This is a genomic window from Ruegeria sp. HKCCD7296, from assembly GCF_013110775.1.
In the GTDB taxonomy this organism is placed as follows: domain Bacteria; phylum Pseudomonadota; class Alphaproteobacteria; order Rhodobacterales; family Rhodobacteraceae; genus Ruegeria.
This window is the reverse complement of record NZ_WVRF01000020.1, coordinates 1-57671: the sequence shown is the minus strand read 5'-3', so window position 1 is coordinate 57671 and position 57671 is coordinate 1. Positions and strand designations below refer to the sequence as shown.

Annotated in this window: 49 protein-coding genes (1 of these 49 running past the window's edge); 25 read left to right on the top strand and 24 right to left on the bottom strand. The window is 56.1% G+C overall.

Annotated features, from left to right (window positions below; all coding sequences use genetic code 11):
• The 6 genes in view from iolD to GS632_RS19980 are tightly spaced (at most 48 nt apart) and all read left to right on the top strand, a layout consistent with a single transcriptional unit that may run on beyond the window.
• Window positions 1-1278, top strand: partial view of a 3D-(3,5/4)-trihydroxycyclohexane-1,2-dione acylhydrolase (decyclizing) gene (gene iolD / locus GS632_RS20005; protein ID WP_171722372.1) — the 3' portion only. The gene continues 555 nt to the left of window position 1, outside the view; 1278 of the gene's 1833 nt are visible here — the last part of the coding sequence; the start codon falls outside the window, past its left edge; its stop codon occupies window positions 1276-1278.
• The gene (gene iolE, locus GS632_RS20000) at window positions 1275-2174 is read left to right on the top strand and encodes a myo-inosose-2 dehydratase (RefSeq protein ID WP_171179331.1); all 900 of its coding nucleotides are present in this window, start codon (window positions 1275-1277) and stop codon (window positions 2172-2174) included. The genes iolD and iolE overlap by 4 nt, the downstream gene beginning before the upstream one ends.
• A 48-nt stretch (window positions 2175-2222) precedes the next feature.
• Complete coding sequence (locus GS632_RS19995) at window positions 2223-3404, top strand: phytanoyl-CoA dioxygenase family protein (RefSeq protein WP_171179332.1); 1182 nt, start codon at window positions 2223-2225, stop codon at window positions 3402-3404.
• Between the two features lie 48 nt (window positions 3405-3452).
• Window positions 3453-4259, top strand: a complete 807-nt coding sequence (gene iolB, locus GS632_RS19990) for a 5-deoxy-glucuronate isomerase (RefSeq protein WP_171179334.1) — start codon at window positions 3453-3455, stop codon at window positions 4257-4259.
• Window positions 4256-5014 (top strand): SDR family NAD(P)-dependent oxidoreductase, encoded by a 759-nt coding sequence (locus tag GS632_RS19985; RefSeq protein ID WP_171179336.1) that lies wholly within the window; start codon window positions 4256-4258, stop codon window positions 5012-5014. Before iolB ends, GS632_RS19985 begins: the two co-directional genes overlap by 4 nt.
• 26 nt (window positions 5015-5040) lie before the next feature.
• A complete protein-coding gene (locus GS632_RS19980; RefSeq protein WP_171179338.1) occupies window positions 5041-5820 on the top strand; it encodes a TIM barrel protein in 780 nt (259 codons plus the stop codon).
• Between the two features lie 15 nt (window positions 5821-5835).
• On the opposite strand, the gene GS632_RS19975 is transcribed toward GS632_RS19980, so the two are convergent.
• From GS632_RS19975 to iolC, 3 genes are read right to left on the bottom strand one after another with little or no spacing between them, the layout of a single operon-like run.
• Entirely contained in the window at window positions 5836-6675 is an 840-nt protein-coding gene (locus GS632_RS19975) for a class II fructose-bisphosphate aldolase (RefSeq protein ID WP_171179340.1), read from the bottom strand.
• Window positions 6672-7508 carry a 5-deoxy-glucuronate isomerase gene (locus tag GS632_RS19970; protein ID WP_171239049.1) on the bottom strand — a complete coding sequence of 279 codons (837 nt, stop codon included), beginning with the start codon at window positions 7506-7508 and terminating at the stop codon, window positions 6672-6674. Before GS632_RS19970 ends, GS632_RS19975 begins: the two co-directional genes overlap by 4 nt.
• 9 nt (window positions 7509-7517) lie before the next feature.
• Complete coding sequence (gene iolC, locus GS632_RS19965; protein WP_171179345.1) at window positions 7518-8498, bottom strand: 5-dehydro-2-deoxygluconokinase; 981 nt, start codon at window positions 8496-8498, stop codon at window positions 7518-7520.
• Window positions 8499-8609: 111 nt separating this feature from the next.
• Between iolC and GS632_RS19960 the strand changes: the two genes are divergently transcribed.
• Together GS632_RS19960 and GS632_RS19955 are read left to right on the top strand one after the other, a co-directional pair.
• The gene (locus GS632_RS19960) at window positions 8610-9713 is read left to right on the top strand and encodes a Gfo/Idh/MocA family protein (protein ID WP_171179347.1); all 1104 of its coding nucleotides are present in this window, start codon (window positions 8610-8612) and stop codon (window positions 9711-9713) included.
• A 38-nt stretch (window positions 9714-9751) separates the two neighbouring features.
• Window positions 9752-10885, top strand: coding sequence for a Gfo/Idh/MocA family protein (locus GS632_RS19955; RefSeq protein WP_171179349.1), 1134 nt, complete (start codon window positions 9752-9754; stop codon window positions 10883-10885).
• On the opposite strand, the gene GS632_RS19950 is transcribed toward GS632_RS19955, so the two are convergent.
• The 8 genes from GS632_RS19950 to xdhA all read right to left on the bottom strand — a co-directional run bounded on the left by GS632_RS19950 (window position 10886) and on the right by xdhA (window position 21957).
• Entirely contained in the window at window positions 10886-11884 is a 999-nt protein-coding gene (locus tag GS632_RS19950) for a LacI family DNA-binding transcriptional regulator (protein ID WP_171179351.1), read from the bottom strand.
• A 657-nt stretch (window positions 11885-12541) separates the two neighbouring features.
• The gene (locus tag GS632_RS19945) at window positions 12542-13615 is read right to left on the bottom strand and encodes a BMP family ABC transporter substrate-binding protein (RefSeq protein WP_171179353.1); all 1074 of its coding nucleotides are present in this window, start codon (window positions 13613-13615) and stop codon (window positions 12542-12544) included.
• A gap of 31 nt (window positions 13616-13646) precedes the next feature.
• Window positions 13647-14567, bottom strand: coding sequence for an ABC transporter permease (locus GS632_RS19940; RefSeq protein WP_171093445.1), 921 nt, complete (start codon window positions 14565-14567; stop codon window positions 13647-13649).
• Entirely contained in the window at window positions 14567-15649 is a 1083-nt protein-coding gene (locus GS632_RS19935) for an ABC transporter permease (RefSeq protein ID WP_171179355.1), read from the bottom strand. The genes GS632_RS19940 and GS632_RS19935 overlap by 1 nt, the downstream gene beginning before the upstream one ends.
• Before the next feature lie 62 nt (window positions 15650-15711).
• The gene (locus GS632_RS19930; protein WP_171179358.1) at window positions 15712-17229 is read right to left on the bottom strand and encodes an ABC transporter ATP-binding protein; all 1518 of its coding nucleotides are present in this window, start codon (window positions 17227-17229) and stop codon (window positions 15712-15714) included.
• Complete coding sequence (gene xdhC / locus GS632_RS19925) at window positions 17226-18161, bottom strand: xanthine dehydrogenase accessory protein XdhC (RefSeq protein WP_171179360.1); 936 nt, start codon at window positions 18159-18161, stop codon at window positions 17226-17228. The genes GS632_RS19930 and xdhC overlap by 4 nt, the downstream gene beginning before the upstream one ends.
• Entirely contained in the window at window positions 18161-20563 is a 2403-nt protein-coding gene (gene xdhB / locus GS632_RS19920; protein ID WP_171179362.1) for a xanthine dehydrogenase molybdopterin binding subunit, read from the bottom strand. Before xdhB ends, xdhC begins: the two co-directional genes overlap by 1 nt.
• Window positions 20560-21957 carry a xanthine dehydrogenase small subunit gene (xdhA, locus tag GS632_RS19915; protein WP_171722371.1) on the bottom strand — a complete coding sequence of 466 codons (1398 nt, stop codon included), beginning with the start codon at window positions 21955-21957 and terminating at the stop codon, window positions 20560-20562. Before xdhA ends, xdhB begins: the two co-directional genes overlap by 4 nt.
• A 343-nt stretch (window positions 21958-22300) precedes the next feature.
• Here xdhA and dnaE point away from each other — a divergent pair, with 343 nt between their 5' ends.
• The 3 genes from dnaE to GS632_RS19900 all read left to right on the top strand — a co-directional run bounded on the left by dnaE (window position 22301) and on the right by GS632_RS19900 (window position 26517).
• Window positions 22301-25828, top strand: a complete 3528-nt coding sequence (gene dnaE, locus GS632_RS19910) for a DNA polymerase III subunit alpha (protein ID WP_171179366.1) — start codon at window positions 22301-22303, stop codon at window positions 25826-25828.
• An 85-nt stretch (window positions 25829-25913) separates the two neighbouring features.
• Entirely contained in the window at window positions 25914-26132 is a 219-nt protein-coding gene (locus GS632_RS19905) for a hypothetical protein (protein WP_171179453.1), read from the top strand.
• A 16-nt stretch (window positions 26133-26148) separates the two neighbouring features.
• Entirely contained in the window at window positions 26149-26517 is a 369-nt protein-coding gene (locus tag GS632_RS19900) for a hypothetical protein (RefSeq protein WP_171179368.1), read from the top strand.
• A gap of 4 nt (window positions 26518-26521) precedes the next feature.
• Here the strand turns inward: GS632_RS19900 and GS632_RS19895 are convergent, their stop codons facing one another.
• Window positions 26522-26716, bottom strand: a complete 195-nt coding sequence (locus GS632_RS19895) for a SlyX family protein (RefSeq protein WP_170352274.1) — start codon at window positions 26714-26716, stop codon at window positions 26522-26524.
• A gap of 128 nt (window positions 26717-26844) precedes the next feature.
• On the opposite strand from GS632_RS19895, the gene hisS reads away from it, so the two are divergent.
• Genes hisS through hisG form a run of 3 tightly spaced genes read left to right on the top strand, consistent with a single transcriptional unit; the run spans window position 26845 to window position 30110 of the window.
• Window positions 26845-28332: a histidine--tRNA ligase gene (gene hisS, locus GS632_RS19890; protein ID WP_171179370.1), complete on the top strand. Its 1488-nt coding sequence runs from the start codon at window positions 26845-26847 to the stop codon at window positions 28330-28332.
• 3 nt (window positions 28333-28335) lie between these two features.
• The gene (locus GS632_RS19885; protein WP_171179373.1) at window positions 28336-29424 is read left to right on the top strand and encodes an ATP phosphoribosyltransferase regulatory subunit; all 1089 of its coding nucleotides are present in this window, start codon (window positions 28336-28338) and stop codon (window positions 29422-29424) included.
• A complete protein-coding gene (hisG, locus tag GS632_RS19880; protein WP_171179375.1) occupies window positions 29421-30110 on the top strand; it encodes an ATP phosphoribosyltransferase in 690 nt (229 codons plus the stop codon). The genes GS632_RS19885 and hisG overlap by 4 nt, the downstream gene beginning before the upstream one ends.
• Here hisG and GS632_RS19875 read toward each other — a convergent pair.
• Complete coding sequence (locus GS632_RS19875; RefSeq protein WP_171179377.1) at window positions 30107-30538, bottom strand: DUF1489 domain-containing protein; 432 nt, start codon at window positions 30536-30538, stop codon at window positions 30107-30109. The two genes, hisG and GS632_RS19875, sit on opposite strands and share 4 nt — an antisense overlap.
• 129 nt (window positions 30539-30667) lie before the next feature.
• On the opposite strand from GS632_RS19875, the gene GS632_RS19870 reads away from it, so the two are divergent.
• The 3 genes from GS632_RS19870 to GS632_RS19860 all read left to right on the top strand — a co-directional run bounded on the left by GS632_RS19870 (window position 30668) and on the right by GS632_RS19860 (window position 35141).
• Window positions 30668-32950, top strand: coding sequence for an adenosylcobalamin-dependent ribonucleoside-diphosphate reductase (locus tag GS632_RS19870; RefSeq protein ID WP_171239043.1), 2283 nt, complete (start codon window positions 30668-30670; stop codon window positions 32948-32950).
• Between the two features lie 323 nt (window positions 32951-33273).
• The gene (locus tag GS632_RS19865; RefSeq protein ID WP_170332125.1) at window positions 33274-33552 is read left to right on the top strand and encodes a hypothetical protein; all 279 of its coding nucleotides are present in this window, start codon (window positions 33274-33276) and stop codon (window positions 33550-33552) included.
• Window positions 33553-34019: 467 nt separating this feature from the next.
• A complete protein-coding gene (locus GS632_RS19860; RefSeq protein ID WP_170382460.1) occupies window positions 34020-35141 on the top strand; it encodes a linear amide C-N hydrolase in 1122 nt (373 codons plus the stop codon).
• Window positions 35142-35480: 339 nt separating this feature from the next.
• Here the strand turns inward: GS632_RS19860 and GS632_RS19855 are convergent, their stop codons facing one another.
• Window positions 35481-36488, bottom strand: a complete 1008-nt coding sequence (locus GS632_RS19855) for an AraC family transcriptional regulator (RefSeq protein WP_171722370.1) — start codon at window positions 36486-36488, stop codon at window positions 35481-35483.
• Window positions 36489-36620: 132 nt separating this feature from the next.
• Between GS632_RS19855 and GS632_RS19850 the strand changes: the two genes are divergently transcribed.
• From GS632_RS19850 to GS632_RS19830, 5 genes are all read left to right on the top strand, one after another.
• Window positions 36621-38018, top strand: a complete 1398-nt coding sequence (locus tag GS632_RS19850; protein ID WP_170337131.1) for an amidohydrolase family protein — start codon at window positions 36621-36623, stop codon at window positions 38016-38018.
• Window positions 38019-38044: 26 nt separating this feature from the next.
• On the top strand, window positions 38045-38809 hold the full coding sequence (locus GS632_RS19845) for a DUF3299 domain-containing protein (protein ID WP_170412886.1): 765 nt from the start codon (window positions 38045-38047) through the stop codon (window positions 38807-38809).
• Complete coding sequence (locus tag GS632_RS19840; protein WP_170337128.1) at window positions 38806-39984, top strand: carbohydrate porin; 1179 nt, start codon at window positions 38806-38808, stop codon at window positions 39982-39984. The genes GS632_RS19845 and GS632_RS19840 overlap by 4 nt, the downstream gene beginning before the upstream one ends.
• A 114-nt stretch (window positions 39985-40098) precedes the next feature.
• The gene (locus GS632_RS19835) at window positions 40099-40479 is read left to right on the top strand and encodes a hypothetical protein (RefSeq protein WP_170412890.1); all 381 of its coding nucleotides are present in this window, start codon (window positions 40099-40101) and stop codon (window positions 40477-40479) included.
• A 976-nt stretch (window positions 40480-41455) separates the two neighbouring features.
• Window positions 41456-42295 carry an SDR family oxidoreductase gene (locus GS632_RS19830; RefSeq protein ID WP_171239041.1) on the top strand — a complete coding sequence of 280 codons (840 nt, stop codon included), beginning with the start codon at window positions 41456-41458 and terminating at the stop codon, window positions 42293-42295.
• Window positions 42296-42566: 271 nt separating this feature from the next.
• Here GS632_RS19830 and GS632_RS19825 read toward each other — a convergent pair whose 3' ends face one another.
• A complete protein-coding gene (locus GS632_RS19825) occupies window positions 42567-43187 on the bottom strand; it encodes a TetR/AcrR family transcriptional regulator (RefSeq protein ID WP_171239040.1) in 621 nt (206 codons plus the stop codon).
• 171 nt (window positions 43188-43358) lie between these two features.
• Between GS632_RS19825 and GS632_RS19820 the strand changes: the two genes are divergently transcribed.
• On the top strand, window positions 43359-44753 hold the full coding sequence (locus GS632_RS19820; RefSeq protein ID WP_171722369.1) for an aminotransferase: 1395 nt from the start codon (window positions 43359-43361) through the stop codon (window positions 44751-44753).
• Between the two features lie 64 nt (window positions 44754-44817).
• Here the strand turns inward: GS632_RS19820 and GS632_RS19815 are convergent, their stop codons facing one another.
• From GS632_RS19815 to GS632_RS19785, 7 genes are all read right to left on the bottom strand, one after another.
• On the bottom strand, window positions 44818-46386 hold the full coding sequence (locus tag GS632_RS19815) for a trimethylamine methyltransferase family protein (RefSeq protein ID WP_171231071.1): 1569 nt from the start codon (window positions 46384-46386) through the stop codon (window positions 44818-44820).
• Window positions 46387-46411: 25 nt separating this feature from the next.
• Window positions 46412-47611: an aromatic ring-hydroxylating dioxygenase subunit alpha gene (locus GS632_RS19810; RefSeq protein ID WP_171239037.1), complete on the bottom strand. Its 1200-nt coding sequence runs from the start codon at window positions 47609-47611 to the stop codon at window positions 46412-46414.
• 8 nt (window positions 47612-47619) lie between these two features.
• Window positions 47620-49686 carry an FAD-dependent oxidoreductase gene (locus GS632_RS19805; RefSeq protein WP_171722368.1) on the bottom strand — a complete coding sequence of 689 codons (2067 nt, stop codon included), beginning with the start codon at window positions 49684-49686 and terminating at the stop codon, window positions 47620-47622.
• A 94-nt stretch (window positions 49687-49780) separates the two neighbouring features.
• Window positions 49781-50836 carry a PotD/PotF family extracellular solute-binding protein gene (locus GS632_RS19800; RefSeq protein WP_171131200.1) on the bottom strand — a complete coding sequence of 352 codons (1056 nt, stop codon included), beginning with the start codon at window positions 50834-50836 and terminating at the stop codon, window positions 49781-49783.
• Window positions 50833-51948, bottom strand: a complete 1116-nt coding sequence (locus GS632_RS19795; RefSeq protein WP_171239035.1) for an ABC transporter ATP-binding protein — start codon at window positions 51946-51948, stop codon at window positions 50833-50835. The genes GS632_RS19800 and GS632_RS19795 overlap by 4 nt, the downstream gene beginning before the upstream one ends.
• Before the next feature lie 20 nt (window positions 51949-51968).
• On the bottom strand, window positions 51969-52763 hold the full coding sequence (locus GS632_RS19790; protein ID WP_171722367.1) for an ABC transporter permease: 795 nt from the start codon (window positions 52761-52763) through the stop codon (window positions 51969-51971).
• Window positions 52760-53623 (bottom strand): ABC transporter permease, encoded by an 864-nt coding sequence (locus GS632_RS19785; protein WP_171239033.1) that lies wholly within the window; start codon window positions 53621-53623, stop codon window positions 52760-52762. The genes GS632_RS19790 and GS632_RS19785 overlap by 4 nt, the downstream gene beginning before the upstream one ends.
• 190 nt (window positions 53624-53813) lie before the next feature.
• Here GS632_RS19785 and GS632_RS19780 point away from each other — a divergent pair, with 190 nt between their 5' ends.
• Together GS632_RS19780 and GS632_RS19775 are read left to right on the top strand one after the other, a co-directional pair.
• On the top strand, window positions 53814-54455 hold the full coding sequence (locus GS632_RS19780; protein WP_171722366.1) for a TetR family transcriptional regulator C-terminal domain-containing protein: 642 nt from the start codon (window positions 53814-53816) through the stop codon (window positions 54453-54455).
• A gap of 246 nt (window positions 54456-54701) precedes the next feature.
• Window positions 54702-55310: a Spy/CpxP family protein refolding chaperone gene (locus tag GS632_RS19775; protein WP_174827344.1), complete on the top strand. Its 609-nt coding sequence runs from the start codon at window positions 54702-54704 to the stop codon at window positions 55308-55310.
• A 72-nt stretch (window positions 55311-55382) separates the two neighbouring features.
• On the opposite strand, the gene GS632_RS19770 is transcribed toward GS632_RS19775, so the two are convergent.
• Window positions 55383-55832, bottom strand: coding sequence for a DUF411 domain-containing protein (locus GS632_RS19770; RefSeq protein WP_171239031.1), 450 nt, complete (start codon window positions 55830-55832; stop codon window positions 55383-55385).
• A 437-nt stretch (window positions 55833-56269) separates the two neighbouring features.
• The gene (locus GS632_RS19765) at window positions 56270-57505 is read right to left on the bottom strand and encodes an adenylate/guanylate cyclase domain-containing protein (protein ID WP_171239030.1); all 1236 of its coding nucleotides are present in this window, start codon (window positions 57503-57505) and stop codon (window positions 56270-56272) included.
• Window positions 57506-57671: the final 166 nt, after the last annotated feature.

The following is a 57671-nucleotide window of genomic DNA, read 5'->3' as shown; positions in this document are numbered from 1 at the left end:
CAAGATGTGCAGGCCGAGGCATATGATTATCCCGAAAGCTTCTTCGAGCCGCGCGTCTGGTATCAGCGTCGCATTCGCCCGGATGAGGGTGAGCTGGCGCGGGCTGTGGCGGCAATCAAGGCGGCCAAACGCCCTGTGATCGTCGCGGGAGGCGGCGTGCATTATTCGGACGCAACCGCCGCGCTACAAAGCTTTGCCGAGGCGCACAACATCCCGGTGGCCGAAACACAGGCGGGCAAATCCGCATTGGCATGGGATCATCCGCTGAACGTCGGACCCATTGGTGTGACCGGTGGCGAACCCGCCAACAACATCTGCGCCGAGGCTGACCTTGTGCTGGGCGTTGGTACCCGTTTTCAGGATTTCACCACCGGGTCTTGGGGCTTGTTTGCCAACCCCGAGCGGGCTCTGATCAGTTTGAACACCGCGGCCTACGACGCCGAAAAGCACGGGGCGATGCCGCTGCAATCTGACGCGCGCGTTGGTCTGAATGAACTGGCCGAAGCGCTGGGTAACCATCGTGCGCCGGACCTGCCTGCGACGTTGAAGTCCGATTGGTTTGGCAAGGTTGATGCGCTTACCGATGCACCAAAGGACAGCAACGCGCTGCCGACGGATATGCAGGTGATCGGCGCGGTACAGCGGGCGGCCGATGCAAACACCGTTGCGATGTGTGCCGCAGGCACAATGCCGGGTGAGTTGCACAAGCTTTGGAAAGCACCGGGCCCTGGGGCTTATCACATGGAATACGGTTTCAGCTGCATGGGCTATGAAATCGCGGGCGCGATGGGGATCAAAATGGCCCACCCGGACCGGGATGTGATCTGCTTTACCGGTGACGGCACCTATATGATGGCGAATTCCGAAATGGCGACGGCGGCGATGATGGGGATTTCCTTCACCGTTATTGTTACCGACAACCGAGGTTTCGGCTGCATCAACCGCTTGCAGATGGGCACGGGCGGGGCGGAGTTTAACAACCTTCTCGACCACACAGTCCACGAAACGGCTTCTGCCATCGACTTTGCAGCCCATGCGGCAGCGATGGGGGCGACCTCGGTCAAGGTCAGCTCGATTGCCGAGCTTGAGGACGCGCTGGCCAAACGTTCAGACGTCAAAGGCCCATACGTTGTGGTGATCGACACCGACCCGTACCCCTCGACCGAATATGGCGGAACGTGGTGGGAAGTGGCTGTGCCCGAGGTCAGCATCCGACCCGAAGTGAATGAAAAACGCGCGGCTTATGAGGTCGCCATCAAGGAAAGAAACACGAAATGAGCGTGAAGATCGGTATCTCTCCGATTGCTTGGCAGAATGACGACCTGCCTGATCTGACTGCGGCCTATACGATGGAGCAGGCGCTGAAAGAAGCGCGCGAGATTGGCTATACCGGCGTCGAGCGCGGCCAGCGGATGCCCGGCGACACCGAAGGCTTGCGTGCCTATCTGGACGCCAACGACATCGCGCTTTGTGGCGGATGGTGTTCGGGCGCAACCTTAGTCAACGACTTTGATGCAGAGGTTGCGGCTGTTCGTGAGCAAGTTGAGCAGTTTGTTGCGCTGAACAGCCCGTGCATCGTTTATGCCGAATGCTCCAATACCGTTCAGGGGCAGATTGGAACGCCGGTTAATGCCCGCCCCAGATTGTCCAAAGACGAGGTTCTGGCCTATGCGGCCAAGCTGAGCGAGTTGGCCAAGTGGACGGCAGATCAGGGTATGCCGATGGCGTATCACCATCACATGGGCACGATCATCGAAAGCGAGGATGAGGTAAACTGGCTGATGGAAGGCTCGGGTCCCGAACTGAAGCTGTGTTTCGATACCGGCCATTTGCTGTTTGGCGGTGGCGACGTGATGGCTACGCTGAACCGCTGGGGTGACCGGGTGCATCACGTTCACTTCAAAGACATCCGCCCTGACGTTGTGCAGGACACGCGTGAGAACAACCGCAGCTTCCTTGATGCAGTGATCGCAGGTGCCTTTACGGTACCCGGCGATGGCTGCATCGATTTTCAGGCTGTGGCCAATGCATTGAAAGCGATGGATTACAACGGTTGGATCGTGGTCGAGGCAGAACAAGACCCCGCCAAGGCGCCGCCCTACGAGTACTCCAAAATGGGATACGATCACATCGTCGAGGTTTGCGGCAAAGCAGGTTTGGAAATCAGCGCTTAAATCATCGCCCCACGGGGCAACACCGAAGCCATGAGAGAGGAGTATGTCATGGTCCATCAAGAACTTGGGTATGTCGGCTATTTCGACCGGGAATCCTGCGATCTGGATGAATTCAAGGTGTTGACCTCACAAAACCTGACAGCCGATGCGGTCCCACACACGGCGTCGGTGGAAAAGAACGTGCCAGTCTACGATATGCACGCTCTGCGTCCTGCGTTGGAGAGGGCGGATGAAAGAAGATCTCTGCTGGCAGAATGGGCGCGCGTGCTGGACAAGTCGGCGGGCGTAGTTGTTCTTAAGGGCGCTTTTGCGGACACGTCCGTGATCGATCGGGCGACTGACGTTTTCCAACAGATTATTGAAGAAGAACGTCAGGGCGCGGGTGGGGAAGGTGACCATTTTGCGGCCTCGGGCGCAAATGACCGAATTTGGAATGCGCTGCAAAAACAGTGCTTTCGCGACCCCGAAGGCTTTGCACTTTATTTCGGGAATGTGGCCATTGCTGCGGCCTGTGAAGCATGGCTGGGGCCAAATTACCAAGTGACCGCGCAGGTCAATCAGGTGCGCCCGGGCGGTAAAGCACAGCAGGCGCATCGGGATTACCATTTGGGCTTCCAAACGGCCGAGAGCGCTGCGCGGTATCCGGCGCATGCCCATCTGGTGACAGCGTCGCTGACCTTGCAGGGGGCAGTTGCGCATTGTGACATGCCAGTGGAAAGCGGACCAACCAAACTGTTGCCGTTCTCTCAGCTTTACCCACCGGGATACCTGGCTTTTCACGACGCAGCTCACCGCGCATATTTCGAGGAAAACTACATTCAGTTGCCGCTTGAAAAGGGTGACGCCGTTTTCTTCAACCCGGCGTTGTTTCATGCGGCGGGTGAGAACAGCAGCGCGGATATTCAGCGGATGGCGAACCTTCTGCAGATATCATCCCCTTTCGGGCGCGCGATGGAGATGATTGATCGGCATGCCATGTCGCTGGCAGTGTTCTCGTCCCTTGCCGCTCTGAAGCAACGTGGAGAGCTGGGCACGGCAGAGTTGGATGCAGCGATTGCCGCAACTGCTGAGGGCTATCCGTTTCCGACCAACCTGGACACGGACCCACCGGTTGGCGGCAACGCGCCCGACAGTCAGGCTGATATTTTGCACCAAGCTGTATCGGATGGCTGGACCAAGGCACAGCTGTCTGACGCGCTGTCCGCCTTGCAATCACGACAGGCCGCCTAAGGCCTAAACGGGCGGGCCTGAAAGCCCGCCCCAATAAGGAGAAAAAGAATGGCTGACCTGCTCAAGAAACCTTTCGGAACCCGTGGCAAGGTGCATGACATCACGCCTGCCAGCGCCGGATGGCGGTACGTGGGTTTTGGGTTGTATCACCTAAAGGCCGGGGACCGGGCAGCCGAGGTCACGGGGGACCGCGAAGTCATTCTGGTGATGGTCGAAGGCAAGGCGAAAATCACCGGGGCAGGTCAGGATTGGGGTGTGTTGGGCGAGCGGATGAACGTATTCGAAAAGACGCCACCGCATTGTCTGTACCTGCCCAACGGCACCGAATGGGAAGCTGTCGCCGAGACCGATTGCGTTTTGGCCGTCTGCTCAGCGCCGGGCAAGGGCGGTCATCAAGCGCGCCGGATCGGGCCTGATGGCATCACGCTCACCGAACGTGGCAAGGGTGTGAACACGCGATATATCAACAACATCGCGATGGAGAACGAGGACTATACCGATAGCCTGCTGGTGACAGAGGTCTTCACACCAAACGGGCACTGGTCTTCGTACCCCAGTCATCGCCATGACGAGGATGATTTCCCCAGGATCACCTATCTGGAAGAGACCTACTACCATCGGCTCAACCCTGCGAACGGGTTCGGGATACAGCGCGTTTATACCGATGACGGTCAGCTGGATGAAACGATGGCCGTATCCGATGGCGATGTTGTGACCGTCCCGCGCGGTCATCACCCTTGCGGCGCACCCTATGGGTTTGAGATGTACTATCTGAACGTCATGGCGGGACCTCTGCGGAAATGGCGATTTGTACCGGCCCCCGAGGTCGAATGGATCATGGAGCGTGACGGATGAGCAAAGATTTCGCCAATTACCCATGCCTTGCAGGAAAGACGGTTTTCATTACAGGAGGGGCCGGGGGGATTGGTGCGGAAACTGTTCGGGCCTTTGCCGAACAAGGGGCAAAGGTCGGGTTTCTGGACCTCAATGCGGATGCCGGACTTGCCTTGTTGTCGGATCTAGAGGGCGAGCACGCGTTTGCCCAATGCGATTTGCGCGACATTGAGGCGATGAACGCCGCGATGGGGCAATTGGTTGAAGAGTTGGGCGAAGCGGATGTGTTGGTCAACAATGCCGCCCATGATGACCGCCACGACTGGCGCGATGTGACGCCCGAGTATTGGGATGAGCGTATGGCGACCAATATTCGCCACATGTTTTTTGCCATTCAGTCGGTGGCTCCCAGCATGATTGCGAAGGGTGCGGGTTCGATCATAAATATCGGGTCGAATTCATGGTGGGAGGCCGGAGCGGGTTTTCCCGCTTATGCCACCGCCAAATCCGCAGTCCACGGCCTGACACGGACCATGGCGCGCGAGTTGGGGGATCACCGCATTCGCGTGAATGCGGTCGTGCCCGGCTGGATCATGACCGACCGTCAGAAAGACCTGTGGGTCACGCCCGAAGCGCTGGCCAAGCAGGTGGACCGGCAGTGCCTGCCGGACCCGATTGAACCGGTTTATGTCGCCCGAATGGTTCTGTTTTTAGCTTCAGACGACGCAGCCATGTGCAGCGCCGGGAACTTCATGGTCGAGGGCGGTTCGATCTGAACCTTTTGGGAAATTGGAGCGTTCACATGTCTCAACCCTTTCAGCTTGCGGCATGTGCCGAGATGCTGTGGCCGGACAAACCCATGGACTGGCGTGCCGCGCGCCTGACCGAGATGGGGTTTGGTGTGGGGCTTTGGAACTGGCCAGATTGGGATCTGGGCAAGCTGGAACGCGTTGGTGCGAACTATACGATCATGAACGGGTATCTTCAGGGTCGCCTTGCGGACCAAGAAGGCGCTGACATGTTGCTGCGATCCGCGCGCGAGACAGCTCAGATCGGTAAGCGCCTGGGCGTGGATCGTCTGAACCTGCACGGTACAGGCTTGGGAGATGGTGGAATTCCAATCCGGCAGTACGAGGTCGTGACCGGAGACATGTGGCTGAAGGCACGGGACACATTGCAACGCATCTGTGATCTGGCAGAGCAGGAAGATGTTGTTTTTACGTTGGAAAATCTGAACCCGCTGGACCATCCCGGCTGTCCTTTTGGGTCGACCGGGGATGTTCTGGCGCTTGTGTCCTCGGTCAATCATTCACACCTGCGCATCAATCTGGATCTATACCATACGCAGATCGGTGAAGGGGATCTTGTCCGTTGGTGCAAGAAATGCCTGCCATGGATCGGTGAAGTTCAGGTTGCTGACAATCCCGGCCGGTGTGAACCCGGAACTGGAGAGATCAATTATGCCGCCGTTGCACGGGCGTTGGATGACATGGGGTATCGCGGACCTGTCGGCCTAGAGGCTTTTGCGGCGGGCGACCCGGAAACGGCGCTTGAGGCCTTCCGGGCTGCCTTTACAATTTAAGCATGTTTGGGCGCTTTATCTTTGAGGTGGCGCGCCAAAGGCACGGATCACGGTGCGGGCAGCGGCCTCGACCGGGTCGTGGGTTTCCTTCAGTATGGTGACCCGATCAAACCTTTCAGGATCACGATTGACGGCGTCACGCATGGCGTGACCAAACGCCATGCGCAGTTCCGTTCCGATGTTGAACTTGCAAATCGAGGTCTCTCGCGCCAGTTTCATGCGCTGTTCCACCGGCACGCCTGACCCGCCGTGAATGACCAAAGGCACCTCGGTCAAGGCATCAATCTCGGCGATGCGCGCCTCATCCAAGCCCCCTTCTTTGTTCTGCTGCAAGTGAACATTGCCGACTGAAATCGCCATCGCGTCCACCCCGCTTTCACGAGCAAATATAGCGGCTTCCTCGGGGTCCGTTCCGTTCGATCCTTCGCCGCCAGAATATCCGACAAAGCCGATTTCGCCCTCGCAGGAAATCCCCGCTGCGTGGGCCATTTCGGCAATCGCGGCGGTCTCGTCGATGTTCTGTTGAAGCGGCTTGCGCGACCCATCGAACATCAGGGACGTAAACCCACTGTCCAGCGCGATCTTGCAGTCTTCATATGTGTAACCATGGTCCAGATGCGCAACGACTGGAACCGAAGCGTTTTCGGCCAGATAGCGGAACATTTTGCCCAGAATGGGCAGTGGTGTGTATTCGCGACAGCTGGGTCCGGCTTGCAGGATCACTGGCGCATTCTCGGCTTCGGCAGCGGCCACGTAAGCGCGCATGTCCTCCCAACCGAGTGTAACCAGCCCGCCAACGGCGTAACCCTGTTCATAGGCAGGTTGCAGGACGTCTTTCAGTGTGACCAGGGTCATTTGAACTTCGCGATCATGTCTTTGATGCCTGGGATTGTTTCGATCTGATAGGCATGTGTGGGTTGGAAATACTGCACCAGCGAGCGTTGGCTCAGCCCGCCGAGGATGGTGAAGTAATACATCTCATACCCCGGCAGAACGCAGCAGGGATGGTAGCCCTTGTCGATGCAGATCGTGGAGCCATCGACGATGTGATAGGCGTCGCCGGGCTCGTTGTCCTCGCGTTGCAGCATCTGTAGCCCCGAACCCCAGTTGGGTTTGAAACGGAAATTATAGGTCTCGTCGTGTCGCGTTTCGTCCGGCAGGCGGTTGGTGTCGTGCTTGTGGCTGGGAAACCCCGACCAGCCGCCCTGACCGACGGTAAACAGCTCACTCACCAACAGGCGACCGACTTTGTCGTGTTGCTTTTGGCCTAGTATGTGCTTGATCTTACGGTGTGTTTTGGTGTCGTCGCTGCCGTATTGTACAAGGTCATGATCACGCACATCGAACGGGTCCAGGACCTTGTCGTATTTGGCGCCGGCAATGAACACTTCGGTTTCATCCGACACGCAGGCCATCTGCACTTTCGCACCGACGGGCACATAAACGCCCTCGGGTTCTCCATCCCAGACATCTTCGCCCCGGTTGCCCAGCTTCGGGAAGGCAACGCCTTCGACGTCCACATCGACGCTGCCGGTGGCTGGCACGATGCAGGTCTCGTAGCCGGGAACCTGATATTCGAACGCCTCGCTCTTTTTCAGTTTGACGATGTTGAAATAGTTCAGCGGGACCGCTGGGTCATCGATGTCAACGATGGGTTTGTTCTGATTGTCAAAGGGCGCGATGTGCATGGGAGTCTCCTATGTGGTCGGGCCGGGGTGTGAGGCAAGGAACGCGTCCAGTTCAGCGGTCGTGGGCATGGCGGGCGCACAGCCCGGTTGAGACACCACAATCGATGCGCAGGCTGAGCCGCGCATGACAGCATCCTTCAGGTCATGGCCCGCGGCAATAGAGGCCAGCAGTCCCGCCATAAAACTGTCGCCTGCCCCATTGGGTTTGACAGCGGTGACCGGATAGATGCCGGTTTCAATCTCTTGCCCGTCCACCAACGTGACGGCACCTTTTTCGCCCATTTTGTAGATGACGATCCGACCGGGTTTTTCCGCCAGCTCTTTGGCCTTGGCAAAGCCCTTGTCGATACCGCCAGCCATGAACCCGAACTCTTCGTCATTGCCGACGATCAGATCGCTGGCTTCACCGGCCCGTGACAGGACCTCGGCGGCCACCTCGGGCGAAGGCCAGCTATAGGGGCGGTAGTCGATATCGAAGATGATTGGCAGGTCAACGGCTCGGGCGTTTTCGAACGCACGGAATGTGGCGCTGCGCGATGGTTCGGAGGCAAAGACTGTGCCTGCCGATATGACTGCCGAAAAGGACGAATAATCAACCTTGTCCATGTCCTCTTCAGTGACCTGAAAATCGACAGCCCCATTGCGGTAGATGACATTCTGAAAGTTCTCGATCCGGCTTTCGTAGACGGCCAAAGACATGCGGTATTCGCCGCCCAAAACGCGGATATAGGTGGTGTCTACGCCATAGTGGCGCAGACGGTTCAGGCAGAAGCGACCGACCGCATCGTCTGAGACTGACGTGATCAGAGAGGCCTGACTGCCCAGTTTAACCAATCCGGCGCAAATGTTCGCGGATGAACCACCCAGATCGGCATGGAACGTGTCGGCATCCTCGCTTTTGACGCCGATCGGATCTGCATACAGGTCCATTCCTGCGCGTCCCAGAACGGCAAAGCGGTTTCCTTTGATACCGTCTATCAGAGCGCTCAAGTCATGTCCTCCGGTAAAGTGGGTCGGCAAAGTTTGGACCTTGCGTTGAATCGATTCACACGATACTCATTTTGCAACCGGTTGCAAATAATATGTTCGGAGCCGTTGCAGATGCCTGAAATCGGAATTGGAATTGTGGGTGGCGGCTATATGGGCAAGGCTCATTCCGTTGCCATGTCGGCCGTTGGCGCGGTTTTTAACACCGCATTGAGGCCCCGGCTTGAGGTCATTTGTGCATCCAGCCCCGAAAGCGCCGAACGTTACCGGACGGCCTATTGTTTTGCGCGCGCGACCGACGATTGGCGCGTTTTGGTGGAAGACCCGAGGGTCGAGGCCATTGTGATCGCTTCACCGCAATCCACGCATCGTCAGATCGCCGAAGCAGCCTTTAGTCTGGGCAAGCCCGTGTTGTGTGAAAAGCCTTTGGGTGCATCACTTGAAGACAGTCAGGCCATGGTAGCAGCGGCCGATGCTGCAGGCGCTGTGAACATGGTAGGGTTCAACTATATTCGCACACCCGCCAGCCAGTATGCCCGCCAGCTTATAGTCGATGGAGAGATCGGCGACATCACGTGGTTCCGGGGTGAGCACACCGAAGACTTTTACGCCGATCCTCAGGCACCAGCCACGTGGCGGACAACGGGCATGGCCAATGGCACAATAGGAGATCTTGCGCCGCATATGGTGAACGGAGCGATGGCCCTGGTTGGTCCGATTGCGCAGGTGATGGCCGATGTGGAAACCGTGCATAAAACTCGGCCAGGTGGTGAGGTCACAAATGACGACCATGCCCAGATGATGTGCCGGTTCGAAAACGGCGTTATGGGCAACCTGTATTTCAGCCGCGTCGCGACGGGCCGTAAAATGGGCTATGCTTATGAAATATCAGGCACAAAAGGCGCAATCCGGTTCGATCAGGAAGACCAGAACGCGCTTTGGCTGTATAAGCGAGAGGGGCCCGAAGCTGCGCGCGGGTTCACTAAGATCCTGACAGGTCCTGCGCACCCGGACTACGAACCTTTCTGTCAGGGCCCTGGTCATGGCACCGGCTATCAGGACCAGATCATCATCGAGGCTAAGGACTTCCTTCAGGCTATCCATACCGGAGAAGCGATTTGGCCAACCTTCCGTGATGGGCATGAGGTAAACCGCGTTCTGGCCGCCGCCTTGGCGTCGTCAGACCAGCGGCAATGGAAAGACATCAGCGATTTCTGATCGCTCAATCTATGAAATTCTAAAGAGAGACGATGACCATGGCTAAGTTGAGATGGGGCATGATCGGGGGCGGTGAAGGCAGCCAGATTGGGCCTGCCCATCGCTTGGGTGCTCAGGCTGACGGACTGTTTGAATTTGCTGCTGGCGCGCTGGATCACCGGCCCGAAGCGGGCCGCGAGTATGCGCAACGACTGGGCGTTGCTGCCGATCGCGCCTATGGCAACTGGCAAGAGATGCTGGCGAGCGAGAAAGACCGGGATGATCGAATTGATCTGGTGACCATCGCCACGCCAAACTCGACCCATTTCGAGATCGCCAAGGCGTATCTCGAGGCGGGCTTCAACGTGTTGTGCGAAAAGCCGATGACCATGACGGTAGAAGAGGGCGAAGAGATCGTCCGCGTCGCTGAAGCTTCGGGCAAGATCTGCGCGGTGAACTACTGCTATTCCGCGTACCCAATGGTACGTCAGGCCCGCGCGATGGTGCGTGCAGGCGACATCGGTAAGGTGCGTCTGGTCGTTACCAATTTCAGCCATGGTCATCATGGCGATGCGACCGACGCAGACAACCCGCGTGTTCGCTGGCGCTATGATCCTGCGATGGCAGGTGTCTCGGGGCAGTTTGCCGATTGCGGTATCCATGCACTGCACATGGCCAGCTTTATCTGCGATGACGAGGTGAAGACCCTTTCCGCCGATCTGACCTCGACCATCGCCAGTCGTGAACTGGAAGACGATGCAATGATCAACTTCCGGATGGAAGGCGGCACAGTCGGGCGTCTCTGGACGTCATCGGTGGCAATCGGGCGGCAACATGGCTTTGATATTCAGGTTTTTGGGGAAACCGGCGGGCTGCGCTGGGCATCCGAGCAACCTAATCAGTTGATCTATACCCCGGTGGGTGGGCGTACCCAGATCATCGAAAAGGGCGAGGGCGGTCTTCACGACGAGGTTCAGCGATTGTCTCGGGTCGCAATCGCGCACCCAGAAGGGTTCCCTTTGGCCGTAGCCAACATCTATTGCGATCTGGCCGATGCAATTCGCGGTGAAAGCCGGGATGGCTTGCCCGGAGCCGCAGATGGTGTCAGGTCCATCGCAGCTGTCCATGCGGCTGTTGCTTCGGGCAAAGCGGATGGTGCGTGGCAGGATGCCCGTCCACCAATGTTTCGCTGATCAGGGGCGGGGCCGCAACGTGCCCCGCTCAATCACCCGGCAAGGGAAAATACGGGCCTCGGGATAGCGCTGGGGCTCTTTCAACATCTCGACAACCAGATCGACGGATGAGGTAATGATCTGCTTGATCGGCTGGTGAATCGTCGTCAGATCGATGCTTTCCCAGCGCGACATTTCCATGTCGTTCAGGCCGATGATTCCGACATCTTTGCCCGGCCGCAAACTGTGATCTTTCAACGCTGACAGTGCGCCAATCGACAGGATGTCGTCGCCACAGAAATAAGCTTGGGCCGGATTATTGGCCAACAGCCCCAGCATCTCGGTCCGCCCTGCCTCGAAAGAGTAAGCCCCTGCGAAGCAATAGCTTACTTCAATCTCCGGGTGGTCTGCCAGTTCCTCCATGAAACCGCGATGCCGATCCAGGGCCGATGTTGCATCCTCAGGTCCGCCCAGATAACCGACACGCGTGTACCCACGCGCCACAAATTCGCGGGCGGCCATACGTCCGCATTCCACGTTGTCGATGCCCACGACATGCACTTCGGGCGAAGTGGCCGAGCGTCCAAATGTATGCACCACCGGCACGCCGGCATCATGAAACGCCTTGGCAAAGCTAGGTGGCAGCGTCGACGACGCCACGATGGCCGCATCCACCGAATATTGCCGCAGCATTCGGACCGAATTGGCGGGCTCGGTCTCGTCCGTCAGGTTCACGATCAACGGACGCAGGCCGCGTTCCTGCAAGGCACGCGTGAACTGATCGAAGACTTCAAGAAAAATGGGGTTGTGAAAGTTGTTCGAAATCAACCCGATCAGTTTAGTGCGCCCGGTGGTCAGCGACGAGGCAAGTGCATTCGGGCTGTAGCCAAGTTCGCGGGCTGCTTTTTCGACCTTGCTGCGTGTTTTTGCCGAGACCGAAGCGCCTTCGGTGAACGTGCGCGAGACAGCAGATCGCGATACGCCTGCAAGGGCAGCGACGTCTTTTAAGGTCACGCTCACGGGTGGCGTCTCCAACGGCAAAAGGAAAGGGATTTTGAGGTGGTTTTCATTGCCAGATCATTATGCAGTTTCGGTCAACTCCCGCAACCGGTTGCAAAGCAGCGCAGAGCGGACCCGAAATGAGTAAATCTTTTGATGGAACTTGAACACCTTGATCTGAACCAGTGCAGACAATCATATCCCATTGTCTGTTCGTTTGCGTCGGCTCAATTTGCCATCAACGCCTTCACATTTGCGGTGGCCTACCCGATTGGCGGAGAATCCGCATGCCAGAGCTTAGCCATTGGTTCTAAGGGTTCATATGAAGAAACAACCGCAAAACAGGGCCGATAAGTTACAGCATAACTCTTTCAGCTGGCTAATGTTAAAACTGTAGTGCAACAAGACCGCTCTGCATGCGGCAGGCCTTGTCGTTCCAACAACGTTGATTGAGGTGGAAGAGGCGGCACGTGCGCTAAAAGCCAGCGATATTGAAAAGCCGTTTCCTTCGGCTGGCTGTTGGGTGATACCCGCGGCGATTGCGTATCCCATTCTGGAGATCTGGGCCGATGCCCTTCATCAGATTTCAGAACGGTACACCTGACCTGCGTTTTCTAGACACTGCGATGAAAAAAGGCCCGCGTTCGTCGGGCCTTTTCTTTTAGTTATGCCCGCAGCTTACTGCGGAATTTCGCCTTCCAGCCCTTCGACATAGAAGTTCATGCCGGCCAGCGTGCCATCATCAGCCACTTCACCTTCAGCCAGCCAGTCGCTGCCGTCCTGCCTTTTCAGCGGACCGGTAAAGGGGTGGTACTCGCCCGCCGCCATGGCGGCTTTCAGTGCCAGGGCTTCTTCCTTCACATCAGCCGGTACGGCGTCTGAAATCTCGCCGATTGCAACCATGCCTTCGCGGATGCCATCCCAAGTGTTGGCGCTTTCCCATGTGCCATCCATGACGGCTTGGGTCCGGGCAATGTAGTAGGGGGCCCAATCATCGATGATCGACGAGACGCGCGGGAACGGGGCGTATTCGCTCATGTCCGACGCCTGACCAAAGGTGACAACATTGCCAGCCTCTTGTGCAGCCGCCTGCGGCGCGGTCGAGTCGGTGTGTTGCAGGATCACGTCTGCACCCTGTTCGATCAGAACAGTGGCGGCGTCAGCTTCTTTCGCAGGATCAAACCAAGTGTAGGCCCAAACGATCTTGAACTCGACATCCGGGTTCACCTTCTTGGCGTGGATATAGGCCGAGTTGATGCCGCGGATCACTTCGGGGATCGGATACGAACCGATATAGCCGATGATGTTCGACTTGGTCATATTGCCCGCGATGTGGCCCTGAACAGCGCGGCCCTCGTAGAAACGTGCTGAATAGACCGAGACGTTGTCGGCTGTTTTATAGCCGGTCGCGTGCTCGAATTTTACGTTCGGGAACTTCTTAGCCACGTTGATGGTCGGATCCATATAGCCGAACGACGTGGTAAAGATCAGATCAGCGCCTTCCAGCGCCATCTGGGTCATTACACGCTCAGCATCGGGACCTTCGGGAACCGATTCAACAAAGACGGTTTCAACCTTGTCGCCAAAGTGATCCTCGACGGCCAGACGGCCCTTGTTGTGCTCATAGGTCCAGCCGCCGTCGCCCACCGGACCGACATAGACGAAGCCGACCTTGGTTTTGTCTTCGGCCATAGCGCCTGTGGCTAGGCCCAGTGCCATGGCGGCACTTGCCAGAAGTGTAGTGAATTTCATGTGTTACTCCCCAAGTTGGTTCAGTTGGCCCCTAGTGCGAGGCATGGAAGGTCCGGCCCAGTGAGGCAGGTGCGCTGCTCTTGTCGGCCGAAAGGATCACAAGCACAAGGATCGTGATGATATAAGGCGACATTGCCAGATACTCGACAGGAATGGCAACGCCCGCTGCCTGCAAATTAAGCTGCAACACAGTGATGCCGCCAAACAAGTAAGCCCCCAGCAAGGCGCGCCATGGTTTCCAGCTGGCAAACACCACAAGCGCCAGAGCGATCCAGCCCACACCCGCGGTCATTCCTTCGGTCCACTGAGGCACGCGGATCAAGCTGATATAGGCGCCACCCAGACCCGCACAGGCCCCGCCGAAAAGGATCGCCATGATGCGGATCTTGATGACCTTATAGCCAAGTGCGTGTGCGGCATCGTGATTTTCGCCGACCGCGCGCAGAATCAGACCGACGCGGGTGTATTTCAGCGTCGCCCAGACCGCTGCGGTCAAAGCGATACCGACATAAAGGATCGGGTCATGCTGGAACAGGATTGGGCCGATGACCGGGATATCGCTGATCACCGGGATATGAATGTCGCCCATACTCGGGGGTTTGACGCCTACATAGCTCTGCCCCATCAGTGCGCTGAATCCCAGCCCGAACAGGGTCAGTGCAAGGCCACTTGCCACCTGATTGGCCAAGGCCACCTGTGTCAACAAAACAAACAGCAAAGACAGAACCGCGCCGCCAATGGCCGCCGCGACAAAGCCCAGCCAGGGCGACCCGGTCTCGACCGAGATCGCAAAGCCACTGATCGCGCCTACGATCATCATGCCCTCGACGCCAAGGTTCAGAACACCTGCTTTCTCAACGACCAGTTCTCCGATCGCGGCCAGCAGCAGGGGAGTTGCGGCCACCATCAGCGAAGCGACCAGAAGGACGGGGTTGATTTCACCAAGGTCCATTATGCTACCTCGCTACGCGCCGCACGGATGCGGTAGTTGGTCAGAAGATCGAAAGCCAGAAGGAAGAACAGCAGCATCCCCTGGAACACCTGAATGGCAGCGGCTGGCAGGCCCAGCTGCGATTGCGCGATTTCCCCGCCGATATAAGTCAGCGCCATCAGGCCACCGGCCAGCAGGATACCCACCGGATGCAGGCGGCCCAGAAAAGCAACGATAATCGCGGTGAAGCCATAGCCAACGTTGAAATCGATGCTGACCACGCCCGAAGGCCCTGAGACCTCGAACATCCCTGCCAGCCCGGCCAGTGCCCCGGAGAGGCCCAGACAGAACAGAATCAGCCGCGCCGGATTCACACCCGCGAATTTCGCCGCACGAGGTGCCTCACCAGTCAAACGGATGTGAAAACCCAGCATGTGCCGGTTCAGCAGGATATAGGCAAAGATCACGGCAATCAGTGCAGTGACGACGCCCCAATGCATACCTGACCCGGCGATCAACTCGGCGTTGTGCGCACTGTCATATTGCTGCAGGTTGCGCGAACCGGGAAAGCCAAAGCCCTCTGGGTTCTTCAGCAGACCCAGTGAGACCGAGGCAAGCATCTGCTCGGCCACATAGACCAGCATAAGCGACACCAGGATTTCATTGGTGCCAAAGCGCACTTTCAAAAAGGCCGGGATCATCGCCCAAAGCCAGCCGCCGAACGCGCCTGCGATTACCATGATCGGGAAGATGAAAAACGCATCCATAGGAAAAAAGGCCAGCCCAGCACCAGCGCCGAAAATGGCACCCATGATGTACTGACCTTCGGCCCCAATGTTCCAGATGCCAGCCCGAAAGCCCAGCGAAAGACCAATGGCGATCAAAACCAACGGCGCGCCTTTCACCAACAATTGGGGACGGTAGTAGAAGGCGAACTCGCCAAACAGTGGTTCCCAGAAAATGGTGCCAATGGCTTCAATTGGGTTCTTGCCCAGAATGGCGAACAAGATGCCGCCAAACACCATCGTCGCCAACACCGCAACCAAAGGGGTGGCATAAGACCACGCCTTGGACGGCTGTGGCCGTTTCTCCAACACAATCATCTGCTCACACCCCCAACTCTTCTTCTTGTTGCAAATACGGCCGCCGGAGGCGGTTCAACGCGTCACACATGCGCCACCTCCATGCCGTGGGCTCCACCCATCATCAGCCCGATCTCGTCCACCGTCAGACCCGTTGTTGGGCGCGGTGCGCTTAGCCGTCCTTCATTCAACGCCGCAAAGCTGTCCGAGATTTCCATCAGCTCATCCAGATCCTGGCTGATGCAGACCACGGCAGTCCCTTTGGCGGCCAGATCCAGAATGGCCTGCCGGATAGATGCCGCAGCAGCAGCATCCACGCCCCAGGTGGGCTGGTTTACAACCAGAACATCGGGGTTTTGCAGCACTTCACGACCGATCACGAATTTCTGCAGGTTCCCGCCAGACAAAGACCGGGCGGCATTTTCAGGACCCGGCGTGCGGACGTCAAAAGCGCTGATGATCTTTTCGGCAAAGCTCTTGGTTTCGGCCCACTTGAGGAAACCGTTGCTTTCCAGCCCTTCCCGCACCGATCCGGTCAGCAAGGCGTTTTCCGTCAGGCTCATATCCGGGGCTGCCGCATGACCCAGCCGCTCTTCGGGGGCCGTCAGCACACCCAGCTTGCGCCGCGCGGTGGGGCCGAGCTTGCCGATCCGCTGGCCGTTGAACTTGATCGCATCCGCGGCGGTCAGGATTTCACCGGACAACACGCCCAGCAATTCATCCTGCCCATTCCCGGCAACGCCACCGATGCCCAAAACCTCACCCTTGCGGACGGTCATGTGAATGTTCTTCAACGCAGTGCCGAATTCCGAGGGCGACGGGACGGACAGTCCACTGACATCCAGCGCAACTTCACCAAATTCACGCCCCGACCGTTCAGGCGTTTGCAGGGTTGATCCCACCATCATCTCGGCCATGTCCCGCGCGGAAGTTTCAGCAGGCACGCATTCGCCCACATTCTTGCCCAGCCGCAGGATCGTCGCGTGATCACACAGCGTGCGGATTTCTTCCAGCTTGTGCGAGATGTACAGGATCGACGTCCCTTCGGATCGCAGTTTGTTCAGCGTTTCAAACAGAATATCAACCTCTTGCGGGGTCAGCACGCTCGTCGGTTCGTCCATGATCAGCAGTTTAGGGTCCTGCAACAGGCAACGGATGATCTCGACGCGCTGCCGCTCACCCGCCGACAGATCGCCAACCGTGCGGTATGGGTCCAAAGGCAATCCGTAGGTCTCGGACACTTCGCGGATTCGCGAGGCCAGATCGCCCATCGGCGGCGGGTTCTCCATCCCCAACGCAATATTCTCGGCCACGTTCAAAGCGTCGAACAACGAGAAGTGCTGGAACACCATCGCGATCCCGTCCGCCCGCGCGGAGCGCGGCTCGGGCGGCGCAAAAGGCTGACCGCGCAGCAGCATCGTGCCGCTGTCGGGCTTCACCAACCCATAGATAATCTTGACCAGCGTGGATTTGCCCGCGCCGTTTTCCCCCAGCAGGGCGTGAACTTCGCCCTCGCCGATGTCAAAAGACACCTGATCATTGGCCACGACACCGGGATAGGCTTTGGTCAGCCCTTGCAGGCTCAGAAGTGGAGTGGTCACGCGCTCAGGTCCTTCTTCAACTCGTTCTGCCGGGCCGGGCGCAACAGCTGCGCGGCGACGCCGACGGCGATCATCTGCGGGTGTTTGCCCAGGTTCGGATCACCAATTGGACAGGTGATCCGGCTGATCCGCTCGGGCGAGTGCCCAAGGGCCGCCAGCCGCGACCGGAATCGCGCCCATTTCGTAGCCGAGCCGATCAGTCCCGCAAAGCGGAAATCATGTAAAAGCAGCCTGTTGCACAGCTCCAGGTCCAAATTGTGTGAATAGGTCAGCACAAGATGCTCGGCATCGGTCGGTGCGTGTCGAACCAGTTCGGCCGGTTTGGTAGCTGGAACCGAGGTAACTCCGGCGGCAATCGTGTCGGGAAACCGATCCAAGCCGGTGTCGATCCAGGTGATCGCAAGGTCGGGCAGCGGTGAGAGAACATCCACCAAAGCCCGTCCGACATGACCGGCACCCCAAATCCAAAGGTTCCGGTTTGGTTTGTGCACTGGCTCAATCATCCAGCCGTCAACCATCTGGGGTTCAGGTGTGATCCCCTGACCACGCGCGGTTGCCAGCACTCGTTTGACCGACAGCGGCATCTCTTCGCCAGATGTGGCACGTGCGATGAGTGTTTCATCCAGCGTTTCCAGCGCCGCGCGGTCATAGACCTCGCTGAGCAGCGAAACCGCGCCACCGCAACATTGTCCCATCCCAGGCCCAAGCGCGTGATGGGTTAGACGCGAAGACCGGGTTTGCGCCCGCGCCGCTTCGGCCGCCTGATATTCCAGCGTCCCTCCGCCGATGGTGCCGGACTGTCCGTCCTTCCAGACAAGCATGGCTGCGCCAACCTCGCGCGGGGACGATCCTTTGATGCCGGCAATAACCACCCGGACCACTCGTCCATGGGTTTCGACCGCCTCCCTCAAAGCCTCCAGGTCAAATCCCATCAGATGCCTCCCTTCATCCTTTGGACACCGCGCCAGACTTCTTCAGCCGTGGCAGGTGCGTCGAGCGCGGGGTAGGTATCGCCACATGCCGCAACCGCGTTGGACAGGGCCAACCATGCTGAGATGCCCAACATGAAGGGCGGTTCGCCAACCGCTTTCGAGCGATAGATCGTGTCTTCGCGGTTCTCGCCATCCCAAAGCGCGACATTGAAAATGTCAGGCCGGTCAGAGCAGGCAGGAATCTTGTAGGTCGAAGGCGCATGTGTGCGCAGGTTGCCCTTGTCATCCCAGACCAGTTCCTCGGTCGTCAGCCAACCCGCGCCTTGCACGTAACCGCCTTCGACCTGCCCGATATCCAGCGCCGGGTTCAGCGATGCGCCCGCGTCATGCAGGATATCCGTGCGTAGAATGCGGTTTTCACCGGTCAGAGTATCGACGGCTACCTCGGTGACCGACGCGCCATAGGCGAAGTAGAAAAACGGGCGTCCGCGCCCTGCGATTCGGTCCCATTCGATCTTGGGCGTTTTGTAAAAACCGGTTGCCGACAAGCTTATCCGGCCCTGATAGGCCAGCGCTGCGGCTTCGGCAAAAGTGTACTTTTCTTCCCCAACCATTACGTGACCATCGGAGAAACTGACCGTCGACGGATCAGCCTGATGCCGTTCCGCCAGATAGTCTGCCATCCGGTCGCGGATCGTATCACAAGCGGCTTTCACTGCCATGCCGTTCAGATCACTGCCCGAGGACGCCGCCGTGGCCGAGGTATTGGGCACCTTGGCTGTATCCGTGGCGGTGATTTTCACCATCTCCAATGGGATGCCAAAGCGCGAGGCTGCGACTTGCGCCACTTTCTGGAACAGTCCCTGACCCATTTCGGTGCCGCCATGGTTTAGGTGGACCGAGCCGTCCTGATATACATGCACCAGCGCACCCGCCTGATTGAGGTGAGTCAGAGTGAAGGAAATCCCGAACTTGACCGGAGAGAAGGCGATGCCTTTTTTGATAACGCTGTTTTTGGCGTTCCACTCTCCAATAGCCGCCTTGCGCGCGGAGTAGTCGCTGGATTTCAGCAGTGCATCGGTCATTTCGTGCAGTTCGAAATCGCTGACCTCCATGCCGTAGGGCGTCGTGTTGCCACCAGCAGGAAGGGGACGCACCGGCGCGTTCCCGGTTTCAACCGCGCCGCGGCTGGTCAGGTCCTCATGCGGGTCGGGATGGCCCAGAAGCTTCTCTGTTGGTGCGACCTCAGCAACCGCATGCGCGGGTTCATAGTAGTTCCGGCGGCGCAGCTCGACCGGGTCCAGCCCCAGTTTATGCGCGGCGTGGTCCATCACCCGCTCGATCCCGACCATCCCCTGCGGGCCGCCAAAGCCGCGATAGGCGGTGGCGGATTGGGTGTTGGTTTTCAACCGGTGGCTTTCGATCCTTGCGTTGGGCAGCAGATAGGCATTGTCCGAATGCAGCATGGCGCGGTCGGCGACGGGCAGAGACAGGTCCTGCGCCCATCCGCAGATGGCGTAATGAAGGAACGATACGCCCTGAATATGCCCATGCTCATCGAACCCGGCCTTATAGGAAATGCGGAAGGCATGGCGCTTGCCGGTGATGATCATGTCATCGTCGCGGTCATAGCGCATCTTGCAGGCTTTGCCTGTGGCGCGCGCGGCTATGGCGCAAGCGACAGCCAGCGCGTTGCCTTGGCTTTCCTTGCCGCCAAAGCCGCCGCCCATCCGGCGGGTTTCAACCCGGACAGCGTGCATGGGGACACCCAAAGCGTCCGCTACTTTGTGCTGAATTTCGGTCGGGTGTTGTGTGGAACTGTGCACCAACATATCCGCGCCTTCATTTGGCACGGCCAGTGCAGCCTGGCCTTCGAGGTAGAAGTGCTCCTGCCCGCCAAGTTCGAACGTGCCTTCGATCACATGTGCTGCACCTGCGATGGCGGCATCCGCATCGCCTTTGGCGTAAACACGTGGGCCATCCTCGAACCGGCTATCCGCGGCCAGCGCCTCTTCAACCGTCAGGATCGGTGTGTCCTCGGCATAGTCGATCTTGCCCAGGCGCGCGGCCTTGCGCGCGGCCAGATGGCTGGTGGCGACGACCAGAAATACGGGCTGGCCGATATAGTGAACCGTGCCGTCCGACAGCAGTGGTTCATCATGGATCGAGGGCGAGACGTCGTTGGCGAAAGGCAGGTCCTCGGCCGTCATCACCATCACAACACCTTCGGCGGCCTTTACTCCCGACAGATCCATTGCGGTGATATTACCCTTGGCAATCGGGCTGATACCAAATGCCAGATGCAGCGTGCCTTTGGGTGTCGGGATGTCATCCACATATCGCGCCGAGCCGGACACATGCAGCGGCGCCGCGTCGTGGGGGAGGGGTTTGGTCACGCTCATGCCGACACCTCCAGCACGTTGGTGATCTCGCCCTGGTCTTCGAGGAAATAGCGTTCCAGCATCGCTTTGGCCGTTTCCAGACGATAGATGGCCGAGGCGCGCATGTCCGTGAGTGGTGAATAGTCCTCGGCAAAATATGGCAGCGCGGCCGCAACGGTCTCGCGTGTCCAGGGTTTGCCGATCAGTGCGGCCTCGACATGGGTTGCCCGTTTCGGAATACCGGCCATGCCGCCAAACGCGATACGCGCCTGTGTGACGGTGCCGTCCGAAACAGTGATATTGAAACTGCCGCAAACGGCCGAGATATCCTGATCGAACCGTTTGCTGAGCTTGTATGCCTTCAGCCTGTCAGGCTGACGTGGGAAGCTGACGGATTCGACGAATTCACCCGGGGCACGATCCTGCTTGCCATAGTCAATGAAGAACTCTTCCAAGGGGATCGAGCGCCGCTCATCGCCTTTGCGCAGGTGTAGGTTTGCACCCAGCGCAATAAGCGCAGGTGGATTGTCCCCTATGGGCGAACCATTTGCGATGTTGCCGCCGACGGTCGCTGCATGGCGCACCTGAACGCTGGCGTAGCGTCGGATCATTTCGGCATAGGACGGGTGAAGGTCGGCCAGGGCCTCTCCCATGCGGTTCATGTCGACCATTGCACCGAAGCGGGCTTCGGTATCGGTGATCGTGATTTCTTTCAAGTCATCACAACGGTTGAGGAATATGACCGGGTCCAGATCACGCAGCTGCTTGGTGACCCAAAGACCTACATCGGTTGCGCCGGCAACCAGGGTGGCGCTAGGGTGCTCGGCAAACAGAGACGCCAGTTCGTCAGCGCTGTTGGGGAGGAAGGGGGGCTCTGCCCCCTGGCCTGCGGCCTCCCCCCGAGGTATTTGTGAACAAGAGAAGGACCGGTCGTCAGTGATCCATTTTGGGGTTGGTTCAGCCTCGGCGGTTTTGGCAGCGCGGATGATTGGGGCGTAACCGGTGCAGCGGCACAGGTTCCCTGCAAGCTGGGTGTCGTGATCTGTTGCGCCATTTGCATGACTGGCGACCATCGACATTACAAAGCCGGGGGTGCAGAACCCGCATTGAGATCCGTGCAGGTCCACCATCGCCTGTTGTACCGGGTGGGCTTCGCCATTCGGGCCCCTGGCACCTTCGACGGTGCGGACGGCTTTGCCGTGCAATTGCGGAAGAAACAGAATGCAGGAATTCAGGGCCTTATGGCCGTCTACATCCGTGACCATGACGGTGCAGGCCCCGCAATCGCCTTCGTTGCAGCCTTCCTTGGTGCCGGTCAGGCCGCGATCCTCGCGTAGCCAATCCAGCAGGGTCGCCGTTGGATCGATATCCGCCAGCTCCACTGTCTCTCCGTTCAGAAGAAACGTGATATTCATTCGAGAAACCCGTCGCGTTACCCTGTTGCGCCCATTGGACCCTCCTTCGATGCGACGTAGAAAGAGCGGCGGGCGAAGTGCTTGCCGTAAGATGTTAGAAACTGCGCGGCTTATCTGGCAAGAAAAACTGCCTATATGATGTACCATTTGGAACGCGCAGCATGCTTTTCCTGCTTTTGTGTAAAAGGCAGGCGCTTGTAAATAAAGTGCTTTTTGAATGCGACGGGCACTCAATCCCGAAGCACCTTCTGAAAAAGCCGAATAATCAGCGCCGATTTTTTATGCATTCCAAAGCCACGGTTCCCGCTTTTGCAGCGCGCCTGGCTGAGATAGCGTAGGCGGCATGAGCAGCAATCCTCGATTCATTCACCTCCGCGTTCACACCGAATACTCCCTTTTGGAGGGCGCCGTGCGGCTGAAAAAGCTACCTGCCCTTTGCGAGAAGATGGAGATGCCCGCCGTCGCTGTGACAGACACCAATTCGATGTTCTCGGCCTTGGAGTTCTCGGTCACGGCAAGCGGAGCGGGTGTTCAGCCGATCATGGGTTGTCAGGTTGACTTGACTTACGTGCAGGCTCAGCCCGGCGAAAAGCCCAAAGTACCCGCGCCTTTGGTTTTGCTGGCGCAGTCCGAGGCTGGGTATGAAAACCTGATGAAGCTGAGTTCCTGCCTTTACGTGGACAAAGGTGGACAGCTGCCGCAGGTCACTTTGGACGAGCTTGCGGATCGGTCGGACGGTTTGATTTGCTTGACCGGCGGTCCAGACGGACCGGTTGGGATGCTGCTGCAACAGGGTCAACGTCCGGCGGCTGAGGCGCTGGTGGATCGGTTGGCGGGCATGTTCCCGGATCGCCTTTATATCGAACTTCAGCGTCATCCGGGTGAAGATGGCCAGCCGGAAGCAGAACGGCTGACCGAGCGTGGCCATGTTGAGATGGCTTATACCAAAAACCTGCCGTTGGTTGCTACCAATGACGTCTATTTCCCAACCTCGGATATGTATGAAGCGCATGATGCGCTGATCTGTATCGCCGAAGGGGCTTATGTCGATCAGCAAGAAGGCCGCCGCCGACTGACCGCGCAGCACTATTTCAAGTCGCAGCAAGAGATGGTGACTCTGTTCGCAGACTTGCCGGAAGCGATCGAGAACACGGTTGAGATCGCCAAACGCTGCGCCTTTATGGCCTATCGCCGGGATCCGATCCTGCCAAAATTTGCAGATGACGAGGTGGCCGAACTGCGCCGTATCGCCAACGAGGGGTTGCAGAAACGTCTGGCTGTGATCCCGCACGCTGTGACGCCAGAGGAATATCAGGAACGTTTGGAATTCGAACTTGGCATTATCGAAGGAATGGGCTTTCCCGGCTACTTCCTGATCGTTGCGGACTTTATTCAATGGGCAAAGGATCACGACATTCCGGTTGGTCCGGGGCGGGGCTCGGGTGCGGGCTCATTGGTGGCCTATGCGCTCACAATCACCGACCTTGACCCGTTGCGCTATTCGCTGCTGTTCGAACGCTTCCTGAACCCCGAGCGGGTGTCGATGCCGGATTTCGATATCGACTTCTGCATGGACCGCCGAGAAGAGGTGATCCGTTACGTGCAGCAGAAATACGGGCGCGACAAGGTGGGGCAGATCATCACCTTTGGTGCGCTATTGTCGAAGGCCGCCGTGCGCGATATCGGGCGGGTTTTGCAGATGCCTTACGGGCAGGTGGACCGTTTGTCCAAGATGATCCCAGTTGAGGGCGTCAAACCTGTTTCCATTGAAAAAGCGCTGAAAGACGAGCCACGCCTGCGGGAAGAGGCGCGGAACGAAGAGGTGGTAGATCGCCTTCTGACCTACGGCCAACAGGTCGAAGGATTGCTACGCAACGCGTCGACCCACGCAGCGGGCGTTGTAATCGGGGATCGGCCTTTGGACGCGCTGGTGCCTTTGTATCAGGACCCGCGCTCGGACATGCCGGCGACCCAGTTCAACATGAAATGGGTGGAACAGGCCGGTTTGGTGAAGTTCGACTTTCTGGGTCTGAAAACGCTGACCGTGATCCAGAACGCCATGGACCTGATCTTCAAGTCCGGTCGCCCACTGCACATTGCTGCTGATGGCACCGAGCTTTACGAACCCGCTGAAGGGGCTGAGAACCAGATCAACGCTATCCCGCTGGACGATGAGGCGACGTATAAGCTCTACTCGGCAGCCAAGACGGTGGCAGTGTTCCAGGTGGAATCCTCGGGCATGATGGACGCGCTCAAGCGTATGAAGCCCACATGTATCGAGGATATCGTGGCCCTTGTGGCGCTGTATCGTCCGGGTCCGATGGAAAACATCCCGACCTATTGCGAAGTTAAGAACGGTCTTCGCAAAATCACTTCGGTTCACCCACTGATCGACCATATCCTTGAGGAAACGCAGGGCATCATCGTTTATCAGGAACAGGTGATGCAGATCGCACAGGTCATGGCGGGATACAGCCTAGGCGGTGCTGATCTGTTGCGTCGTGCGATGGGTAAGAAGATCAAGGAGGCGATGGACGCTGAGCGCCCCAAGTTTGAAAAAGGCGCGGGCGAGAATGGCGTGGATGCCAAGAAGGCCAGCGAGGTTTTCGACCTGCTGGAGAAATTCGCCAACTACGGCTTCAACAAGTCCCACGCGGCCGCGTATGCGGTGGTCAGTTATCAGACCGGCTGGCTGAAGGCGAACCACCCGGTCGAGTTCATGGCGGGTGTCATGAACTGCGATATCCATCTGACCGACAAGCTGGCGGTTTACTTCGAAGAAGTTCGCAAGGGGCTGGAACTGCCCTACGTGCCGCCATGTGTGAATCGTTCCATCGCGACGTTCGATGTAGTGAACGGTGAATTGGTTTATGCGCTGGGCGCGCTGAAAAACGTGGGCGTCGAGGCGATGAACCTTGTGGTCGAGGGGCGTCGCGCCGGAGGCGCGCAGGATGAAAAGAGCGAAAAACCGTTCGTCAACCTGTTCGACTTTGCGCGGCGTGTGGATCTGAAGAAAGTCGGCAAACGCCCGTTGGAAATGTTGGCGCGGGCCGGGGCGTTTGACGAGCTCGACAAAAACCGCCGCCGTGTGTTCGAAAGCCTTGATCGTCTGGTGCAGTATTCGGCGGCGATTCATGAACAAAAGAACTCGAACCAGGTGTCTCTGTTTGGTGAAGCCGGTGATGACCTGCCTGAACCTCGCCTTTCGCCGACGCCGGACTGGCTGCCTGCTGAACGGTTGAGCGAGGAATTTAAGGCGATTGGATTCTACCTATCGGGACACCCGTTGGACGATTATATGCCCGCGCTGAAGCGAAAACAGGTCCTGACGTTGGATGAGGTGATGGAAAAGGCCCGCTCTGGCCCACTGATCGCCAAGATGGCCGGTGTTGTCGCCGGACGGCAGGAACGGAAATCGGCCAAGGGCAACCGCTTTGCTTTTGCGCAGCTCTCGGACCCAACTGGCGCTTATGAGGTCACGCTGTTTTCAGACACCTTGGAGAAATGTCGCGAGTTTCTGGAAACCGGCGCTCAAGTGGTGCTGACCGCCGAGGCAACGATGGAAGCTGATCAGCTTAAGCTGCTGGGGCGTTCGGTGGGACCTGCGGATTCTCTTGTGGCCGAGGCTGGGGCAACCGGGTTGCGTATCTTTGTCGACGAAGCGCAGGCTGTACCAACCGTCGCCAAGGTGTTGGAAGACGCAGCCGCCGCTACCAAAGGTGCTGCGCGGGGCCCAATCCAGTTGCTTTTGATGGATCCAAGCCTGCCGGGTGAAGTTGAAATGGATCTGGGGCGCGCGTTCCCGATCAACCCACAGATCAAGGGCGCGATCAAATCCCTGGAAGGCGTTATGACCGTCGAAGAGATCTGACGCCGTTTTGTTGCCAGATAGTTGGCGTCTGGGTAGGCTGAACTGACAGAGATGTCTTTAAGTCATGCTACGGGAGGGCGTTGATATGGCGATTGCAGGTCTCACGTTAAGAAAAGTTGTATTTGGTGCCGCTGCGTCGCTGGCTTTGGTTTCAGCCTCAGCCAGCTTGGCGGATGACAAGAAAAAAGAAAACACGATCAAGGGCGCTGTAATCGGCGCGGGTGTCGGTGCCTTGATTGGTGACGGCAAGGGCGCCGCCGCAGGCGCGGTGGCTGGTGCGCTGATTGGCGCAAATTCCAAGTGAGTGGAGGAGCAAAAAGATGCGTTTTAACTCGCTTAAAGTGATTGTCGCCGCCGGAATCTTCACAATCCCCGGGATGGCTTTCGCCGACGAAGAGGCTGAACAGATGATGCAAGAAGCGCTGCCGCTTATGTATCACACTTGTACCTCGGTCATTGAAGAAGCCGACGGGAACGAAGAATACATTCTGGAGGTTGTTGGTAAAATGACGGCCCTGTCGCTGTACAACCGTCAGGTCGATATCGAGGCACATGCCGCGTCGGATGAGGATAAGGCCGCGCTGCGCGAAACTTTTTTGGCAGCTTTGAAAGACGGCTGCGCCGGTGATGAAAACGCGCTTTTGGGTGGTGTCGTGGACAACGCCGTCAAGACGACGCTGGGACTGTAGGATTTTAGTAGTGCGGCGGTCGTTCGTCACCAAAGACAACGCCGCCTGAACCTTCTTGCGCGCGCTCTGCTTCGCGTTGCAACAGCATTTCGACCCGACGCGTCAGGCGATCGATCTCGGACTGTTGCGTGGTCACAACCGTGTTCAGTTCTTCCACGGTACGGGTCAGATGGGCGATCTGCTCTTCCAGATGCTGCATGGGGCTCTCCTTGATGCGCCGGTCATAGCGACCCTGTGCCGCCATGGCCAGAGAAAGCGCGCCTTGCCCCGATGCGGGCCATGGGATAGACCGCGCGCGGAACAAGGACACTCCCGAGGACGCCCCACATGGCCAAGCCCAAGAAACAGCCCCGCCCCAAGGCCGTAACGCCAAAAGGGTTCCGCGACTATTTCGGCGAGGAAGTCACGCAGCGCACCGAGATGCTGCGGACAATTGCGGGTGTCTATCATCGTTACGGGTTTGACGCCTTGGAAAGCAGCGCGGTTGAGACAGTCGAGGCGCTGGGCAAGTTCCTGCCCGACGTGGATCGCCCAAACGAAGGCGTCTTTGCCTGGCAGGAGTTTGACGAGGGCGGCAATGGCGATTGGATGGCCCTGCGCTACGACCTGACCGCTCCGTTGGCCCGCGTCTACGCACAACACCGCAACGATCTGCCGACGCCCTATCGCCGTTATGCGATGGGTCCGGTCTGGCGCAACGAAAAGCCGGGGCCGGGGCGCTATCGTCAGTTTTATCAGTGCGACGCGGATACGGTCGGCACGGCCTCGATGGCTGCAGACGCTGAAATCTGTGCGATGCTGTCGGACACGCTCGAGACTGTAGGTATTCCGCGTGGCGACTATCTGGTCCGGGTCAACAACCGCAAGGTTCTGAACGGCGTGTTGGAGGCGATGGGTCTGGGCGAGGACGCCGCCGCGCGCGACAACGTTCTGCGCACCATCGACAAGTTCGATAAGGTGGGTCAGGCTGGTGTGCGTGAGTTGCTGACCAAGGGCCGGTTGGATGCCTCAGGTGCGTTTATCGACGGCGTGGGTCTGAGCGACGATCAGGCCGAGCCCGTGATTGCGTTTTTGACCTCAAAGGCTGCGGATACTGCTGGGACGCTGGCCAACCTGCGCGCCGCTGTGGGCAACAGCAAGATCGGCGCGGATGGCATCGCCGAGTTGGAACAGATTGGCGCGCTGCTGGATGCAGGTGGCTATGGTTCGGACCGGATCGAGATTGACCCTTCGGTCGTGCGTGGTCTGGGTTATTACACTGGGCCGGTCTATGAGGCTGAACTCACCTTTGAGATTTTCGACGAGAAAGGCCGCAAGCGACAATTCGGGTCTGTCTCTGGCGGTGGTCGCTATGACGATCTGGTCAAACGCTTCACCGGGCAGGAAGTACCTGCGACCGGTATCTCGATAGGCGTTGACCGTCTGCTGGCCGCGTTGCGCGAAAAAGGCCGGATCGGCGCGCAGGCTCAGGGGCCTGTGGTTGTCACCGTGATGGATCGCGACCGTATGGCCGACTATCAGGCCATGGTGGCGGAACTGCGCAATGCTGGCATTCGCGCCGAGGTCTACCTGGGCAATCCCAAGAACTTCGGCAATCAGCTGAAATACGCGGACAAGCGGAACTCTCCGATTGCGGTGATCGAAGGCGGTGACGAAAAAGCCAATGGCATCGTGCAGATCAAGGACTTGATCCTTGGTGCCAAAATCGCCGAAAGCGCGACGCTGGAGGAATGGAAAGAACGCCCCAGTCAGTTCGAAGTGCCGCGCGGTGATCTTGTCGCGAAGGTGCGCGAAATTCTGGACAGTCAGGACTGACCCATGCCCAACCGTTCCCAGATACAGGCCCGCGCCGCAATGATGCGTGTCCGGTTTGAGGCGGCTGGCGCTCAGGTCGTGGACACGCCCCTGTTGCAGCCGGCAGAAACACTGCTGGATCTGTACGGCGAAGACATTCGCGCGCGCGCCTATGTGACGTCGGACGCCCTGCGTGGTGAACAGATGCTGCGCCCGGATTTCACTTTGCCAGTGGTGCAGATGCACATGAGCGATGGGGCCGAGCCCGCGCGCTATACCTATTCGGGTGAGGTTTTCAGGCGGCAGGAACACGACCCGGACCGGGCCAATGAATACATTCAGGTTGGCTATGAGGTGTTCGACCGGAACGATCCTGCCGGGGCCGATGCCGAGGTCTTCTCGCTTTTTGCGCTGCAACTGCGCGGCTTGCCGTTGCGTGCGGCCACCGGGGATATTGGTATCCTGACGGCCGCTGTGGCCGGGTTGCGCACGACCGAACGTCGCAAGGCCGCGCTGATGCGCCATCTGTGGCGGCCACGCCGGTTCCGTGTTTTGCTGGACCGCTATGCGGGCCGAACGCCAGAGCCCGAGTTGCGGTCTGATCTGCTGAACGCCACCGAACCGATGGTGTTTGACGCACCTATGATCGGAAAACGTCGGGCCTCGGAAATCGAGGCGCGTATCGAAGCTTTGCGCGAGGATCGTGAGACCCCGCCGATTTCTGATAGTGAGCTTGTCGGCCTGGAAACGCTGCTGAATGTACGCGAGACCATGCCCTTTGCGTTGGAACAACTGCGCGACGTGGCTGTGGATTTGCCGCAGATCACGCCGGCGCTGGACCGGCTGGAGGCCCGCGTGGCTGCGTTGCAGGCGCGTGGTGTCGACGTCGCGCGCTTGGATTTCGAGGCCGCCTATGGCCGGACCTCGATGGAATATTACGACGGGTTCGTTTTCGGTTTTTACGCCGAAGGCCGACCCGATCTGCCTCCGATCGCGACCGGCGGGCGTTATGATGCGCTGACCCGGCAACTGGGCAACGGGGCCGAAATCCCGGCCGTTGGGGGCGTGCTGCGGCCCGACTTGATGCTGGAGATCGAGGAGGGCGCGCAATGAGCCTTAAACTGGGCGTGCCCTCGAAGGGGCGGTTGATGGAAAAGACCTTCTCGTGGTTCGAAAAGCGCGGCATTGCTTTGTCCCGCAGCGGATCAGACCGGGAATATGCAGGCAAGGTCGAAGGGATCGATGGGGTCTCGCTGGTTCTGCTGTCTGCCGGAGAAATCCCGCGCGAACTGGCGGCGGGGCGGATTCATCTGGGTGTCACCGGTATTGATCTGGTGCACGAGAAACTGCCGCGTTGGGAACAGCAGTTGGAAGAGATCTCGCAGCTGGGCTTCGGCAAGGCGGATCTGATCATTGCAACGCCGGCCTGCTGGGTGGACGTTGATACGCTTGATGATCTTGATGCTGCGGCGGCGGCGTTTCGCAAAACCCATGGCCACCGCCTTCGGATTGCGACCAAGTATCACCGGCTGGTGCGCGAGTTCCTGACCGATTCAGGCGTCGCGGATTACACGCTGGTCGATAGCCAGGGCGCGACAGAAGGCACGGTGATGAACGAAACCGCAGAGGCGATCGCCGATATCACCTCGACCGGCGAAACGCTGCGGGCCAACCACCTGAAGATCCTGTCTGACGGTCTGATCCTGCAATCGCAGGCCACGCTGTGGCGTAGCCGGGTTGCGAAGTACGACGCTGCAGAGAAGGCGGTTCTGTCTGACCTGCTGGATCGGCTGCGTTAAAGCACGCCTATCTCTGCCAGCGCGCGGTTCAAATCATCGGGCAGGGCATCGTCCTGCTCGCGGTTTTTGGGCAAATCAGCTGGTGTGTCCTCAGGCTTGAGATAACGCCATCCCTGAAACGGGCGCTTCAGGGCGTTCTGAGTCCGATGGACCTCGGGGTCTAGCACAATGGCACACCGGCGGATGCCGTCCTCTCCGATCACCTCATCCAATCGCAGGATGCGCTGACGACACTGGATCACGCCTTTGATCACCCAATAGATCGAGCCGCCATTTAGAATCTCTGCCTCACGCTTGGGCCACATGCGGGTCACATGACGCGGACAGCCGTCCTGATACAGGGGCTTTCTGCTGTCTTGCCAGGCCATCAGTGTGTCGACGTTTTCCGATCCGACCGACAGTTTTATGAGGTTTACGTACTTATCCACAGTTTTCCCACAGAGTCGTCCCAAGGCCGATCTTTATATTGTAGCTCGTCGTACGCAGTCATCAAGGTGTTGTGGTCTGGGTGTGATTTAGGGTACTCTGGATACCTCTTTCAGAACAGGGAATCACCAATGAGCCGCTTTGCCGCCCCCATCGCCGAGCAGATCTGGGACATGAAATACCGCTTTAAACAAGCGGACGGCACACCCATCGATCAGACGGTCGAAGACAGTTGGCGGCGTGTTGCCCGCGATCTGGCGCGGGTCGAAAAGGACCCTGCTCATTGGGAAGAAGAGTTCTATCAGGCGCTAGAGGACTTCAAATACCTGCCTGCGGGGCGGATCACGGCGGGCGCGGGTACCGCGCGGCAGGTGACTCTGTTCAACTGCTTCGTCATGGGCACAGTGCCCGACAGCATGGGCGGTATTTTCGACATGTTGAAAGAGGCCGCGCTGACCATGCAGCAGGGCGGTGGGATCGGGTATGATTTCTCGACCATCCGACCACGTGGTGCCGACGTCAAAGGCGTTGCAGCGGATGCCTCGGGCCCGCTGAGTTTCATGGATGTGTGGGATGCGATGTGCCGCACGATCATGTCCGCAGGATCACGCCGCGGGGCGATGATGGCGACCATGCGCTGCGACCATCCCGATATCGAACAGTTCATCACCGCAAAGTCCGATCCGGCCCGTCTGCGCATGTTCAACATGTCTGTCTTGGTGACGGACCCGTTTATGGAGGCCGTCAAGGCCGATGGCCCGTGGGAGCTGGTGTTTGACGACAAGGTCTATCACACCGTTCAGGCGCGTGATCTGTGGAACAAGATCATGCAGGCGACCTATGACTATGCCGAGCCGGGCGTGATTTTCATCGACCGCATCAATCAGGCCAACAACCTCAGCTACGTTGAGACCATCGCCGCCACCAACCCGTGTGGCGAGCAACCTCTGCCACCTTATGGCGCGTGTCTGTTGGGCTCGATCAACTTGGCGCGGCTGGTCGCGGACCCGTTTGAGGACGCAGCCCATCTGGACGAGGAGGCTTTGCAAAAGCTTGTCGCCACCGCTGTTCGGATGATGGACAACGTGGTGGATGCCTCGAAATTTCCGCTGGTCGAGCAAGAGGCCGAGGCCCAGGACAAGCGTCGCATCGGTCTTGGCGTAACCGGTCTGGCGGATGCACTGCTGATGCTGGGCTTGCGCTATGGCTCGGACGAGGCGGCGCGTCAGACCGAGCGCTGGTTGCACGCAATCGCCCGCGCCGCGTATCTGGCGTCGGTCGACTTGGCGAAGGAAAAAGGGGCGTTCCCCCTGTTCAACGCCGAGAAATATCTGGCCAGCGGCACGATGCTTCAGATGGACGAGGATGTGCGTGATGCGATCCGCGAACACGGCATCCGCAACGCGCTTCTGACCTCGATTGCGCCGACTGGGACGATCTCTTTGTACGCGGGCAATGTGTCGTCGGGAATCGAACCGGTCTTTGCCTATGCCTACACGCGCAAGGTGTTGCAGAAAGACGGTTCGCGGACCGAAGAAGAGGTCGTGGATTACGCGGTGCAGATGTGGCGCGACAAGTTCGGTGACACAGAACTGCCGGACTATTTCGTCAACGCGCAAACTTTGTCTCCGTCCGATCACGTCAAGATGCAGGCGGCGGCGCAGAAATGGATCGACAGTTCGATTTCCAAGACGATCAACTGCCCCGAGGATATCAGCTTTGATGCCTTTAAAGACGTCTACATGCAGGCTTGGGATCAGGGCTGTAAAGGCTGCACAACCTATCGCCCGAATGATGTGACCGGCTCGGTCCTGACCGTTTCGGAAAGCGACGACAAAGCGCCCGGAGAAAGCGCAGATGCACCGCATGAGGTTGATGGCGGAGACGTGATTTACATGTCTGAACCGCTGGACCGTCCGCAGGCGTTGGAAGGGTCCACATACAAACTGAAATGGCCCGACAGCGAGCACGCGATTTATCTGACCATCAACGATATCGTCATCGGAGGTCGCCGCCGCCCCTTCGAGGTGTTCATCAACTCGAAGAACATGGAGCATTATGCCTGGACGCTTGCACTGACGCGGATGATCTCGGCCGTGTTCCGTCGCGGTGGGGATGTGTCCTTTGTGGTTGAAGAGCTGAAAGCCGTGTTCGACCCGCGTGGCGGGGCCTGGGTGCAAGGGAAATACATCCCGTCCATTTTGGCGGCGATTGGCGGTGTGATCGAGCAGCACATGATCAATATTGGCTTCCTCGAAGGTGAGGGCATGGGATTGAAATCAGACCCTCAGGCGCAGGTCGTCAACATGGATGCACCACGCGGCAAGGCCTGCCCGTCCTGTGGCCAGTATGACATGGTGATGATCGAGGGTTGCATGACCTGCCGCAGTTGCGGGCATTCCAAGTGCGGATAGCCCAAGCCGTTCGTGGTTTTTTGTTTGGGTGGGCATAAATAGCCCATAAGGTTGATTTTTGCGCCCAGTTGAACGGTCTTTAATGCCCACAGATTCTTAAGGCTTTGAAATAAAATAAAAAAGATTACTGTAGAGTTTTGAGACTGTTCTGCGTTGGGCGACCATCGATAACATTCGCGCTATTGACCAAAACCTGAAAATCTCAAGACTATGGCCATGGAACCAAATCGTCTCATACGCGTCACACGCAAAAGCTGACCAGAATGTTGTACTTGCCCAGCAAAACCGCTCGGGCAGTTCCATGGCTATCGGATACCTAATTGATGAAAAACAAATCGCCTATCGAGGAGTCCCCTCAATACTCCGAATTGAACGCTCGATTTTCCCGTTTTCTCCTGGACTTCCGAAAGGAAAAACTCGCGCAGCAACTTGCCGGAGACGACAAAAACCGTGACGAGATTACTCGCGGAGACTTTCAATCATTCAAAGCGCGGATGACTGAGGGTTTAGAACTAACCGATTACGATCTAGATCGTATTCACCGCCGAGTATTGTCTGTACTTCTCCGCCCCGAAGCGGGCTCGGTGCTACAAGACGAATGAGGCCGGAAGGCGTGAAACTAGCGTGTAGACAGATCCGCTTTGACAATGATCCAGTCCTGAATCTCACTTGAGCATCTGCGGTCACGTCACTGTGCACTCTCCAGTGAAACAACAAACACGTTGTTCTAAGCTAGGACTCTTATGCAGGATCACGCAGGTTGACTTCCGTAAAGACCATCCTCCCTTGCGTCACGTTTATGGCTGACTTCGAATAATTCGGGTTCTAGTGCGTAATGGAGCACCCGGTATTCAGGGCACGAGTTAGTCATTCTCTGCGGTACTCGTGATTGGCTGATGGCAGCCCAAACCAGACATTCAGAGTCGGACTTTGCAAAGTCCGACGGAAGGAATAGGCGGACTTTCTTGCCTATTTGAAGATCATGCAAACTTCATTCAACTTGAGAACCGGTGTGGTAGCTTGGTCGAGCGAGTTCATAAGATCAGATCAGTCCAATTGGAGTACGACCATGCGTCATATCGAGCTATTTCGGATATTACCAAAAGCGACCATAGCCTTTGTGGCTTCAGTATCGATGGCCTGGGGATGCACTGGCATCATGTTGACAGGGCAGGATGGAAGCATCGTTCGCGCAAGGACCGCCGAATGGGGGCCGTTCGATCTTGAGACAAAGATCAACATTATTCCGCGAGGTTTCACTTATACCGCAGGCGAAATGCCAGATGAGCGAGACGGAGCAAACTGGACCGGCCGATTTGGAATGGTCGGTATCAGCATGTTGGATCATGGGGCTCCCGCAGATGGCATCAACGAAGCTGGGTTGACCGCCGGGTTGTTTTATCTGCCCGGCTTCACCGAGTATCAGGAGTACGACCCTGACCTTTCCGGCAACACGATTCCCGGCGATTTGCTAGCCAGCTATGTCCTTTCCCAATTTGAGACAGTTGAAGAGGCTGCCACCGGGTTGGCGAATGTCCGTGTTGTCGGGGTCGTAGATGAGACTCTCGGATTTCCCTTCCCATTTCATATGTTGGTTGCTGACCGGTTCGGCGGAAGGATCGTTGTCGAGTACATTGACGGTGAACTGACGATTTTCGATGCTCCGCTTGGCGTGATCACCAATTCGCCAAACTACGATTGGCACATGACGAACCTTAACAACTACGTAAACCTGTCGGCCCTTGGGCTTCCGGAAGTTGAGGCAAGTGGCGTTACTTTCGCGCCCCTTGGCGCTGGGAGTGGAATGATAGGGCTGCCAGGCGACTTCACACCCCCATCCCGGTTCGTCCGCGCAGTCGCCTTTTCTCAGACGGCGCGGGAGACGCAAGGTGGCTATGACACCGTGCGCGAGGCGTTTCGCATTCTGGATAATTTCAACATTCCGGCCGATGCAGCGGAGGGCGCTCAAGACGATGTGCAGTCGGACGACCTGCTTTACAGCGCAACTCAGATCACGACCGCTGCGGACTCCCTCAACCTCGTCTACTACTATCACACGATGTACGACAGAACGGTGCATATGGTCGATATGAAGCAGATTGACTTCGGAGCTATGGGAGACGAGATGATCGTCTTTGAAACCAGCGGTGATCGCGAACCAACGTTAGTCGATGTGACCCCAACGAACTGACGTTTTACCACGTGGGCCGTGGCGGCATCACCGCTGGCTGCGGCCCAATAAAACTTCGGAATGGAGGGTTTACCGCTCCAGCGAATTACCGGCGCTAGGCTCGAAGCCGCGTTCACCACTGTTCGCACTAGTGACTGGAGGCAGCCCGAAGCGGACCTTCGCAACCAAGCTTTGCTAACTCCGAAATACACAACGAAACGGCCAGTTGCAGAGGTTGTATCGGCGGTGGCAACCAACCATTCATGTCGTCGACTAACCTGTTCAACGTCGCACTACAACTTCTCCGAACTGATCCCACGAGGACCTAATCTTCGAAGCGTTCATTTGGCTCGACCACATTTACTTGCTTCGGAACTTGGTCGGTGTCATTCCGGTCTGACCTCGGAAAAAGCGAGTGAAATGGGACTTGTCAGAATAGCCGAGCATCAGTCCGATCTCTGCAATTGTCATCTGGTTTTGTTTGAGGTGCTCCTTGGCGACATCGATACGCAGCCGTTTGATTTCGCGCGGTAGCGTTGTGCCTTGTTTTTGAAGCGCTTTCAGAAACCGTTCCGGTTGTATTCCCAGCATTCCAGCCACCATCTCTGGTCCCAAATCGGTTTCATCCAGTTTGTCGCGTAAGACAGATCGCAAAGCTGCCACCACGGTTACTTCTTCATCTTGTCGAAGTGATGCTATGGGCTTGGCAGAACCCTCAGAGACGTGGTGCAAAAACAACCATTCCACAGGAAAACTAATTTGCATTCCGGGATCAGTCGCAAGGCCAACCTCGATCCCTTTGTAGTCGATAGGCAGCCCATTGATGTATCTGCTTTCCCATCGCACACGGGAAGAGTCCCAGGAATCTCCGACGACGGTCTGCAATAGGCGTACATAGATTGCGGCACCAAAACCGGTCACCTGAATGGGTGGGACGGTTGGTTCCTGTTGCCTCTCGATACGATAAGTCGCTTTGTCTGCTTCAATGACAAGGCTGTGCCGCACAGAATTGGACTCCTGCGGCACGAGCTCAACAAAGCGGGTAAAAAACTCGAACAGCGTTTTTGTAGATTGCAAGGCTTGAGCGAAGGGCGGCCATCCTTGTAGCTCAAACGCTTCCCCTACATTCAGTCCTAGGTATCGATCCCCTGATACTTCTGAGAAAGCATTTACCAAGCCGTAAACCAACTCGGAGTGAACGTACACGGATGGGTTAGTCATCAGTTCAGCTTTCAAGCCGACCTGATCCAATGCTGGTTGCGGATTGATCTTACGTTCGGTGAGATATTGCAGAAAGGGAGCGGCTAAAGAGAGGCGAACAAAGCCCTCGCTATGCTCTCGGGAGGTGGAGTTGAAAGGCAAGCTCATAACCCTTGTTGGATTAGCTTTAAGAAGTGGCCATTTTTGCAGTCACATTCGTACATCCTAATTCAAAAGGGGCAACCGAGCCAATGAATTCCAGACTATAGTTGGCAAAACATGAATATGAAGGGAGTACTTATGTCCGGCTTACGAATGTCTCTTTGCTCGACGGCAATTGTCGCGGCAGTTCTTTCTTTTTCGGCGACCGCGCAGGCTCAGGATCAAGAAGAACCCCAAACGCTGTTTACCAACGTGCATGTCTTCGACGGTGTGAATGAGCAACGCATTGAAAATGCCAGTGTTCTGGTCGAGGGCAATCTGATCAAGTCCGTCTCAACCGATGCCATTGATGCGCCGAGCGCGACGGTTATCGACGGCGGTGGGCGCACTCTGACACCGGGCTTTATAGAGAATCACGCGCACCTGATGCTCATGGGGCCATCGATTGCCGAGATGGAAACCAACTCGACCTGGGAGGATTTCGCCATCCACGGGACCCGGATGGCCGAAATGTACCTGATGCAGGGCTTCACGACCGTTCGCGATGCCGGGGGCGCTGGCGGCGGGCTGCGGCGCGCAATTGACGCCGGCCAGATCGTCGGCCCCCGCTTTTATCCTTCCGGGGCATTTCTCGGAACACGTGGTGGTCACGCCGATTTCGCATCCTTCACATCTCCGCCGGGTGGGGTGACCAACTTTGGGACTCTGAATATGGCCCAACAGGTCAACGGTGTTGACGAAATTTACATGTATGGCCGCAACAACCTGCGCATGGGTGCCACGCAATTGAAGTTCATGCAATCAGGTGGGGTGATTTCGGCATTCGATCCATGGCAGTTGCTCGCCGGTTCGAAAGAAGAGATCGAGGCCGCTGTTCAGGTTGCCAACGAGTACGGCACCTATGTCATGGCACATTCCTACCGCAAAGAAGCGATCATCAATGCCCTGAATGCAGGGGTCAGAACCATTGAACACGGATTTCACTTTGACTGCGAGATTTCTGCTTTGATGAAAGAAAAAGGAGCGTACATCACGACGAACATCACAGCATTTGATCCAGGCCTACTTGATGTTCCTTCCGTGAAAAACAACCCCAACAGTTTGAGGAAGGCCAAATCGGCCTCGGCGACCTTCGAAGCCTACATTCCAAGTATGAAGGAATGCCCGGCGCCGCGCGGTTTCCAAACCGATTGCGTCGGCTCGGTCGAAGCGTGCAACATCCAGATCGCCTACGAGAAACATCTGAATAACCATTTCTTCGGCCCCTATGCGTCGATGGTAACCCTAACTTCGGTAGGTGGCGAGATCGCGGCACTTAGCGGTGATTTCATGAACCCCTATCCGGAAGGCAAACTGGGTGTGATCGAAGAAGGCGCCTATGCCGACATCCTGCTGATAGACGGCAACCCCCTCGAAGACTTCTCTGTCGTTGGAACAGGCGATCAGTGGTTCGGTGCGGACCCGAGGCCGGACAGCCCGGAAACAATCCGCCTGATCATGAAGGACGGTGTGATCTACAAAAACACACTGGATTGACCAGATAAAGCAGCCGGAGAGCATTCATGCGAAATTGGTTTTGCTCCGCAGTATTCGCAGGGTTGGTTTTGTGCGGTTATGATGCTGCGGCGACGCCTGGAACCGCGTTGGACTGGGCAGATCTGCCAGATCCGTCTGCGCAGGTCTTTGATGACCCCTATCGTGAACTCAGCCCCGAACAGTTCGACGATGTTCTTTTCGTTGTGCGTATACGCGGCAGGTTGCAGCAGGAGGTTGGCAGCGCCGAAGAACGGCAGAAATGGCAATTGCTTTTAGCAGAGACCGAAGACGCCTTGGTGTCAGACGGAATTGACGTCGACTGGTTACTCGATCAGCGCGAGGTTGTGACTGAACGTCGAAGAAAGGCTGGAACGAGCGGAAACCCGCAATTCGACGGCAGAACAATCACACTCGCGGGCTTTGCCATTCCTGCTCCAAGCGATCCGGACGGCCGGCCTGTGGCGTATTTGGTGCCAGAAAGAGGGATGTGCAGCCACATGCCTCCACCTCCGCCTAACCAGATGATCCGTGTGCGGTTGAACGGGGACTGGGCGCCTAGCTATTTCCACGAACCCGTTCGGCTGACAGGCACGCTGACTATCGATCCTTCCGTTCATAATATGATGGTTGTGGATGGCCTCATGCCTATGAATGCGACTTTCCAGCTAGAGGCGGAACGTGTCGAAACTCTGGAAACCGAGGCAGACAGGTTGGAATGGAAGCAGCGTGCTGCTGATCTCATCCGCGCGGCAGGAAATCGCAAGACCGGTGGGGCACAGGCGTCAAAATGATAAGACTTCTGGTTGCCGCATTGAGCATTGCATTTGCTGGCGCAGCGTCGGCTCAGGGACTATCCGGGCCATCTTCAGTCGAAGCCGATCTTGCGCCCGGAGACGGGCTCACCGATCCGCAATATCGTTCCGATTTTCCACGCAACATCGCACCGGGTTGGTTTCAGTGGAAAGACCGACTGGCTGAGGGTGGTTTTCGGTTCAACATTGACTACCTGGCATTGGGCCAAACCACGGATGCTGATCTGGGAACCGGCGAAGCAGCCAGCGGAATTGCGCGGTTCTACGGCAGTTGGCAGGCAACTGAACGGGGGTCTCTGACATTCAAGATCGAAGACAGGCACAGTTATACTGACGTTGCTCCGCAATTTCTCGGGCTGGATGGCGGAGCCCTTTCAATCACGGGAACAGCCTTCAATGACAACGGTTTGCTTCTGACCAATTTGTTCTGGACCCAAAGGGCTGAGAATGGGTCGTGGGCGCTGCAAGTCGGCCAGATTGATGTAACGGACTTTGTGGATATCTACGGGTTGGTAAGCCCCTACAGTGGTTTTCAAAACCTGTCTTTCAATACCAACCCGACAATCAACACGCCCAACCAAGGCCTTGGTATTGCCGGTGGGGTAAAGCTGAGCGAGAACCTCTACGCCGTTGCCAGCGTATCAGACGCAAACGCCGACCCGTCCGATCCAAACTTTGATGTGTTTAGCGACGGCAATCTCTTCAAGTCGCTCGAACTTGGGTACACGTCCGGCTTTGATCGCATCTACTTCGACAATATCCATCTGACCCTCTGGCATGCGGATGCGGCTGACGATGGCAGTCGAGCAGAAGATTACGGCGCAGCGTTTTCCGCCGCATGGTTTGTTGACAATAAATGGATGCCGTTCTTCCGTGCAGGGGCCTCGAAGGGAACCGCAGCGCTTTATGAACGGTCGATTTCTGCCGGTCTCGGTTACTATGGTCGCAACACCGATTTGGCCGGTCTGGGCCTAAACTGGGCCGAAGCAAGAGGCATAGATGGCGATCAGTTCACGCTTGAAGCTTTCTACCGCTTTTCAATCTCACCCGGACTGCAGATCACGCCATCGGTACAATTCATTTCCGACCCGCTTCTAAATCCCGATCAGGACCGGATTACCCTGTTCGGTCTAAGAACCCGGATCGTTTTCTAATGCGGGGTGAAGGCAGTCACTAAGGGGTGTGCCAAAGGGCAACTAAGAGAGATCAAGCGCGTGCCGGAATTTTCAACGCCGGTCGAATGAAGTTGGGAAGCAAAGGAACAATCTATGAAGATTGCATACGGAATTCTTGCAGCCTTAGCAGTTGTGTTTTTCATCCTTGGAGGCAGCGATGCCCATGCCAAAGACAACAAGGGTAAAAAGCCGAACAAGGGGGGCAAAAACGGTGATGTCAGCATTCAGATAGAAGACAAACCCGGCAAAGGCCCAAAAGCTGTACCACCTGGACAGATCAAGCGCTACACGCGCGGTGCCAAGCTCCCATCTGACCTGGAGTTCGAGGATATTGGGGACCTTTCCAAATGGAAGCTGGGGGAGCCCGGCAAAGGAAACCGCTACATTCAGGTCGATGGCGAAGTCCTCGAAGTTACGAATGATCTGTCTACTGTTGTCGATGCCGTCGGCATCGTCGGTGATCTTCTCAACTAGACGAAAGTACGATGTTTCAGGGCAAGAACTACCTCGTTTGCCCTGACGCTGGCCGGGGCGATCATTTGTGAACCCCGGCCCAAGTTCAAAACCCGGATCCGAGGTGCTACGATGATAAAGGCCCTTCTTGTTCTTTTTGCGCTTGCTACCTTTTCGTCAGCACGCGCCCTACTCGCTCAGGAAAACGGTGCAACTGAAGTCCCGCAAACAATACGCTTTGAGGGCTATGTATAGCCCAGTCGCGAAGCAGAACTGTCGCCTTTGGTGGACAATGTGGTCAACCGGACTTTGCAAAGTCTGCTTTCTGCGCATCGCAGACCTTCGCGAGAATCCAAGGTTCCTTAGGGAGGCCCTTTGCGGGATTGAGCAATGCAAAGGGCCATAACCGCGACGACTAAGCCATAAACTGATTGAATTCGCCGCTAGTGCAGACAAACGCGCAGCGCAAAACTATGGGCGAACTACGTAAACTTATGGGGTGCGCGAAGTGTTATGCGCAAACCTACACAACTGTAGGGACGCGCATAACGCTTCATTCCTATCATTGATTTTATTCAGAAAATCTGGGTGTCGTCGCCCATAATTTTGCACAGCAATTGCGCATAAGTTTACACGATTTGCCCATAAGTTTGCACGGTTCACCATACACGCTCAATTTTCGATTGACTTAGCTTAGCTCGATCAACTGGAACGCACCAAACTCAATCAAAAGTGCATTCTAATTGGCAAAACTCAACCAATACCACACCTAGGTAGTAAAAATTCCAAAATGAAGTGGACAAGAGAGGTATGGAAGACCCTGTCATTCCGACAAGCTTGCAAACGGAAAAGGCAACCGAGGTGCTATTCACCGCCTACGATATGGAAGGTATGATGAAGCTGAAAACTAACGTTGCCAACGCTGCCTAATACCATCAGGCAGGTTTGGATTTTTCGGACCTTTCGATCCAAGACAGGCTTAGGAGGAGCTTGGCCGATGACACACCCCGCATTTACCTCAGACTCTGTGGCCGTGATCACCGGGGGTGCTTCCGGCATTGGCCTCGCCGCCGCAGTGAAGTTCGCGCAAATGGGAATGCGCATTGTTGTTGTTGATCGAGACACCGAGAAACTGGCGGCCGCGGCAAACATAGTGTCGGCCGTTGGCGCGGCCGATGTCATGACGTCTGAGACAGATGTCCGTGATCGTGCGCAGTTAGAGGCGTTGGAGCGGATGGTGGCAGACCGCTACGGAGGGACAGATATCCTGATGAACAATGCCGGTGTCGGAGGCAAATCATCGACCATTGGGGACGCTGCGGCTTGGGACAATATGCTGGGTGTAAACCTGTGGGGTTCGATCCACGGCACCCAGATCTTCGCGCCAAACATGATCGCCCGTGGCAGACCAGGCGCAATTATCAATACAGGGTCCAAACAAGGCATCACGACCCCGCCAGGTAACCCGGCTTACAATGTCTCAAAGGCGGCTCTCAAAGCCTTTACCGAGGCACTGTCCCACGAGCTCAGAATGGGTCCAGGTCATCAGATTACCGCGCATCTACTGATCCCTGGATTCGTCTATACCGGCATGATCTCCGCGCCCGAGAAGCCTGCATCTGCCTGGACCGCTGAGCAGACTGTCGACTTCTTTGTCGAAAGCGTGAACCGCGGGGATTTCTACATCCTCTGCCCCGACAATGACGTTTCACGCGACACTGATGAGAAACGCATCGCTTGGAGCGCTGGAGACATCATTGAAAATCGCCCACCTCTTAGCCGATGGCATCCAGACTATAAGGAAGCGTTCGCGGACTTCATGGCGAAGTCTGGCTGATAATCGCCATAGCCCAATAATCATGACGAGTTGACGATTGAAGACTGCCGGCAGCTTTAACGGTTGTCGGCAGCCTGAGTTCTGAACAGCCAAAAAGTTCGATATGATGAAACAAATGGTTTTCAGAATGCTTCTTGACGTAGCGGCGCTGAACAAGCTGCGGCTTGTTCCGGCTCTCAGGGCTGAGAAGCGCGGCGTGTCAATTATTTTCCGGCGGTTAACTTCGGTAGAATTGTTGGCCGTTGTCCTGATCCTGTTTGCAACGGCGACCCTAACCAGTGCTACAGCACCTCTCGTCAATCTCTGACGGCTTAAAGTGTTTAGGAAACATCGACTGCAGCACAAACAGGCAGATCTTCAAAGCCTCCGAGGGTTTGAAAATATCTGAGTGCAAATGGTAGTCGGTCCAAAGCCCTTCCAACAAAGCAACCAACGCGTCTGTTGCAAGTTTGGCGCTTACATCCTCGTACTCGCCTTCGCGCTTTATTTGTTCCAACAACTCCAGGATCACCGCGCGGAAACCTTTGTCTCGCGAGTCGATAAAAGGAAATATGTGAGGGTTTGAGAGCGCTTCAGCCCGAAAGGAAAACCAGATCGCGACGTCCCGCGCATTAAGGACCAAAGGGTCGAAATCTGCTCTTATGATAGAGATTAGCTTGTCTGCCGGGTCTAACTCTGGATGGACTGCAATGGCCTTCCACTGCTCCGCGTAGCGGACTGACAACTCCTCAGCCACCGCAAGAAGCAGCTTTTCCTTGGAACCAAAGTGTAGGTTGACCATCCCTTGCGATAGTCCCGACAACTCTTGGATTCTTGCCGAAGTTGTTCCGCGTATTCCGTATCTATAAATGGCGTCCGCAGCCGATTGGATCAGCAGCTTTCGGTTCTGCAATTTACCCAGATCTCGGGCATTGGTTGGGGTATCACGCTCGAGAGTAATCTTATTTCTCCTTCGCTGGGTTAGTCGCCTTTGTCTTCTCGCATTTAGCAATACGACAGTTCAAGGATTGACATTGAATGAATGCTTGTTCATTTTGTGATCTATATTACATTAAGGTGCTGCATGACCCTTTTCAACTCCGACTTTCAGTCCATACGAGAATGGGACAACGAACATTTCCTGCACCCGTGGGAAGGTATGTCACACCTTGGTCAAAATGAACGAACCTTTGCCGAAAGCGGACTTGGCGTTCATGTCGTCACAGAGGACGGAAAGCGCCTGATAGACGGCCCTGCTGGCATGTGGTGCGTTCAATTGGGCTATGGAAACACCGAGATTGCCGATGCTATGGCTCAGCAGGCGAAAGAGATGGCGTATTTTTCGCCCTTCAACAACGCCAACTCAACTCCGGCCCGTTTGGCACATGAAATCGCCAAGAGAACGCCGGGAGATTTGAACCATGTATTCTTCACGACCGGTGGTTCAACGGCCGTGGATAGTGCGCTGCGATTTGTACAGTTCCGCAATAACCTGCTGGGAAAACCTCAAAAGAAAATCGTGATATCGCGACAGAAAGCTTATCACGGATCGACTTATCTGGCGGCGTCAGTGTCCGGAAAAGAGCGCGACAAAGGTTGGCTGGACCAGGCAAGTCACCTGACGCGTTTCCTACCGAATGTGAATCCGTATACACGTCGCTCCGATCAGACGGTCGACGATTTTCTGGACGAAAAAATAGCGGATCTGGAAAACATGATCCTGCAGACTGGAGCAGACAAAGTCGCCGCTTTCATCGCAGAACCGATCCTGTGCTCTGGAGGCGTCATCGTGCCGCCGCGGGGGTATCATCAGCGCTGTCTTGAAATCTGCCGGAAGTACGATGTCCTTTACATTTCAGACGAGGTCGTCACCGGGTTTGGGCGACTTGGGCATTGGTTTGCATCCGAAGACGTCTTTGGGATTAAGCCCGACATCATAACCTGCGCCAAAGGCATGACGTCTGGGTACGTACCCATGGGGGCTTGTATCATCTCTGACCGGCTGATTGCAGATGTAAGCGGAAATAATGCACAGAACGCTACGTTTTCAAACGGCTTCACTTACTCAGGCCATCCAGTGAGCGCGGCGGCAGGCCTGAAGACGATTGAAATCATGGAGCGCGACGGCGTTCTGGAACATGTCCGTGCAATCACGCCGCTCTTCGAAGAGCGCCTCCAGGCGCTGGCAGATTTGCCGCTCGTCGGTGATACGCGCGGCATGGGGCTGGTTGGCTGCGTCGAATGTGTTGCAGACGCAAAAGCAGATAATGCACTGGACCTAGATAAATCTGTCGGCGCCCTGATTGATCATCATTGTCAGGAGAACGGGTTGATCCTGCGGCCGATTATCAACATGTGCGTGTTTTCCCCACCTCTGATCATTACGGAAGGTGAGTTGAGCCAGATGTTCGACATCCTTGAAAAAGGTATCCGGCTGGCAACCGAAGACCTAAAGCAGCAGGGTACGTTTAAACCTTAGGAACCACCTCGGCGCGCCATCGCAATTTTCATGGTTGCGATACCTTCGCTTAAGTGCGCTGCGTTTACCCTGCCCGCATCACCTCTGGTGGCAATTTGATCGGGAACTTGGACCGAACCTCCGCATCCGCCTTGCTGCCAAAATAGTTTGGATAGTGATTGGACAGAATATCGTTCACGACTGACCGGCTCCGTTCAAACATATCCTGACGACCGGCTTTTTCCCAAGTATCGGTTAGCTCCCGATCCATCAGGGTTGGATAGACATACTCAGTCTCCATGTATTGCAAGGTCTGCGTGTTGCCGAGGAAATGACCGGGATCAATTGCACATTCGTGGATGACGTCGACCGACAGTGTGTCGTCGCTCACCTCGATACCACGCAGGGTTCGTGAGATCATGCCCGCTGCCTCGTTGTCGATGACCATGGACTCAAAGCTGCAGCCCATCAGGCTGCCAAGCATACCGCCAAATTCGCAGAGCCTGTTGGCCCCGGCATGGGCCGCCAATGCGAAAGTTAACGCCTTTTCCAGACCGTATTGTGCGTCAGGGATCTTGGAATCCGTCATGCCGCAACCGACGCTGGTCGGGAGGTTGTAGAAATTGCCCATTTGGATAGCTGCCGCGGATATCAACGCCTGCTCACCACTGCCACCCGTGAATGAACCAGTTCGCAGATCAGTAATAAACGGCCAAGCTGCAAAGACGACGGGGGTGCCCGGGTTAATCAGATTGGCAATTGCGACGCAAGATAGGGTCTCGGCTACGGCTTGCGCCAAAGTCCCGGCCAGAGGCGCAGGCGACGTCGCCCCAGCTTGTGGCGGAACAGCCAAATCGCAGACAAGCCCCATCTTCGCTGTATCAATCAGGATCTCCAAGTTTTCCCGCCCAAACCGGAGCGGGGATACTATGGGACAACCGCCAAAAATGACCGAGGGTTTCTCGAGGAATTTACCCTCGCCGCCTGATGCCAGATCGAAAAGATGGATTGCGTCCTGAATGTGCTCTCGGGTGCGGAACGTCAGACAAGATGGTTTTTCGCTACCCGCCAGAATGGCGTAGAGCATGCTCATGTCGTGCTCGTAGTCCTGCGGCACATCCGTTGCCAGAACTGTATCACCGGTCATGTGGATGTTGTCGAGCCGGTCAACCAACCGGGTAAAATCGTAAATGTCTTTGAGTGTCGACGGCCGGTAACTGCGAGTTTCCGCATTAAACGTTGTCACAGCGGTGCCGGAGTTCGCATAGTACACCTTGTCTTTGGTGCAGTGCATGTCATCCTTACCGGCCCGCGATCCGCGTGCATGGACATAGAACTCACTGGCCGCCTTAGCCAAAAGATCTTCCATCAACGCGCGAGGGAAGCACAGTCTACCATGCTCGTTCACCGTCGCCCCTTTAGGCAGCACGAGATCAAGAACTTCCTGCGTTGGATCACCGACGCCCGTACGCTCCAGAATGCTAAGGGCGGCCTCGTGAATATTTGACATGTCAGCATCTGAAAGGGGCTTGTAGCGCCCCCCCGAAATGCCCGGCCAGATTGCTTGCGAAGCGACGTTGCTGGTTCGCACGGCTGCACGTGCTTCGCGCCCACCCCCGCGCCGTCTTGATCTGCGCTTCGTTAATTCTGTCATAGTATTTCTCCGAATTCTGAGCGTGTCAGATCATGCTGAAGTAATTTCGATAGAAACCCGGAATACTCCATTCCATCTCGGACAGCGGTCCCGGCACGAAGCGGTGGGAGTTCACGCCCTCTTGGTTGTGACGGATGATCCGCTCATCATCAAGAGACGTGACATGCCAGAGCCATATCAACGCGTCCTTATCGTAGTCACGACCCTCTTCTGCGTCGCCGCGCACATACCAGACGATCTGAATATCCGTTTCCTGCAGCGCGCGTGGGACGAACCGGTAGCCAACCACGTGATCTGCATAAACAAGGAAGTAGTTCAGCGTCCCGATCCCCAGATCGGTGGCACCGCCATCGTGACCTTTCAGTTCACCCAAAGGCGGCGCCAGCGAAGCGCCATCCTTACTACCGGTCAAATAGCCGGGAAACAGCGGGTAGCGGCGCCAATAGACATCTGCACCCGGGGCGAGCGCGTTATCTCCGGTCAGGTCCAGCTCCTCAACGGGCACTCCGGCTTCTTTCATCCGCTGATGAAGTGCGCCGCTGAACTCCAGAACCTGAGCGGGGTCTTTCAACGAATGGCTGCGCGAATAGTCCTGATGAGACGGCGCGCAGTGGTAGCATTCCAGGTAATTCTCCAACGCCAGTTTCCAATTTGCTGGAACCGGGTATGAGGCTTCATGAGCGACCTTCAGGTTTTCAAATTCGAATGGTTTTGACAGTGGGGCCAACTGCACCAACGCAGCATCTAGCGCCGGGGCGTCTTCAGCTGCGCAGACAAAAATCAGACCTTGGAATATCTTCACCTGAACCGGGAACAATCCGTATTGGCCCGGGTCGAAATTCGACCCCATTGAACGCCCGTTTCGTAGCTTGCCGTTCAGATCAAAAGTCCACGCATGATAGGGGCAGATGAAATTGCGTGCCTTGCCTTTCCGTTCAATGCAAACCCGCGATCCCCGGTGGCGGCAAACGTTCAGATGCGCGCGCACCTCACCTTCGCGATCCCGAACGATGATGATGGACTCGGGCCCATAGTCGAACAGGAAATAGTCCCCCGGTTCTGCGACCTGACTAACATGGCCGACCCAGATCCAGTTACGGTTCCAGAACGCGCCGATATCGTTCTCGTATACTGCTTGAGACGTATAGAAGTGACGAGGCAGGGCGAACCCTTCCTGTTGCGCGTCCATCAAATCGCGCATTACTTGCAGGTCATCTTTTGGCATTGCGCACCTCATGCAGATTCAAGGGAAATGACTTCCCGGCGGAAGAACTCACGGTCGATGTCGTCCGCGTTACGTTCGAAATTCCGGGCAGCCATGTGACCCGAATATACAGCATCCGCGATCAAGCCGGGGTTTGCGGCATCTCCGATTAATTCCAACGTTTTCAGCGGACTTGCTGTCAAACCGCAAAGCTCGTCGTAAAGAGTGGTTTCTCGCATTCGCTGCGTCACCAGTACCACGGAGCTGCATTCAATGGAGTTCTCTCGCCCCGTGTAGACGCACTGCAATGTCGCCTGGCCGGGCGCGACACCGGCCAAGGTCTGGGACAGGTTCAGACGAACGCCTTTTTCCAACAGACTGCGTTGCACTTTAGTCTGCTCCAACGTCAATTCGGTAAACGGCGAAACTATTGAGGCCGGCGTTACAAAGACAACCTCTCGCCCAACCTGAGCCAAATGATCAGCCAAGACTCCACCGAGATAGGCTTGATCATCATCGTAGACCACAATCGGGCCGTCCTGCGGCATGACTCCGGCCACAATGTCATCCGGAGTGAAAATCTGAGAACCTAAACCGATTGGTGCACCGTGAAATGCAGATTTCCCGCGCCCGTCTCGCCGCCATTTTGCGCCAGTTGCAACAAAGACGTTCGGTATACCCAACTCGATGACCTCACTGGCTGACAAACGGCTGTCGGTGAACAGTTGAACGTTCCCGCGTTGTTGCAGGTCGTAGATTCTGTGATCTGTCACGCGCTTCCAAGCGGATAGCCCGGTCAGGGCAGTTTCCTGCATCACACGGCCGCCGAACTCTTGCTTTGCTTCCGCCAGAGTTACCTCGTAGCCCCGCCGCGCCAATTGCATGGCGCATTCAAGTCCGGCTGGTCCGCTGCCGACAACAAGCGCGGCTTCCTCGTTTACCCGACGCTCAATGATCTCAGGGTGCCATTTCCTCCGCCACTCTTCACCCATAGTCGGGTTTTGGGTGCAGCGTATTGGGACGCCTAGAGAGTCGGATGAAACACAGATATTGCAACCGATACATTCACGTATTTCTTCGATGCGATCTTCCCTAATTTTGTTGGGCAGAAACGGATCGGCGATGGATGGTCGCGCCGCGCCGATAAAATCAAGGATGCCCTTCCTGACCAGTGACGCCATCAAGTCCGGCGACGTAAGACGCCCGACGCCCACAACAGGCTTAGAAGTCACCTGTTTCACGAACTCGATATATGAGGTCTGAAAGCCGTCGCGGGGCTCGAACCGAGTCGTCGCAGAGTCGTTGCTCCAATCCGCCACATTAACATCCCAAAGGTCTGGAAGCTGGGCCAGCAATTCGACTACTGCACGGCCTTCTTCCTGCGCTTGCATACCCTCTGACCCGAGCATTTCATCAACCGCAAACCGAAGGGCAATGGCGCAATCATCTCCAACCTCTTCCTTGGTTTCTTCCAGAAGCTCGCGAGTCAGTCGCACCCGGTTCTCCAACGAACCTCCATATTCATCCGTCCGATCATTGAACTGTGGCAGCAGAAAATGATGAGGCAATGTCATGTGATGCCCCGCATAGACATACACAATGTCGAACCCGGCTTCGCGCGAGCGACGAGCCGCCGCGCGATGCCACTTGCGAAATTCTCGAATGTCAGCCTTGTCCATTGCCCTTGCCTGTTTCGGGTATGGAGTCTGCAAGACAAGTTCTGATGGGGCCAGCAGAGGCGCTCGGGTCAGGTGGTTTTGGGCATGGTGCCCGTTATGCGCCAATTGGATTGCCGCGAGCGAGCCCTTCTCATGAATTGAGTTGGTTATCAGACGCAGTGCAGGAATATCCTGATCGTCCCAAATTCGGTTTTCAGAATAAGGAGACAAATCCGAAGTCGGATGAATCTCGGCCTCCTGAGTGGACACCACCGCCCAACCGCCCTCAGCTTTCATCGCCCGCATGGCAGCTTCGGCCTGAGGTCGCAAATGACCCAAACCATTGCAGTGGGGCACTTGGTAGAACCGGTTTCGAGCCGTTACTGGCCCGATCTTGACCGGTTCGAAGAGAACAGAATATACGTCAGCGCCTGACATTGCCGCGCTTCCTCCAAGTAAATTGGAATTTGGTTCGTGGGAATGGAAGGACTTCTACATCCCCACCATTCCCGGCTGTGTTGTAAGAGTGCCCTTAGAAGCCAGCTTTGATGCGCTCGAATTCCTTCAACATCTTGGCCTCCAGCTCGGGGTTAACAGCGTCAAAGAACAGGCTGCCTTCAAAGAAGCTGTCCACATCCGAAAACCCGTAGGTTTCGATCAGCTCTGGGTCTGCCTGTGCAAAAGCGTCTTCGTTGGCGTGGGCGTAACCCCAGCTTTCAATAATGTATTTACCGCTTGCCGCAGAGCTGAGCGCGTTCAGCATGTCATAGACTTGCTCATCCGACTGCTTGGCAGATTTCAGATGCACATAGCCGCAGACCCAAGTCGCGATACCTTTGTCTACATCACGCATCATGACCGCTGGCGTTTCGTTCCAGATCAGGTTCAGTTCCGATTGGTTCCATCCCCAACCCAGCGTGACCTCACCGCTGGCAATTGCCTGATCCAGTTGGCCTGCGTCAGACCAATAAAAGCGCACGTTCGGATGAATCGCGCGCAGGTAGTCCGCCGCTTTTTGGAATTCCTCGTCACTCATATCGGTATAGCTGGAGGCGCCAGTTGCCAATGCCGCCATTGCAAAGGCACTGGAAGCGGCGTCCGGAATGGCGACTTTGCCCTGATATGCAGGATCGGCAAGCAATTGCAGCGAAACATCATCTGCCGAAATCATATCGGTTCGATAGATAAGACCAGTATTGCCCCATTCGAACGGAACCATGTAGGTCTGCCCATCAATGGTGATGCCATCGACCTCTTTGATCTTGGGCATCAGCTTGTCCCAGTTTTCCAGCTTGCTGGTGTCAATCGGCTTGATCATGTCTGCTGCTACCCACTTTCTCAGGGCATCTGTGCAGGGATGGGCCAAATCAGCTTCAAAACCGGACTGAAGCTTTGTGAACGCTTCTTCCACGCTGCCAAAATAGGTGTAGCTAGGCGCACCGCCGTACTTTTCGACATAGTCGCCGTAGAAACCCTGATCCTCATATCCGGACCAGTCAAAAACGGTCAGATCAGCGGCGTTCGCCAGAGTTTGGCTGGCGGCAAAGGTGGCAACTACTGCTGCCATAAGTGATGCTGTTTTACTCATTTGTCTCCTCCCAAAGATTCACGTTTACCCAAGTCAATCACCGAGGCGCTTTGAACGCCAAGCCAGACGGTATCGCCGCGCGTGTGATCGACCGTGTGAAAGTAGTTTGGTACTGCGACGGCGATACTGTCTTTCAGACCATCGACGCGCACATAATAGTGGACACTCTCTCCATAAAAGGCGACGTCCGAAACCTCGCCCTGAACAAGAGCATCGTACCCATCCGGCTTTTCCGCACTGATTTCCAATTGCTCAGGACGAACGCCGACAAGAAGTTCCTTGTCATGCACCTGGACGTTGGGGTTCACCCCGATTTCCATCTTCCCTAAGCCCTTAACGTTGACTTCAAGCGTTTCAGCATTCTCTGCAGTCACTTCGGCATCCAGAAAGTTCATTCCACCGATGAAAGAAGCCACTTCCCGGTTACACGGTTGGGAATACAGGACCTCTGGCTTATCCACCTGCTTGAGCTGCCCCGCAAACATGACGCCTATACGGTCGGACATGGTCATCGCCTCGTATTGGTCATGCGTGACCATTACAAAAGTTATTCCAAGCTTCTGCTGAAGACGGCGCATTTCCAATTGCATCGCTTCGCGCAGATTTTTGTCCAACGCAGATAAAGGCTCATCTAGCAGTAAAACCTTGGGTCGCATGACGAGCGCGCGGGCGAGCGCTACTCGTTGCCGCTGACCTCCCGACAACTCGTTGGCCTTACGGTCCTGCAGGCCGCCCAATTCAACCATCTCAAGCGCCTCGGCAACGCGTTCCTTGATTTCGTTTCGCGAGAGTCTTGTCTTGCGCAATCCGAACCCGACATTGTCACCGACATTCAGGTGCGGAAAGATCGCATAGCTTTGGAACACCATATTAGTGGGGCGCTTGTTGGCAGGCACGTCCCCCATCGTTCGACCATCGATCCAGATCTCGCCTTCTTCGTGATCTTGAAAACCCGCAATTATGCGCAAGGCTGTTGTCTTACCGCAGCCCGACGGCCCAAGCAGCGAAAAGAACTCACCCTCTTTCAAGGTTAGGTTCAGATCAGACACCGCCACAAAAGTACCAAAGCGTTTTTCGACGCCCTGAATTTCGATGATGTTCTGTTCGCTCATCTTAATCGTTTCCTTTGGCTTCAATCGGAGGATTGGATGGAACGGCGGCGGAAGTATTCGGCAATCAACAACAGCAAGACCGAAGACAGCAAAAGCAGCGATCCAAGCGCCAGCGTGTTGGGCAGTTTTGCCGGAAAGCGGATCTGGCTCCAGATATAGACAGGCAGCGTCGGGCTGTTTCCGGACAGGAAAAAGGCCAGGACGAACTCGTCAAAAGACACCGTAAACGTGACCAAAAGGCTTGCGATGATACCCGGCGCGACGATTGGCAAGGTAACACGCCGAAACGTACCCACGACGCTTTCACCAAGGTCGAACGCGGCCTCCTCCAAGGACTGGTCGAAATCGTCAAATGCAGATTTCATAATCGACACAGAAAAGGGCAGAGCCACGAACACATGCCCAAGGATCACGGTGGTCAGCGATGGTTTCAGCCCGATGCTGATGAACAAAACCAGCATCGAACTGGCAACGATGATGCCGGGAATGACCAGCGGAAGCATGACCAGTCCCTCAGACAGCTCGCGCCCCGTGAAACGATACCGAACGTAAGCACGAGCTGCGAAGAGACCCAGAGATGTTGCCATCAGGGCAGTGACGCTGCCGACGATCAGCGAATTTACCATTGCTTGTAGTAACGTGTCCTGCTGCCCCAACTGCGCGTACCACTTCAACGTGAACGCCTTTAGTGGGAAGGCTACGATTGTTCCGTCGTTGAACGAGAACAGTGGCAATAGCAAAACCGGTAAGTAGAGAAACACCAGATAGGCAATCGCATAAACCAGCAACCACGAGATACGAAATGATTGGGTCATCTGATCCTCCGGCCCAAAGCGGTGACGACCACCACGAACAGGATTGCGACGCAGCCGACTGAAAGCATGGCAAGAAGAGACAGGGTTGCACCCAACGGCCAGTTATTGGCAGCGCCAAACTGCACCTGGATCAAGTTCGCCACCATTTTGCCTTGTGATCCACCGACTAAGGCCGGAGTGACGTAGTCGCCGACCGTTGGGATGAAGATGATCAGACAGGCCGCAATGATCCCCGGCACGGTCAGGGGCAATGTCACGCGGACAAATCTTTCCAGTTTGTTGCACCCCAGATCGGTCGCGGCCTCCAACAAGCTGCGGTCGATCTTTTGCAGCGACACATAGATCGGCAGGATAGCAAACGGTGCCCAAGCGTGGGCGAGCGTAAGGACAACAGCGAATTCGTTGTAGAGCAGGAATGTCAGCGGCTCTTGTATCAAACCAAGTGAAATCAGGGCCGAGTTCAACACCCCGTTGAAGCCAAGAATTAGTTTCCAGCTGAACACGCGCAGAAGGTAGCTGCTCCAAAAGGGAATAGTGATCAGCAACAACCAGAGGGTCTTCTTCTGTGTCCGAAAAGCGATGAAGTAGGCAATCGGATAGGCCAGACAAACCGTTGCCAATGTCACCGCACCTGCAATTGCGACCGAACGGATCATTAGATGTCGAACCAATGGGTCGGTAAAGGCCTCTTGGTAGTTCGCCCAAGTCAAGGTCCGGTCGATCTCGACATAGGTCTGGGTCCAAAAACTGTAGGCGACGAGAATGCAAAGCGGCACGGCGACAAGCAGACCGACGTAGAGCGTCGCAGGCGCGCTCAGTGCCAGACCCTTGCCCGTTTCACTTCGTAGTACTCCGGCCATGCTTCCCTGCTGAACTTAGTTTTTGGTGGCGCGACCATGTCGATCAAAAAATGGACAATCGTCCATTTAAATCTGGAATTTTTGGACTAGTTGTGTCAACTGATAATTTCGCAACCGGGGATGACCAATTTCACACTGGCCGCTAGAAGGCACCGCAAGAGACTGAAAACAAACAGAGCCGCCTGATTCAATGACTGGAAGACGACAAGAAATTCGCGAGCGAAACCGCCTTTCCCTGATCGAGGCAGTACTCGACTCGGTCGCAGAGAAAGGGATTTCCGAGACCTCCGTCAGCGAAATCATCCAACGTGCCAAGCTGTCCCGCGGCATGATTCACCTTCATTTTGGCGGCAAAGACAATTTGGTTGACGAGGCCGCGCACTACTCATCCGAACAATACTACAATGGCATTTACGACCTGTTGGAAACGACCGGACAAACCGGACAGGAACATATTGAGATGATTGTTCGGGGCGACTTGAGTGAAGCCATTCTCAATGAGAAAAACGTTTCCATTTGGTACGCGTTTCGAGGCGAGGCCCGAAATAGAGCAGCAATCGCTGCGTTTTCAGATACCCGCGACGCCAAGCTTCGTAATCTGGTTTTCAACGCTTTCGCTCGAATTGCGAAAGAAGCCGGAGCCGAACACCCTAATCAAGTTGCTAGGGACGCTACACACGGCACACTCGCAATGCTGGAAGGCATGTGGACCGATTACCTACTCCACCCGGATTCATTTGACCGCGACGAAGCGATGAGAATCGTTTTTCGTTTTCTGCGGGCAATGTTCCCGAAGCATTTTGACCTGGGCGGCGCTTTGTTGTCTGAGTAGAACTTGAGACAGGTTTCCCATCTAGTCACTAAAGGACCGGAGAATCCACATCTTTCAGCCATCATGATGGAAGCACGGTACGAACGCAAAAAATTCAATTAATCAGGCGCTATCCGCAAATCAAAGTTGATGAATGGTGTCTTAAAAGTCTGCGATAAATCCATAAGGGGACGGTGCGAAGTTCAGTATCCGGGCTAAAATACAATGTCGAAGAAGGCATTTTTGGTAAGCCCACAAGGAGAATTCATGATCAAGTTCATACCTAACTTTCTATTCGCAGCAGTGCTTTGCACGATTCAATACTCTCAATTAGCCATCGCGCAAAGTGACACTCACGACGCTGAAATCACGCCGTACGCCGGTCTGCAATCGAGGACCATCAAGAGCTTATCTGAGACCGATTTAGAAGAGCTGCGGCGCGGCGGAGGTTGGGGTTTTGCCTTACCTGCGGAGCTGAATGGCAAACCAGGCCCAGCACACTTGCTCGAATTGCAAGATGAACTTGGACTTTCGAAGGATCAGGTGAAAAAAATTGAGGCGATCCATTCTGAAATGCGCGTACAGGCAGTCGTCGCAGGCGAGCGGTTTATTGAGGCCGAGGCGGCGTTAAGTGAAGCGTTTGCCGGTGACCAGCTTGAATTGGCCGAGCTAAACAAACTTGTTGAAGCGGCCGAAACTGCCAGGGCCGAGTTGCGACTGGTTCATCTGTCCCGGCACCTGCAAACAACACCACTGTTGAGCGCAGATCAAATCCAACAGTACAGCATTCTAAGAGGGTATGCGAACGACCCGTGCTCCAATGTGCCCGAAGGCCACGACCCAGCCATGTGGAAAAAACACAACGATTGCAGCTGAATCCTTTTGAAATCAGCGCAAACTAATGTTGGACATGGAGCTGAAAAATCTGATTGCCCTTCATCCATTCTCTCAGCTGTGTCGAGCAAACACACTCGTCGTCCCATCCAGACCAACGAGCAAGGTTTCATAAGGTTCTCGTTCGTCTGAAAAATCCATGCCGGGTGAACCCATCGGCATGCCTGGAACTGTTAGGCCGAGGCCTTCAGGATGTTCGGACAAAAGTCGATTTATGTCTTCTGCCGGGACATGACCTTCGACAAAATAGCCCCCAACAAATGCAGTGTGGCAACTGGAAAGCTCATCTGAGATTTTCATTTGTTCTTTAAGCGACCACAGCTGCTCCTGCCCTACGTCTAGCGTATCGGTACGAAATCCTGCGGAAATCAGGTGATCTACCCACGCGGCACAACAGCCGCAGGTTGGAGTCTTGTAGACTTTGATGAGTGGGGCTTCTTGTCCGACGGAAGGAGTAGCCAACACTGCTGCTGTACCCGCTAATAGAAATTCGCGTCGTTTCATTGGTCTCTTCTCCGCTTCCTCATGGGACTACAAAGATATTGTGCCAAGGCCAAATTTTTCAATGTTACCGGACTGAGCATCAAACGGGCAGTTTCGATACAAGATCTGAATCTCAATCCAAATAACACTGGTCGCCAAACGTTTTGTGAGTTGCATCGCGTATGGCTCAAGTTCACTCGAGCGTTCGGCAATGGACCTCGCGATCAACGTCGTGGTGAGGTCCATAGCAACCTTCTAAGCCGTGGCCATGCCAATTGCCTTGGTGGTGCCTGCCCGTGCACCCTGACAATGCAATCACTATGACCAAGAATGCCGCTCTTCGCGGGTGCTTGATCCAACAGTTCTGTTCCATGTGCAAACCAACCTAGTAGCAATCCGGCTACCTTTGCTTTGACGCAGGTCAACACCCCATTGCGGCAGCTTCCAAATAGCGGCAGTTAGTCTATCGTGAACAGCTCCTGTCTTTCAGCAACACCGCGCAATCTGTATTGCCCCAGGGAAACAAGACTTGGAATGGAGCCCACTAAGTCACCCGCCACCTTATCGGAAACCACAATGTTCTGATCAAGCGCGCTGCACATGCCTAAAATGCGCGAAGTTGTATTTACCGCTGGGCCGACCACTGTGAAATCCAAGCGAGACCTACCGCCAATATTGCCGTAAAGAACATCGCCTGCGTGCAACGAGAGAGTGAAGCCGGTCGTTGGCAAACCATCAGCTTGCCGTCGTTGGTTGAGTTCCTCAAAGGTATTTCGCAACTCCGCGGCCGCGTGAATTGCGACGCGGCGAGCGTCCGGAACTTGATTGATATCGAAGATGGCAAGCATTCCATCTCCCATGAATTTCAGAACGTTACCGCCATTGCGTTCGACTACGTCAACAGCTTCCGCGAAGTAGTCGTTTAGCAATTCTATGATTGAGCCCCCGGGAAGCGCCTCTGACAATTTGGTAAATCCTTGCAGGTCAAAATACCAAATCACCGCTGAAATAGTTTCCGATGAACCTCGGGTGATATCCCCGGAAAGAACGCGCCTACTGGCGTCTTTGCCCAGATATGCGGCTGTAATGTCTTCAGCCATCAATCGGTTAGCCCCACATTTCAGCGTCAGACAAAGTGGAGATATCAGTTGACGCAAACCATCAAGTTGCTCGCTTGTGAAGCCCCCGCTCGCGTCGGTTGTCAACGAGACTATAGCACCTTCATAGGCCTGCATTGGATCGACTGGCGTAGTATTGTCCTGAATAAGGAAAAACCGTTTAACAGCGAAGTAGTCAGTTGCACCGCGCTCGCGAAGTTCATCGAAGATCGGAAAGTTGAGCTCGGGTTCTTCGACTGTCAGATCTTGTCTGATCTCTTCAACGTTGTTTGCCAAAAGATAGTAAATTGGGCTTAGAACGTATTCCTCAGGCGCATCCGTTCTTCGGACAAAGTTCTCTCGCTTATGACCGCCACCCCTGTGCCAGCGAAAAGCGACAGTCCCAATCTCAGGATGATGAGCGCGAACAGTGATGTTTGCTCTTTGAAGCGGAATCCCTGCCGAAACAAGACGGTTGCAGAATGCTTCAAGCCAGAGCTCCACAGGCGCATTCTCTAAGCCCTGTTGAACCAGCCAATCTGCTATGTCCTGGATGGCGGCGGTCAGTTCCCAGTTTTGGACTAATGGGGCTGCCATGATGACCTCTTAATGAGCTATCTGAACAGTTGGTTGTTAGTCTAATTCACTTCCAGGACACATCAAATTCAATTCTCCCACTGCGCTTGCAGCCCTAAGGTATATGCTGATTGTGAACCGGCATGCAAAATTGACCCCTGTATTAGGGTAATCGGCGTCCAAAAGT

Bases quoted from the DNA above. Each gene is read 5' to 3' on its own strand.
- iolE (WP_171179331.1), top strand. From the start codon at position 1,275: ATGAGCGTGAAGATCGGTATCTCTCCGATTGCTTGGCAGAATGACGAC.
- GS632_RS19995 (WP_171179332.1), top strand. From the start codon at position 2,223: ATGGTCCATCAAGAACTTGGGTATGTCGGCTATTTCGACCGGGAATCC.
- iolB (WP_171179334.1), top strand. From the start codon at position 3,453: ATGGCTGACCTGCTCAAGAAACCTTTCGGAACCCGTGGCAAGGTGCAT.
- GS632_RS19985 (WP_171179336.1), top strand. From the start codon at position 4,256: ATGAGCAAAGATTTCGCCAATTACCCATGCCTTGCAGGAAAGACGGTT.
- GS632_RS19980 (WP_171179338.1), top strand. From the start codon at position 5,041: ATGTCTCAACCCTTTCAGCTTGCGGCATGTGCCGAGATGCTGTGGCCG.
- GS632_RS19975 (WP_171179340.1), bottom strand. From the start codon at position 6,675: ATGACCCTGGTCACACTGAAAGACGTCCTGCAACCTGCCTATGAACAG.
- GS632_RS19970 (WP_171239049.1), bottom strand. From the start codon at position 7,508: ATGCACATCGCGCCCTTTGACAATCAGAACAAACCCATCGTTGACATC.
- GS632_RS19960 (WP_171179347.1), top strand. From the start codon at position 8,610: ATGCCTGAAATCGGAATTGGAATTGTGGGTGGCGGCTATATGGGCAAG.
- GS632_RS19955 (WP_171179349.1), top strand. From the start codon at position 9,752: ATGGCTAAGTTGAGATGGGGCATGATCGGGGGCGGTGAAGGCAGCCAG.
- GS632_RS19945 (WP_171179353.1), bottom strand. From the start codon at position 13,615: ATGAAATTCACTACACTTCTGGCAAGTGCCGCCATGGCACTGGGCCTA.
- GS632_RS19940 (WP_171093445.1), bottom strand. From the start codon at position 14,567: ATGGACCTTGGTGAAATCAACCCCGTCCTTCTGGTCGCTTCGCTGATG.
- GS632_RS19935 (WP_171179355.1), bottom strand. From the start codon at position 15,649: ATGATTGTGTTGGAGAAACGGCCACAGCCGTCCAAGGCGTGGTCTTAT.
- xdhC (WP_171179360.1), bottom strand. From the start codon at position 18,161: ATGGGATTTGACCTGGAGGCTTTGAGGGAGGCGGTCGAAACCCATGGA.
- xdhB (WP_171179362.1), bottom strand. From the start codon at position 20,563: ATGAGCGTGACCAAACCCCTCCCCCACGACGCGGCGCCGCTGCATGTG.
- xdhA (WP_171722371.1), bottom strand. From the start codon at position 21,957: ATGAATATCACGTTTCTTCTGAACGGAGAGACAGTGGAGCTGGCGGAT.
- dnaE (WP_171179366.1), top strand. From the start codon at position 22,301: ATGAGCAGCAATCCTCGATTCATTCACCTCCGCGTTCACACCGAATAC.
- GS632_RS19905 (WP_171179453.1), top strand. From the start codon at position 25,914: ATGGCGATTGCAGGTCTCACGTTAAGAAAAGTTGTATTTGGTGCCGCT.
- GS632_RS19900 (WP_171179368.1), top strand. From the start codon at position 26,149: ATGCGTTTTAACTCGCTTAAAGTGATTGTCGCCGCCGGAATCTTCACA.
- GS632_RS19895 (WP_170352274.1), bottom strand. From the start codon at position 26,716: ATGCAGCATCTGGAAGAGCAGATCGCCCATCTGACCCGTACCGTGGAA.
- hisS (WP_171179370.1), top strand. From the start codon at position 26,845: ATGGCCAAGCCCAAGAAACAGCCCCGCCCCAAGGCCGTAACGCCAAAA.
- GS632_RS19885 (WP_171179373.1), top strand. From the start codon at position 28,336: ATGCCCAACCGTTCCCAGATACAGGCCCGCGCCGCAATGATGCGTGTC.
- hisG (WP_171179375.1), top strand. From the start codon at position 29,421: ATGAGCCTTAAACTGGGCGTGCCCTCGAAGGGGCGGTTGATGGAAAAG.
- GS632_RS19870 (WP_171239043.1), top strand. From the start codon at position 30,668: ATGAGCCGCTTTGCCGCCCCCATCGCCGAGCAGATCTGGGACATGAAA.
- GS632_RS19865 (WP_170332125.1), top strand. From the start codon at position 33,274: ATGAAAAACAAATCGCCTATCGAGGAGTCCCCTCAATACTCCGAATTG.
- GS632_RS19860 (WP_170382460.1), top strand. From the start codon at position 34,020: ATGCGTCATATCGAGCTATTTCGGATATTACCAAAAGCGACCATAGCC.
- GS632_RS19855 (WP_171722370.1), bottom strand. From the start codon at position 36,488: ATGAGCTTGCCTTTCAACTCCACCTCCCGAGAGCATAGCGAGGGCTTT.
- GS632_RS19850 (WP_170337131.1), top strand. From the start codon at position 36,621: ATGTCCGGCTTACGAATGTCTCTTTGCTCGACGGCAATTGTCGCGGCA.
- GS632_RS19845 (WP_170412886.1), top strand. From the start codon at position 38,045: ATGCGAAATTGGTTTTGCTCCGCAGTATTCGCAGGGTTGGTTTTGTGC.
- GS632_RS19840 (WP_170337128.1), top strand. From the start codon at position 38,806: ATGATAAGACTTCTGGTTGCCGCATTGAGCATTGCATTTGCTGGCGCA.
- GS632_RS19835 (WP_170412890.1), top strand. From the start codon at position 40,099: ATGAAGATTGCATACGGAATTCTTGCAGCCTTAGCAGTTGTGTTTTTC.
- GS632_RS19830 (WP_171239041.1), top strand. From the start codon at position 41,456: ATGACACACCCCGCATTTACCTCAGACTCTGTGGCCGTGATCACCGGG.
- GS632_RS19820 (WP_171722369.1), top strand. From the start codon at position 43,359: ATGACCCTTTTCAACTCCGACTTTCAGTCCATACGAGAATGGGACAAC.
- GS632_RS19815 (WP_171231071.1), bottom strand. From the start codon at position 46,386: ATGACAGAATTAACGAAGCGCAGATCAAGACGGCGCGGGGGTGGGCGC.
- GS632_RS19810 (WP_171239037.1), bottom strand. From the start codon at position 47,611: ATGCCAAAAGATGACCTGCAAGTAATGCGCGATTTGATGGACGCGCAA.
- GS632_RS19805 (WP_171722368.1), bottom strand. From the start codon at position 49,686: ATGTCAGGCGCTGACGTATATTCTGTTCTCTTCGAACCGGTCAAGATC.
- GS632_RS19800 (WP_171131200.1), bottom strand. From the start codon at position 50,836: ATGAGTAAAACAGCATCACTTATGGCAGCAGTAGTTGCCACCTTTGCC.
- GS632_RS19795 (WP_171239035.1), bottom strand. From the start codon at position 51,948: ATGAGCGAACAGAACATCATCGAAATTCAGGGCGTCGAAAAACGCTTT.
- GS632_RS19790 (WP_171722367.1), bottom strand. From the start codon at position 52,763: ATGACCCAATCATTTCGTATCTCGTGGTTGCTGGTTTATGCGATTGCC.
- GS632_RS19785 (WP_171239033.1), bottom strand. From the start codon at position 53,623: ATGGCCGGAGTACTACGAAGTGAAACGGGCAAGGGTCTGGCACTGAGC.
- GS632_RS19780 (WP_171722366.1), top strand. From the start codon at position 53,814: ATGACTGGAAGACGACAAGAAATTCGCGAGCGAAACCGCCTTTCCCTG.
- GS632_RS19775 (WP_174827344.1), top strand. From the start codon at position 54,702: ATGATCAAGTTCATACCTAACTTTCTATTCGCAGCAGTGCTTTGCACG.
- GS632_RS19770 (WP_171239031.1), bottom strand. From the start codon at position 55,832: ATGAAACGACGCGAATTTCTATTAGCGGGTACAGCAGCAGTGTTGGCT.
- GS632_RS19765 (WP_171239030.1), bottom strand. From the start codon at position 57,505: ATGGCAGCCCCATTAGTCCAAAACTGGGAACTGACCGCCGCCATCCAG.